Genomic DNA, 57671 nt, shown 5'->3' with positions numbered 1-57671 from the left:
GGCGAGATAGACCGCGGCGCCGATGCTGCCGCCGGACAGGGCAAGCCGCCCCAGCTCGACCGCTGTCATGCTTTACGTAGTGAAGGCGCAGTCGTCGCCCAATATTATCCGAAGTGGGCAATCAGCCCACCAGCCGAAGTAGACCAACAAACTCATTTATCCAACCAAGCAATTTCATTTAATTAAGTGTCAGAAGGGAAGCTCGCATGAAAATCCATGAGTATCAGGGTAAAGAAATTCTCCGCCAGTTCGGAGTGACAACACCGCGTGGCATCCCGTGCCTGAGCGTCGATGACGCGGTCAAGGCAGCCGAAACACTCGGCGGTTCGGTTTGGGTAGTCAAAGCTCAGATCCATGCCGGCGGTCGCGGCAAGGGCGGCGGCGTCAAGGTTGCCAAGTCGCTGGAACAAGTGCGCGAATACGCCAACCAGATTCTCGGCATGCAGCTGATCACGCATCAGACTGGCCCTGAAGGCCAGAAAGTGCGTCGCCTGCTGATCGAAGAAGGCGCTGACATCAAGCAAGAACTGTATGTGAGCATGGTCACCGACCGCGTCAGCCAGCGCGTGGTGCTGATGGCATCCAGCGAAGGCGGCATGGACATCGAAGAAGTCGCAGCCAGCCATCCGGAAAAGATCCACCAGGTTGTCATCGATCCGGCTACCGGCCTGACCGATGCTGAAGCTGACAGCATCAGCACCCTGATCGGCGTTCCTGCCGGTTCGATCGCCGATGCGCGCGTTCAGTTGCAAGGTCTGTACAAGGCTTACTGGGATACCGATTGCTCGCTGGCGGAAATCAACCCGCTGATCGTCACCGGTTCCGGCAAGGTCATCGCCCTGGACGCCAAGTTCAACTTCGACGCCAATGCCCTGTTCCGTCACCCGGAAATCGTCGCTTACCGCGATCTGGATGAAGAAGATCCAGCTGAAATCGAAGCTTCCAAGTTCGACCTGGCTTACATCTCGCTCGACGGCAATATCGGCTGCCTGGTGAACGGCGCCGGCCTGGCCATGGCCACCATGGACACCATCAAGCTGTTCGGCGGCGAGCCAGCCAACTTCCTCGACGTCGGCGGCGGTGCTACTGCTGAAAAAGTGACTGAAGCCTTCAAGATCATGTTGAAGAACCCAGGCCTGAAAGCCATCCTGGTCAACATCTTCGGCGGCATCATGCGCTGCGACGTGATCGCCGAAGGCGTCATCACCGCATCCAAAGCCGTTTCGCTGAAAGTGCCGCTGGTGGTCCGCATGAAGGGCACCAACGAAGAAATCGGCAAGAAAATGCTGGCCGACTCCGGCCTGCCGATCATCTCGGCGGACAGCATGGAAGAAGCGGCGCAGAAGGTTGTTGCTGCTGCTAACGGTAAGTAATAAATAACAAGGAACAACTATGTCGATCCTGATCAACAAAGACACTAAAGTCGTCACCCAAGGCATCACCGGCAAGACCGGTCAATTTCACACCCGCGGCTGCCGCGATTACGCAAACGGCAAGAACGCATTTGTCGCCGGCGTGAACCCGAAAAAAGCAGGTGAAGATTTCGAAGGCATCCCGATTTTCGCTAACGTTTCCGAAGCCAAGGCCGCCACCGGCGCCAACGTTTCGGTGATCTACGTGCCGCCAGCAGGCGCGGCAGCAGCGATCTGGGAAGCAGTTGAAGCCGAACTAGACCTGGCGATCTGCATCACCGAAGGCATTCCAGTGCGCGATATGCTGGCCTTGAAAGACCGCATGGCAAAAGCCGGCAGCAAGACTTTGCTGCTGGGCCCTAACTGCCCAGGCCTGATCACACCGGACGAAATCAAGATCGGCATCATGCCGGGCCATATCCATAAGAAGGGCCGTATCGGCGTGGTTTCGCGCTCCGGCACCCTGACTTATGAAGCAGTCGGTCAATTGACCGCACTGGGCCTGGGCCAGTCGTCGGCAGTCGGCATCGGCGGCGATCCGATCAACGGCTTGAAGCACATCGACATCATGAAGATGTTCAACGACGATCCTGAAACCGATGCAGTCATCATGATCGGCGAAATCGGCGGTCCAGACGAAGCGAATGCCGCTTACTGGATCAAGGACAACATGAAGAAGCCAGTGGTCAGCTTCATCGCTGGCGTCACCGCTCCTCCGGGCAAGCGCATGGGCCATGCCGGCGCGCTGATCTCGGGCGGCGCTGACACAGCACAAGCCAAGCTGGACATCATGGAAGCCTGTGGCATCACCACGACCAAGAATCCTTCGGAAATGGCGCGTCTGCTGAAGGCGATGCTGTAATCGTCGCATAACCAGCAAAACGGTTGGCCGGCGTGGTGTCAGCCGGCCAGGCAGGAAAGGGAGCTTCGGCTCCCTTTTTTATTGGGCCGCACAATTTCCTGTGCGGCGCGGCTATGGCATCTTGAAGCCGGCGCCTGGAGATACTGCAATATGTCTTGCCGTCCCCGGCAGAACCAAGGAAAATGCTTGTAATCTGGCAATCGCCTAATCTGTATCATCTTTTTTCACCGAACATGTCTCGACATATGCCGCTTGAGTTTGCCGCCAAAACGGATATTGGTATGGTGCGAGTACAAAACGAGGACACCGTCGTCGTCGACGCCGGCTTGCAGCTGGCGATCCTGGCCGACGGCATGGGCGGTTACAACGCCGGTGAAGTCGCCAGCAGCATCGCCACCGTCGCCATCCAGGAAGAAATCGAAAGCCAGCTGCAGGAGTACCGCCGCCTGCAAAAGCCGGAAGAGGAGCTGCCGACCCGTCTATGGCTGATGCAAGCCGTGCGTCAGGCCAACAGTACCATCATCAACGCCGCCCGCCGCGAGCCGGAATACCGCGGCATGGGCACCACCCTGGTGGTAGCCTGGTTCGAACCTGAAGGCCAGGTCAGCATCGCCCACGTCGGCGACTCGCGCGCCTACCGCATCCGCGACGGCTTGCTGGAACAGCTCACGCGCGACCATTCCCTGCTGCAAGAACAGATCGACGCCGGCCTGATCCGCGCCGAAGATGCGCAATTTGCCCTCAACCGCAATATCGTCACGCGCGCTGTCGGCATCGACTACCAGCTGGTGGTGGAAGTCCACCAGCATGAAATACAGGCCGGGGATCTTTACCTGCTCTGTTCAGACGGCCTGTCGGACCGCATCGGCGACGGCGATATCAGCAATATCATCAGCGACGCCCAGGGCGACCTCAAGATGGCATGCACCATGCTTATCAATGCTGCCAACCAGTCCGGCGGGCAGGACAATGTGTCGGTGATCTTGATCAGGGTGGCGCAGAATGAATAGGTGCCATTGTTAAATTGCCAGCACAGGCCGTGGGCGGCGCAACGGCCAGGGCCGCAACATAAATCCCGGATTTTGAGTACGATTGCCCCAAAACAACATTAAACTGGGGTATGTGAAGACATGTACGGCCCGATGTGTGAATTGTGAGAGCAGCGCCAGCACCAATAGCCGCCAGGATATTGTTTTAATCAACTTACAGATAGCGTTTCCCAAGAGAGATAGGAATGGCGAAGATCATCCTGACCAAAGGCGGCACCGTAATACAAGAGATGACGCTCACCAAAGAGCGCACCACCATCGGCCGCCGCGCCCACAATGACCTGGTCATCGACAACCTCGCCATCAGCGGCGAGCATGCGGTCATCATCACTATCTACAACGACTCGTTTCTGGAAGACCTCAACAGCACCAACGGCACCCAGGTCAATGGCCATCCGGTTACCAAGCACTTTTTGCAGCACAATGATGTGATCCAGATGGCAAGGTACAAATTGCTGTACCAGGTGGATACGGATGAGGAAATCAAGGACAACCGGCCCAAGATGTTTCCAGTGCCGCGGCCGGATGCCACCATTACCGTGCTGGACGGGCCTAGCGCCGGCAAGGAGATGTTGCTGACCAAAGTATTGACGACGATTGGCCGTCCTGGTATCCAGGTCGCGATTGTGACGCGGCGGCCGCATGGTTATGAACTGACCCACGTTGAAGGGCAGACTTATACCCGTGTCAACGACACGCCATTGAGTGCCGGTGCACGGCCGCTCAAGGATGAAGATGTAATTGATATTGCCGGGACCCTGATGAAATTTTCCTGGAAAGCCGTCTAAGCGCTGTGGAATCGATACGCAGCACATTCCTCACCGCTTTACTCCCGCCCCTTCATTCCCGCGCAAGCGGGAATCCAAGCTGATCTTAAGATGTGCCCTCGCTTCCGCGAGGACGACGCGGCTGGTAGCAATCAAATCAGTTATGCCGGCTTGCTAATGAAGACGATAGCAATTGCTTATCTAATAACGAAATTGCTCTGCGATATGGCTTGGTCTCTGCATTTAAGCTTAACGCCAGTTTTATTTACCTTGGTAATTGATGAAACTGGAGGGGCATGTTTTGCCGCATTTCATATTTAGGTAGTCGCATATACGTCAGATCTAGGATAGGGCCATGAATGACGAATAATCATAGTTTCTTTGTGACAAACTTTGTCAGCTTCACATCGCAAATCTGCCAAATTTCCTCACTTTTCCAAGCACAAGTCTTTGAAAGTCCGAGATTTTCCACTGGCACAGACATTGCTGTATATCCCGTGTAGTGAAGTAGTGAAGCCCCCCTTTTTATTAACCGGAGAAACAAATGAAATCGATGAAAATGATTAAACGTGCACAGCGCGGTTTTACCCTGATCGAATTGATGATCGTTGTAGCGATTATCGGCATCTTGGCCGCTGTGGCGATTCCTCAGTATCAAGACTACACATTGCGCGCTAAATTGGCGAATGTGGCTAGCGCCGTTGCTCCCCTCGAGCTGGCCGCTGCTGAGTTTTACCAGGCAAATGGCGTATTTCCTGCAGGGACGGATTTGACCAGTGCAGGAGTCAAAGTTATTGGTACCAAGGAAGCGACCTTTGCTGTTGCTGGGGGGGCTACAGGTGTTATTACTGCTACATTGAATGGTACCAGCGCTCCTTTGGGTACTGGTGTCCCAACAACTGCGACAATTACATTTACTGCGGCTCCTAGTGCGGGTGATACAGTCCTCAAATGGGCTGCTGTTCCTGGCAGCTTCACAAACACAGCTGCTTCGAATTATGTTACAACTAAACTGAACGGTTCCTAATATTAGCGACCAGTTTATGTACGATTGGCGTTGCTGAGTGCTGTGCCTTCCGTGATGAAGCCCCTCTTCGAGAGGGGCTTTTTTTTACTAAGTTCCTATTTCCAATATTTTATATAGGCAATCACCCTAAGCTTTGTTGTCGGCGCCTGTATATCTGCTTGCCGCTGACAATGTGAGCGAGACCTTGGGCTAGAGTGCGTGCAAGCTGATGTAAGAGTAAATGGAGCAGAGAAATTGAAGCAGATCGACACAACTAATTGGATATTGGCTTTACTCGGATTACTTTGTCTGCTGCCATTTGTTCAGCCATATCATGAAGCGCCAATTTCATCATTGTTTGCCGAATGGCAATCTTTTTTAGTGTTGTGGGTAGCTCTACTTATTGCCTGCTTTCATGGCAAAGGCATACGTCAATCAATTATCCCGGAAATTTCATTGGCCGGTCTGTTCTTGCTTGTGTTTACAGTAATTCAGTCAGTTGTTCGCCCACCCGAATACGTGCAGCAAGTCCTCCTGCCGATCTGCTATTTCGTCAGTTTATGTGCTGCGGTTCAACTGGGGTATTGGTTGCGACAACGAGACTTGGTTGAGCGGGGTATGTTATATCTCGCGGTATTTTTTATCGTTGGAGCTGCTTATACTGTTGCGGTGCAATTTGTACAACTGCCATGGCAAGATTTTTCCCGCATGCCGTTTATGATGCCGAGAGTTACGGGTCACAATCCATACGGTAATATCGGTCAAACCAATCACGTTGCCACTTACCTGGCAATCGGCTGGGCTGCGGCACACTACCTGCGATCTCGCGGCAAGGTTCGACTGAGTCTCTATCTGCCTTTTGCATTTCTCTTGTTTGCCGGGATGATCTTGACTGGTCAACGCAGTGGTTTTATTTACGTGCTTTCCCTGAGTGCGCTGTTCTGGTTTTTCCCCATGAGCGCCAGCGTTAACGGCAACCCGCCTCGCCGCACCATCTGGGTTTGCGGCATGCCATTGATCTATCTGCTGTTGAGTTACGCATTGCACGTTATCTTTCACTATCTGGGATCCGAATTTACCACGGCGTCCGAGCGACTAAATACCGGCTGGAGCGGGCGCCTGGACTTATTGCATATAGGCTGGTCGCTTTTCAAGGAGTCGCCCTGGTTCGGTATCGGATGGGGACGTCTGGCTTCCTATGAGTTCCTGAAAGCAGATGTGCTGCCGACCATGCCTGCCAACCACGTTCATAATATTGTCGTGCAATTGCTTGCTGAAACCGGCATTTTCTGTACCGTCGCGGTCTTGTCCATTGTAGGGTTGTGGCTGCTGAGGTTCCTGAAGTTTCCATCTTCGCCTGAAAAGCAGTTTGTGTTCGGCGTGATCATCATTCTCGGTCTGCACAGCATGGTCGAATATCCGCTCTGGTACGCTTATTTCCTGCTGCCGCTCGGCGTTCTCGCCGGGATGTTCGAGTCGAGCGCCGTACGCCTAAAATTCCCGCCAACGCTGATCAACGTAATTGTCAAAGGAACCAGTTTTGTGGCCATCGGGGTTCTGTTTTACTCCTTTTTTGAAGCCATCTACGTGACCGATATGTATGGCAGAAGAACCGTCAATTACTACTCGCGTGCTTTGCGCGCTGCGGAACTGAAAGAAATTGCGCAAATGCCGAGCAAATTCTTCCTCAAGCCTTATGTAGACTATATCGATAGTACCGGCCGCATCCTGAATGGTGAGAATTTGCCGGAAAACATGGCGCTTAACCAACGCCTGTTGAACACCATGATCGACAATAACGTGATTGTGCGTCAAAGTATCTATCTGGCGATGTCCGGACGCGATGCCGAGGCGCAGACAACGTTCTTGCGGATGAAGAAAATATTCCCGGAGCGGACGCCTGAAATGCTTGGCGTACTCCAGCACACCGCCCGCCTCGCAAACAATGAAAATCTGACGGTATTTTCAAAATGGGCGACTGAGGCGGCGTCACAAAAATAAGCGTGTTAGTGCAGTATTCTAAGGAAGCAATGTGTTGAATGCCCAACGTACGTCAGATATGCCGGCGACTGATGCGACATTGACGGTTGCATCCGGATTATCCCTTGCCGTCGTCGTCGCGGTCATCGCAGCAATCAGTCCGCTTTTGTCCTTTGCTTTGGTCCCGGGCGCGGGATTTCACGACAATCAACGGATTCTGGAAATCTTTTGCCTGGTGCTGACCAGCTTTTCCTGCGTGGCTCTTCTGCTGCTGAAACCTGGCGCAAAATTCCGGCCCTTGCACGACTATCGCATGCTGAGTTTCCTGGCCTTGTTCTTTGCACTCGGCCTGGCATCCAGCGCGATTGCCTATTCGCCGCGACATGCTTTGCTGGAATGGTCGAACCTGTTGCTGCTTGTCGTCATGTCGTCCTTGATCGCCATGGAAATACGCGATAAGGGCAGCATCCTGCTGGATAGGATATTGCTGGTGTGCGGCTTGGGAAGCGCGTTCTATATTTTTATAGAAATCATCAACTACATTGCCATAGTCAATGCCGGCGGCCAGCCGGCCAATATCATATTCGTGTCTGGCTTTGACAATTACCGCTTCCTCAATCACGTTCAAACAATCACCCTCCCGCTGCTCGGTCTGTTTATATGCCGTAGCGATGACAGCAGGAAAAAAATATTTGCCTGGGTAGTCACATCGGTATGGTGGACATTACTGTATGTTTCAGCCGGACGCGGCACCTTCATTGGCATGTTGGCCGGCGTCGGCGTGACCTGGATTTTTCTACGCAAAGATGCGCTGCCATGGTCCCGGGTGATGTTGTGGTCGGCCCTTGCAGGGATGGCGGTCTATCTTTTGTTTTACGTATTGATTCCTCTTACATTAGGTTTGCAGCCGTTCGGATTTCTGTTCGCCGTCGCCGGCAGGACTATGGAAAATCCCGATTCCGGCCGTTGGCCTTTATGGATAAGGGCCTGGGAAATCATGCTTGGGCATCCATGGCTGGGGGCCGGGCCTTTGCACTTCGCTCATTTCGGGCGCACTGTGCAAGCTGGTGCGCATCCTCACAACTGGGTAGCGCAGATTGCTTGTGAATGGGGCATTCCAGCCTTTCTTTGCCTTGTCGCGGCGCTTGCGCTTGGGCTTCGGAAGCTACAGGGAGTACGCCGATACCTGCTGCCGGCGGACCGGGAAAATCGCCTGACGCTGGCGGCGTTGCTGACCGCCGCCGTGGCGATCCTGGTGGACGGTTTGGTATCGGGTTTGATCGTGATGCCGACCAGCCAATTGTGGATTGCGCTGTATATCGGCATTACATGGGGCTGGCTTGCCTCCCTGAGATCGCCACAGGCCGAGGCGACACTGCGTCTGTCACCGGTAACCCGGGTATTCACTATAGCGGGCTTGCTGACCTTGCTCTATTTTCTTGGCAACGGCCTGTGGCCGGAGATCGGCAATCTGAAGTTGTATGAAGAGCAAAATCTGCAGCAAGACATCTATGCTGATCCAATATCACGGCCACGAATCTGGCTGGGTGGATATTTTTAATTGGGATGCGCAAGGCTTGGGCTATTTTCCGGTTTTAATCCGCCGCAAGCGCAACAAGCCATGCAGATGGGCCTATGACTCTGCCATCCAGTCCCCCGACTTGCCGCCGTGCTTTTCCATCACCCGCACATCGGTAATCACCATCCCCCGGTCCACTGCCTTGCACATGTCATAGATAGTCAGCAAGCCGATCTGCACAGCAGTAAGCGCTTCCATTTCCACGCCAGTCTTGCCCACCGTTTCCGCCTGCGCATGACAGCTAATGCTGGAAGCGCCTTCATCGATACTGAAATCAACCGTCACCCGTGTCAATGCCAAAGGATGGCAAAGAGGGATCAGGTCGCTGGTGCGTTTGGTGGCCATGATGGCGGCGATGCGCGCAATCCCCAGCACATCGCCTTTCTTTGCCGTGCCGGACTGTATCAATGCCAATGTTTCGGCTTTCATGCGGATGCAGCCGCTGGCGACGGCGATGCGGTGCGTGTCGCTTTTACTACCGACATCGACCATGTGCGCCTGGCCGGTTGAATCGAAGTGGGTCAGCTTGGCTGCTGCCGGGGTTTTGTTGGTCATGGCGGTATTTTCTTTAGATGATGCGGTCTGGCGTGACCCGGATTTTAGCCGGCCGGCGCCATTTGCTGAATGTGGAACAATTATCCTCTGTTAGTATCATAGCATCGTGATTTTGACACTAGCCAGCACTCGATGACGCGACCCATGCAATTTCCACAGCGGACACTATTGGCGGCGCTGCTCAGCGTCTGTTGCGCCTTGCCGCCCATGCCTGCAACGGCGGTGCAAAATCTGCCGACTCTGGGCGATAGCTCGCGGGAATCGCTGTCCCCGCTGATGGAGCGCAAGCTGGGCGAGGAGGTCATGCACGATATCCGGCGCGATCCGGACTACATGAACGATGCGCCTTTGCTGGAGTACCTGAACACCTTCGGCTGGACCCTGGTCGCGGCGCGGCCTGAAGTGCGCGGCGAGGCGGGTTTCGATTTCTTTTTCTTTGCGGTGCGCGATCCGGTCTTGAACGCGTTTGCCTTGCCGGGTGGCTTTATCGGCGTGCATTCGGGCTTGCTGCTGGCTGCGCAAAGCGAATCGGAGCTGGCTTCGGTGCTGGCGCATGAAATCGGCCATGTGGCGCAGCGCCATATCGCGCGCATGTTGGGCAGCCAGAAGCAGGACTCGATGATTGCACTGGCGGCGATGCTGCTGGGGGCGCTGGCGATGCGCGGCAGCGGTGATGCCGGAGCGGCGGTGATGATGGGCGGCACCGGGCTGGCGCTGCAGCGCCAGTTGAACTTCAGCCGCGATGCCGAGCGCGAGGCGGATCGTATCGGCTTGTCGATACTGGACGCGGGCGGTTTTGACACCAGCGGCATGGTGGCGTTTTTTGGCCGCATGCAAACGGCTTCCCGCAATTATTCGGATGCCGTTCCGCCGTATCTGCTGACGCATCCGCTGACCAGCGAGCGTATCGCTGATATCGAAGCGCGGATCCGCGAGCAGCGTTACCGGCAGCATGCCGATAGCCTGGATTTCCAGCTGATACGGGCGCGTGTGCGGGTGTTGCAGGACGATACCGAGCAGGGGCGGCGCGACGCTCAATATGTCTTCGATTCGCAGCTCAAGCAAAACACCAAGCAGCAGATTGTCGCGGCTAAGTATGGCATGGCTTTCCTGGCGTTCAAGCGGGAAGATTATGGCCAGGCGGAACAGTTGCTGCAGGAAGCCGTCGCTGCGACGGCGCCGGCCAAGCAGAGCCTGGTGCTGACCGACCTGGGGATTGAGATCATGCTGGCGACCAAGCGCGAGGCGGATGCCTTGAAGCTGGTGCAGCAGGCGCAGCTGCAATATCCCTTATCGCGCGGGCTTGCTCATCAGTATGCGCGGGTTTTGATTGCTTCCAAGCGCCTGGATGAGGCGACCAAGTATCTGCGCGAGCAGGCGCAGCTGTACCGGCAGGATGCGGATGTGCAGGATTTGCTGGCCAAGGCGTATTCGGCGCAGGGCAAGCGGGCTTTGCAGCATATGGCTTTGGCGGAGTCTTATGTGTTGACGGGGAGTGTGCCGGCGGCTTTGGATCAGTTAAAGATTGCGCGGAATTCGCCTGATGCGGAGTTTTATGACCAGTCGATGATTGATGCGCGGGAGCGGGAGTTGCAGGAGCGGTGGAAGGATGAGTTGAAGGCTTCCAAAGAGCGCTAGCGCTGCGCTGAGGGGTGTGTTTCGTGGGCCGTCAATCGGGGTCAGAGTAATTTACGACGATGAGGCTGTCGTAAAAAAACTCTGACCCCGATTGACTAGGTTTGTCTTGGTTTTGGTACAAAACCAAAAGCTGAGGCGATATTTTTGGCTGCGATTCTTGTGACGGGGATTGTTGTTTCTGCCTGTTGCCAGGTCAGGACGCGCTTGTCCGTTTGTGTTGCCAGCCATTCCAGCAGGGCTTCGTCGCTGACGATTTCTCCGTCCATGCGTAGCTGAGTCAGACATTGCGCAAGATCGCGGTCGTCGACTGCTGCGACCTGGCCGGGTGCGGCCAGCAGCAGCCGGCCTTCTTCGGTCAGCATGACGGAATCCACGGCCGACATTGCTGCGCCGGTTTGCAAAACAAAACCTTGCAGCGGATCGGTATGGGCGATGTAGGGCGTCAGCGCCAGATCTACGTAGACCCGTTGCGGGCCGTTCTGGAAATACCAGCAGCCTTGCTCATCCGCCTTGTAGTTGCGGTTGATGAAGCCGACCAGCGCGGTGTGCATGATCTTGTCGCCGGGCAGGTTCTGTTTTTGCGTCTGTTCATCGCGCATGCGCCAGGCGCCGCGGGCGTCGAGCGCCAGCCAGCCATAGCAGGCCGGGACATTGGGCCATTTCTGCATGGCTTGGAGGACGATCTGGTCCATCTCAGCTTTCCTGCAAAAAGCGCAGCATGCGCTGCGGCAGCCAGTCCAGGCGGCCGGGTGGGTTGCCGACGGCGAAGCCGACGTGGCCGCCTTGTTCCGGATATTCCAGGGTGACGCTGGCGGCGGCTTTGGGCGGCAGGTGGCGCGGCGGCAGGAAGGGGTCGTTCTTGGCGTTGAGCACCAGCGTCGGGATCGTAATATCGTTCATCACCAGCTTGGCGCTGGCGCGGTGCCAGTAGTCTTCGGTATTGCGGAAGCCGTGCAGCGGTGCGGTGACGATGTTGTCGAATTCGTAGAGGTCGCGCGAGCGCAGCATTTTTTCGCGGTCGAACAGGCGCGGGAATTGCTGTAGCTTGTCGAGCGACTTGCTTTTCATGGTGCGCAGGAAAGAGCGCGTATACACCATGTTGAAACCGTGCGACAAAGCTTCGCCGCCGCCGGCCAGGTCGAGCGGCGCCGAGATGGCGCAGGCGGCGTCGACGATCTTGGCTTCATTCTGCGATTCGCCCAGCCAGCGCAGCAGCGCGTTGCCGCCCAGCGAAACGCCGGTGGCGTAGAACTTGGTGAACTGCTTTTCCGCGCGGCTGGCCGCCAGCCGGCGCAGGATCCAGTCGACTTCCTCGGCGTCGCCCGAGTGATAAAAGCGTGGCGCCTGGTTGATTTCACCCGAGCAGCCGCGGAAGTGCGGCACCGCGCCGGACCAGCCCAGCTTGGCCAGTTGCGCCATCAGGGCGCGGCTGTAATGGCTGTCGGATGAACCTTCCAGGCCGTGGAACAGCACCACCAGCGGTTGTCCGGGCTGGCCGTCGACGAAATCGATGTCGATGAAATCGCCGTCCGGCGTATCCCAGCGCTCACGGCGGTAAGCGACTAGCGGCTTGCTGATGCAGGTGGCGGGGTAAATGGTCTGCAGATGGCCGCCTGGCAGCCATAGCGGCGCCGGATAAGACGCGGGGAAAATCGAAGTGCTCATACGAAAGCTATAGCCTGATCAGTTGGGGGCAGAGCTGCACGAGAAGTGTAATTCGTCGCATGGCGGCGACTTATAAACCCTACCCGGGCGGCTCTGTCCCACAATAAGTCTTTACCGTGCTGAGCGCCACTTTTTAATGCAAGGTGGCGCTCGATACCGTTTCTTCAGGCGCCGCCCCGGGCGCGACCGAAGCGTGATGCAGCACGATGCGCCAGCCGCGTGGGGTTTTCATGTAGACATTGGTGGCGAGGATGTGCATGTCGCGGTCTGAGTCGCTGGCCTGATGCAGCTCTTCCACCAGGTTATGAATGCTGGTCGACATATTATGAGTCACATGCAGTTGCCGCGCGCGGATATGCACGCCACCGCGTTCAAACAGGGCTTCGAAGGCGGCCCGGATCGCCGCATGGCCATGCAGCCGCGGTGCATTCGGATGGACGCAGACGATCTCGTCGTCATCGGCCCAGAGCGCCATCATGGCCTCGATGTCGGCGCGGCTCATGGCGTCGTAAAAAGCGGTTTCGGTTTCTTCTGCTGAACCGTGCATAAATTTGACATGCGGCATATTGCCTCCCAACTCACCCGGATTGAACCACTGGCACAACACTTTGGCAGTATCAAAAAAGGGAGCCACGCTCCCTTTTCGATCAGTGTCCTTTGACGACTGCGCCCGGTTTCAGGCGGTATTGCGTGCCGCAGTAGGGGCATTTGGCGCTGCCGCTGCTATCCAGGTTGAGGAACACGCGCGGATGCGAGGACCAGGTCGGCATCAGCGGGTTGGGGCAGTGTGCCGGCAAATCCTTGCCGTCTAGTTCAACTACTGCTTGCGGGCTTGTTGCTGTGTTCATTTACTGCTCCTAGTGACGTGTGCTCTGACTGCTTGATGCCGGCTTACTTTCCAACCACGGTAAGCCAGTGTTGATATTTGTCCGACTTGCCCGCCACCACTTCAAAAAACATGGACTGGATCTTTTCGGTGATGGGGCCGCGCTTGCCTTCGCCGATGGCGCGGTTGTCGAGTTCGCGGATCGGCGTGATCTCCGCCGCGGTGCCGGTGAAGAAGGCTTCGTCGGCACAATACATTTCATCGCGGGTAATGCGCTTTTCGATGACTTCGATGCCGCTGTCGCGCGCCATGGTCAGCACGGCGTCGCGGGTGATGCCGTCCAGGCAGGAAGCCAGGTCGGGCGTGTAGATCTTGCCGTTCCTGACGATAAACACGTTTTCGCCGGAACCTTCGGAAACGTAGCCGTCGGTATCCAGCAGCAAGGCTTCGTCGTAACCGTCGGTCAGCGCTTCCTGATTGGCCAGGATGGAATTGATGTAGTAGCCGCTGGCCTTGGCGCGCACCAGCGAGACATTGACGTGGTGGCGGCTGAAAGAGGAGGTCTTGACCCGGATGCCTTTCGCCAGGCCGTCTTCGCCCAGATAGGCGCCCCACGGCCAGGCTGCGATGGCGACGTGGATGGTGTTGCCCTTGGCGGCGATGCCGAGCTTTTCCGAGCCGATCCAGATCAGCGGCCGCATATAGCAGGATTCCAGCTGGTTTTCACGGACCACGGCGATCTGGGCGTCGATCAGGGTTTGCAGGTCGTAAGGCACTTGCATCTGGAAAATCTTGGCCGAGTTCAGCAGGCGCTGGGTATGTTCCTTGAGGCGGAAAATCGCCGGACCCTGATCGGTCTTATAGGCACGCACGCCCTCGAACACCGCCATGCCGTAATGCAGCGAATGGGTCAGAATATGGATGTTGGCGTCGCGCCAGTCGATTAATTTGCCGTCTTTCCAGATCTTGCCGTCGCGGTCATCCATGGACATGTTCAAATCTCCAGTCATCGAATAAATGAAATCAGAATTAATGAGCGTTGCGTTTTACCGGCTCATTTATTATTTAATACATAACAATGCCATGCTGGCCGCTAATACCAGCCGGCAGCGATGCAACAGAACTATTTCATCTGTTCTTAGAGCGTAAAGTGACATTTTAACGGATTCAATGCGCCCTACTCTGTAGAATATTGGTTTCAGCCATATGTCGTTTGCGCAGCGGCAGCCGCCGAAAACGGTGTTTTGACAGTGGCTGCTGGAGTAAAATAGCGGCTTTTCCTCACTGATATTGTCTGATCGACATGAAATTCAATCGACTAAGCGATTTGATCGCGCAACACCAGCTGCAAGGCAAACGTGTTTTTATCCGCGCCGACCTCAATGTGCCGCAAGACGCCGCGGGCAATATTACTGAAGACACGCGCGTGCGCGCTTCGGTGCCGGCGATTCGCCAGGCGCTGGATGCCGGCGCCGCGGTGATGGTGACATCGCACCTGGGCCGTCCGACCGAAGGCGAGTTCAAGCCGGAAGATTCGCTGGCGCCTATCGCCAAGCGCCTGGCGGAGCTGCTGGGCCAGCCGGTTGAGCTGCGCCAAAATTGGGTAGACAGCGGGGTCGACGGCGTGGAAGTGGCGCCGGGGCAGGTGGTCTTGCTGGAAAACTGCCGCGTCAACAAGGGCGAGAAAAAGAATAGCGACGAGCTGGCGCAAAAGATCGCCAAGCTGTGCGATATCTATGTCAACGACGCATTCGGCACCGCGCACCGGGCCGAGGCTACTACCCACGGCGTCGCAAAATTTGCAGCTGTGGCCTGCGCCGGCCCTTTGCTGGCGGCTGAACTGGATGCCCTGGGCAAGGCCCTGAACCAGCCGGCGCGGCCGCTGGTGGCGATCGTCGCCGGCTCCAAGGTATCGAGCAAGCTGACTATATTGAAGGCGCTGGCCGACAAGGTCGACAACCTGATCGTCGGCGGCGGCATCGCCAACACCTTTTTGCTGGCAAGCGGCCTGAAGATCGGCAAATCGCTGGCGGAACCTGATCTGGTGGACGAAGCCAAGGCCATCATCGAGATGATGGCCAAGCGCGGCGCCTCGGTGCCGATTCCGGTGGACGTGGTGTGCGCCAAGGAATTCTCGCCGACTGCCGCGGCAACAATCAAGAAAGTCAGCGATGTTGAAGACGACGACCTGATCCTGGATATCGGTCCGCAGACAGCGGCGACGCTGGCGGCGCAGATCGCCCAGGCCGGCACCGTGGTCTGGAACGGCCCGGTCGGCGTGTTCGAGTTCGACCAGTTCGGCGCGGGCACGCAAACTTTGGCGCTGGCGATTGCCGGCTCCAAGGCGTTCTCGATTGCCGGCGGCGGCGATACGCTGGCGGCGATCGCCAAGTACCAGATCACTGACAAGATTGGCTACATCTCCACCGGCGGCGGCGCTTTCCTGGAATTTTTGGAAGGCAAGACCTTGCCGGCGGTTGAAATTCTGCTGCAACGCGCTGGTTAATTAGAGGGATATTCGGTCACCCCGTCATCCCCGCGAACGCGGGCAGCAAGCTGGGGAATCCAAGTTGCTAACTAAGGTGATGAAAATGGATTCCCGCGTTCGCGGGAATGACGGAGATGGAATAGCTACACATTCATCCATGCTGTATTGAAAGGTTTTCCATGCAAAGAGCTACCAAGATCGTCGCCACCATCGGACCTGCATCTAGCGATGCTGACACACTGGCGCGCATGTTCGTCGCCGGCGTCGATGTGGTGCGCCTGAATTTTTCGCATGGCAAGGCACAAGACCATATCGACCGCGCCAAGCTGGTGCGCGAAGTCGCCGCTGCCTGCGGCAAGCAGGTCGCCATCATGGCCGACCTGCAAGGACCGAAGATCCGCGTCGGCAAGTTCGAGCAGGGCAAGATCGAGTTGAAGAACGGCGAGAAATTCATTCTCGACGCCGATTGCGGCATGGGCAGCCAGGAACGCGTCGGCCTCGACTACAAGGCCTTGCCGCGCGATCTCAAGCCGGCCGACGTGCTGTTGCTGAACGATGGCCTGATCGTGCTGACGGTCGAGAAAATCCTCGGCAATGAAATCCACACCATCGTCAAGATCGGCGGCGAGCTGTCCAACAACAAGGGCATCAACCGCCAGGGCGGCGGCTTGTCGGCGCCGGCGCTGACCGCCAAGGACATGGACGACATCAAGACCGCCATGAGTTTCAGGGCGGATTATGTTGCGGTGTCTTTCCCGAAGAACGCCACCGACATGGAAATGGCGCGCCAGCTGGCCAACGTCGCCGGCGAAGCCTACGACCACAAGCCGATGATGATCGCCAAGATCGAACGCGCGGAAGCGATCCCGGTACTGCAGGAAATCCTCGATGCTTCCGACGGCATCATGGTGGCCCGCGGCGACCTGGCGGTGGAAGTCGGCAACGCCGCCGTGCCGGCGCTGCAAAAGCGCATGATCCGCATGGCGCGCGTCTCCAACAAGCTGGCGATCACCGCCACGCAGATGATGGAATCGATGATCGTCAACGCCGTGCCGACCCGCGCCGAAGTGTCCGACGTCGCCAACGCTGTGCTGGACGGCACTGACGCCGTGATGACTTCCGCTGAAACCGCTTCCGGCAAATATCCGGTAGAGACGGTGGAAGCGATGTCGGCGATATGCCTGGAAGCCGAAAAGTCGGAAGACTGCAAGCTGGATGCCGATTTCCTCAATGTCCGTTTCACCCGGGTCGACCAGTCGATTGCCTACGGCGCCCTGTTTACCGCCCATCATTTGCGCGTCAAGGCGATTGCCGCCCTGACTGAATCGGGTTCGACCGCGCTGTGGATGAGCCGTCACAACATCGATATCCCTATTTTCGCCATCACCCCAAGCATTGCTACCCAGCGCAAGGCTGCCTTGTACCGCAATGTGCAGACTTTCGAGCTGGCCAAGTCGAACGACCGCGAAGCGGTGCTGAAGGCTGCGCAGAATCTGTTGCTGGCCAAGGGCGTGGTGCAGCTGGGCGATCTGGTGGTGGTGACATGGGGCGAACCTATGGGCCAGATCGGCGGCACCAATGCGCTGAAGATCATGAAGATCGGCGAGTATTAATGCTTAAGCAAATTTTTCAGTACGGCGTCATCCCCGCGTACGCGGGGATCCATGTTACGGCCTTAGCGTAGTCGCCAGAATGGATTCCCGCGTACGCGGGAATGACGTGGTAACAGGTAGCACTACAAGTTTCTATTATCGGAGTACAACATGCCTCTCGTATCCATGCGTCAATTGCTGGACCATGCTGCTGAAAACAGCTACGGCCTGCCTGCTTTCAACGTCAACAACCTGGAGCAGGTCACTGCCATCATGCAGGCTGCCGATGAAGTCGGCGCGCCGGTCATCATGCAAGCCTCTGCGGGCGCCCGCAAATATGCCGGCGAAGCATTCCTGCGCCACCTGATCGAAGCCGCGGTAGAAGCTTTCCCGCACATCCCGGTCGTCATGCACCAGGACCACGGCCAGTCGCCGGCAGTCTGCATGGCTGCGATCAAGTCCGGTTTTACTTCGGTGATGATGGATGGTTCGCTGATGGAAGACGGCAAGTCGGTCGCCAGCTATGAATACAACGTCGAAGTTTCGCGCAAGGTGGTCGAGTTCTCGCACGCCATCGGCGTCACCGTGGAAGCGGAACTGGGCGTGCTCGGTTCGCTGGAAACCATGATGGGCGACAAGGAAGACGGCCACGGCGCGGACGGCAAGATGACCCGCGAACAGCTGCTGACTGATGTCGCGCAAGCGGCCGATTTCGTCAAGCTGACCCAGTGCGACGCGCTGGCGATTGCGATCGGTACATCGCACGGCGCCTACAAGTTCTCGCGCAAGCCTACTGGCGACATCCTGGCGATCGAACGCATCAAGGAAATCCACACCCGCATTCCTAACACACACCTGGTGATGCACGGTTCCTCGTCGGTGCCGCAGGAACTGCTGGCGGAAATCCGCGAATTCGGCGGCGACATGAAGGAAACCTACGGCGTGCCGGTGGAAGAAATCCAGGAAGGGATTCGTCACGGCGTGCGCAAGATCAATATCGATACCGATATCCGTCTGGCGATGACCGGCGCGATCCGCCGCTACCTGATCGAAAATCCAAGCAAGTTCGATCCGCGCGATTACCTCAAGCCGGCGCGTGAAGCAGCCAAGGCTGTGGTCAAGGCCCGTTTCCTGGCGTTCGGCTGCGAAGGCCAGGCTGCCAAGATCAAGCCGGTGTCGCTGGAAAAGATCGCTGAGAAATACAAGAAGGGCGAGCTGGCGCAGATCGTTCAGTAATAAATAGTGTGGTACCGGCGCCAGGCAAGGCTTGGCGCGATAACTTACCAGGCGCAGGATGATGCTTGCATCGTTCTCTGCCTGGTTTTCTGACTTTTGGAATAACCATGACAAGCCTCTATCAATCCACCATTACCTCATTGCCATTGCTGGGCCGCGGCAAGGTGCGCGAAAACTATGCCGTCGGTGAAGACAAGATCCTGATCGTCACCTCGGACCGCTTGTCGGCTTTCGACGTCATCATGAACCAGCCGATCCCGGGCAAAGGCAAGGTCTTGAACCGCATGTCCGACTTCTGGTTCGACAAGCTGGCGGCGATCGTGCCTAACCACCTGACCGGGATAGCGCCGGAATCGGTCGTGGCGCCGGATGAGGTGGAGCAGGTGCGCGGCCGCGCGGTCGTGGCGAAACGCCTGCAGCCGATCATGGTCGAGGCGGTGGTGCGTGGTTATATCATCGGTTCCGGCTGGAAGGATTACCAGGCCACCGGCGCCATCTGCGGCATCAGCCTGCCGGCGGGTTTGCAGCAGGCCGCCAAGCTGGCCGAGCCTATCTTCACCCCGGCGGCCAAGGCCGAAATGGGCGAGCATGACGAAAACATCAGCTTTGCCGACATGGAAAGCCGCATCGGCAAGGAACTGGCCGAGAAAATCCGCAGCGTCAGCATCGCGCTGTACAAGACCGCGGCCGACTACGCGGCGACGCGCGGCATCATCATCGCCGACACCAAGTTTGAATTCGGCCTCGACAAAGATGGCGTCTTGCACCTGATGGATGAAGTGTTGACCGCCGATTCCTCGCGCTTCTGGCCGGCTGCCAGCTACCAGGTCGGCATTTCGCCGCCATCGTTCGACAAGCAGTTCGTGCGCGATTACCTGGAAACCGTCACCAGCTGGAACAAGACCGCGCCGGCGCCGACGCTGCCGGATGACGTCATCGAAAAAACCGGCGCCAAATACCGCGAAGCGCTGTTCAGCCTGACCGGCGAAACGCTGAAGGATTGATGATGACCAAGGATACTGCTAGCAAGCCGGTAATCGGCGTCGTCATGGGCTCGTCCTCGGACTGGGACGTGATGCAGCACGCAGTCGCCATTCTCACCGAGTTTGGCGTCGCCCACGAAGCGCAGGTGATTTCGGCGCACCGCATGCCGGACCAGATGTTTGCCTACGCGGAAAGCGCGCGCGAGCGCGGCTTGCGCGCCATCATCGCCGGCGCCGGCGGCGCTGCCCACCTGCCAGGCATGATCGCCGCCAAGACCATTGTGCCGGTACTCGGCGTGCCAGTACCGTCCAAGTATCTGCGCGGCGAGGATTCCTTGCTGTCGATCGTGCAGATGCCGAAAGGCATTCCGGTCGCCACCTATGCCATCGGCGAAGCCGGCGCCGCCAATGCCGCACTATCCGCCGTCGCCATGCTGGCCACCACCGACCAGGCGCTGGCCGACAAGCTGCTGGCGTTCCGCGCCAAGCAGACACAGATTGCCCTTGATATGAAATTGCCACCGGTATGAGCAGTATGGAACACAAACTGCACGACGTCATCGATCCGATTGTTCCGACTACCACGCCGCCAACCTGGCTGGGCGTGATGGGCGGCGGCCAGCTGGGCCGCATGTTCACCCATGAAGCGCAAGCCATGGGCTACAAGGTAGCGGTGCTGGAACCGGAGCAGGATTGTCCGACCGGGCACGTCGCCGATCGCCACTTCCTGGCTGACTACAGCGATGCGCTCGCCTTGGGCGAGATGGCCAGCCTGTGCGCCGCGGTGACCACCGAGTTTGAGAATGTCGCCGCCGACAGCCTGGCGCTGCTGGCGCATAACAGTTTTGTGGCGCCGGCCGCGGCCAGCGTTTCGGTGGCCCAGGACCGCATGGTGGAAAAGCGTTTCTTCACTGCTTGCGCGAAGGAGTCCACTGTGCTGCCGGCGCCGCATCAGCTGATCGCTGTGGCAACCGATATCGATCAGGTGCCGGCCGATCTGCTGCCCGGTATTTTGAAAACCGTCCGCCTCGGCTATGACGGCAAGGGCCAGGCACGGGTGCGTAGCCTGGACGAGCTGCGCGCGGCGTTCGCCGGCATGAACGGGGTGGCCTGCGTGCTGGAAAAGATGCTGCCGCTGGCGTATGAAGTTTCGGTGCTGGTGGCGCGCGGCGCTGACAGCAAGGCCGTGGTCTATCCGATTGCCGAAAACGTGCATCGCGACGGCATCCTGTTCACCACCACGGTACCCGGCCCGAATGTGTGCGACGAAACCGCCAAGCGCGCGCAGCATGCGGCGCTGGTCATCATCGAGCAGCTGGCTTATGTCGGCGTGCTATGCATTGAATTTTTCGTTTTGCAGGATGGTTCGCTGGTGGTCAACGAGATGGCGCCGCGTCCGCATAACAGCGGCCACTACACCATGGATGCCTGCGTCACCAGCCAGTTTGCGCAGCAGGTGCGGGCGATGGCGCGCATGCCGCTGGGCGATACCCGCCAGCATTCGCCGGCGGTGATGCTCAACATCCTCGGTGATATCTGGTTTGACGGCGCCAGCGAGCAGGCGCGCGAACCGGCCTGGGACCAGATCCTGGCGCTGCCGGCGGCGCATCTGCATTTGTACGGCAAGGCACAGGCGCGCCGCGCCCGCAAAATGGGGCATATCACTTTCATCGCCCCGACCCTGGCGGAAGCACAGCAGCAGCTGGCCGCTGCCTGCGCCATTCTCGGCATCGCCACCTGAATGAAGAATGCCATGGCGGACGCGACTATCGACATGCAAGCCATTAAGCTGGCGGCGCGCAAGCTGGAAGCGGGCCAGCTGGTGGCGTTTCCGACCGAAACGGTGTACGGACTGGGAGCGGATGCCGAGAATGCGGCGGCGGTTGCCAGCATTTATACCGCTAAAGGGCGTCCCTCCAATCACCCGGTAATTGTCCACGTGGCTCCGGAAGCCGACATCAGTTATTGGGCCGATGCCATTCCGCCACAGGCGCATGCGCTGATCGCGGCGTTCTGGCCGGGACCGCTGACGCTGATACTGGAGCGTGCGGCACATATTCCGGCGCAGGTTTCGGGCGGTCAGAGTTCGGTCGGTTTGCGCTGTCCGTCGCATCCGGTGGCGCAGGCTTTGCTGCGCGAATTCAAAGGCGGCAAGGGCGGCATTGCCGGCCCCTCGGCTAACAAGTTCGGCCATGTCAGTCCGACTACCGCGCAGCACGTGCGCGACGAATTCGATACCGACGGCGACAGTCCCATCGCTTGCATCCTGGATGGCGGTCAGAGCGAAGTCGGGATCGAATCGACCATCATCGATTTGTCGCGTATGGCGTCGCACGGGCCGGTGCTGCTGCGGCCCGGCCATATCAGCGCTGCGCAAATCGGCGCGGTGCTTGGGGTTGCGGTGCAAGCCGCGGATGCGGCCGCGCCGCGCGCTTCCGGCACGCTGGAATCGCACTATGCGCCGCGCACTCCGGTGCTGCTGGTGGCGCCGCCGCAACTGGCGGCAACGCTGCTGCAACTGCACCTGGCCGGACAAAGCCTGGCGCTGATCTCTTATTCGCCGGCCGCCGTGACTGCCGGCGGTCCGCCGCTGGCGGCGCAATGCGCCATGGCTGCGGCGCCGCAGCCCTATGCCCACGATCTGTATGCTGCGTTGCGCAACATGGATCACGCGGCCGCTGACCTGATCGTGGTCGAAGCACCTCCATCGGATCAGGCCTGGCAGGGGATTAATGACCGTTTGCGCCGCGCTGCGCATGACTCCTCTGCCGTCCTGGCGGGTTTTAAAACGGGTTTCAAAAAATAATTGCGGTAAAAAAGCTACAACTATAGTCAAATCATTCTAAAGCTGGCATAGTGTAAAAAAAAGAATAGCACGCGCGTTCTTTTCGGGAATGGAGCCGAGCCGGGATGTTTGCATCGTGTATCCCTTCTGCTCCGATGGTTGAAGTTGAAGAACAGAGCGCTGTCTGGTCCAGCCAGAATTGCAAAGTGCCACAAATGGATTTGTACTGCATCTGATGCAGGCAAAGTCCGCTACTAAAAATGAAGTGAAACTTGGAGAAGACATATGAAAAAACAATTCAACGTATTGCCGAAGCTGGCGGCCCTGTCCTTGCTGGCAGCATGCGCAGCGCCTGTCATGGCGCAGCAAACGGGCGACAATGTGGTGAACTTCGGTTGGGCGCACATCGGCCTGAACCAGTCCAGCGAGCCGCTGAAGCTCGGCAGCACCACCCTTCCAGGCAGCGGCGCGCACGTTTCCAACGCTGATACCGTGATTCTGCAGTTCACGCACTTTTTCACTGACAATATCGCTGTAACCGCGGATCTGGGCATCCCACCGAAGTTCAAGCTCGCTGGCGAAGGTACGCTCAACGGTCTGGGTCAGCTCGGTACCGCCACACAATGGAGCCCGGCAGTATTGGCCAAGTATTACTTCGGCGATGCTAACAGCCAGTTCCGTCCTTACGTCGGCGCCGGCGCTGCTTACGTCTGGTACTCGAACATCAAGCTGACTAACAGCTTGACCGGATTGCTGGCAGGCGGCGACGCCGGCGCGTCCACCAGCGCGGATCTGAGCAGCTCGTTTGTGCCGGTCGCGAACATTGGTATGGCCTATAATTTCGACAAGAACTGGTCCGCCAACTTCTCGCTGTCCTATGTCCCGCTGGACACCAAGGCTGATCTGTCTACTCACCATAGCGATGGAACCACGACACACGCCACGACTAAAATCACTCTGAATCCTTTGGTTTCCGTGCTGACCGTCGGCTACAAGTTCTAAATCGCTGGTTAAGTTTTATCTTAAAGAGCCCCGCAGGGCATGGTCTTGCGGGGCTTTTTTTCGTCTGTTGCAGCGCTTGGCCGATAATGTATTTCTCCGTCGACAAGACGGTGCAGATTGCGTTAAAGTGAAAGTGTCGATTTTGTACCAGGGGAGTAGCGGCCATGACTAAGGAAGTTGCGGTATTAGGGGGTGGGTGCTTCTGGTGCCTGGAGGCGGTTTATCAGGAAATAAAAGGGGTGGAGCAGGTCGAGTCCGGCTACACCGGCGGCCATGTTGCAAATCCCAGCTATGAGCAGGTGTGCGAGGGCACCACCGGCCATGCCGAAGTGGTGGCAGTGACATTCGATACCGAGCAGATCAGTTATCGCGAGTTGCTGGAAATTTTCTTCACGATCCACGATCCGACTACCTTGAACCGCCAGGGCAATGACGTCGGCACCCAATACCGCTCGGCGATCTATTACCAGTCGCCGCAGCAGAAGAAGGCGGCGGAACAGGTTGTCGCGGAAATGGCGAATGTGTGGGATGCGCCCATCGTCACTGAACTGAGCGCCGCGGAAACCTATTACAAGGCTGAGGATTACCATCAGAATTACTTCCGCCAACATCCCTTGCAAGGTTATTGCGCTTTTGTGGTGGCGCCGAAAGTGGCGAAGCTGCGTAAGGTGTTCATCGATAAAGTGATTCGTTGAATACCATCCGCTGCGCCGGTGAGCGCAGCGGATGGTTCACTTGGCTCACTTACCTTGGTAAATGTAATCGCGCGACCAGGGTAGCGTGCCGGCGCTGCGTCCGGCTTTGCGGCAGACCACCTGGTACAGCGACATCCAGTCGCGTTCGAAGCCGTAGGAACTCCCCGCCAGGTAAATGCGCCAGATACGGAAGCGTCGGTCGTCGGTCGCTTTCCTGACCTCATCGGCATGCGCTTCCAGGTTGTCGGCCCAGATGCCGCAGGTTTTGGCATAGTGGCGCCGCAGGTTTTCCACATCGAATACTTCCAGTCCGCCTTGCTGCATGGTTTTCAGCACCGTGCCGATATGCGGCAGTTCGCCATGCGGGAAAACATATTTTTCGATGAATTCACCGCCGCCATAAGGCGTCTCGCCGTTGTCGATGTCGGTGGTGGTGATACCGTGATTCATGGCGATGCCGTCATCGGCCAGCAATTCGCGAATGCGCGAGAAATACATCGGCAGATGAACCAGGCCGACATGCTCGAACATGCCGACGCTGGTGATGCGGTCGAAACTGCCGGTGACATCGCGGTAGTCTTGCAAGCGGATTTCTATCTGGTCCTGCAGGCCGGCCTTGGCCACCCGTTCCTGTGCCAGCGCGTACTGGTTTTCCGAGAGGGTGACGCCGACGCACCTGGCGCCGAATTTCTGCGCTGCCCGCAGCACCAGCGCACCCCAGCCGCAGCCGATATCGAGCAGGGTCTGGCCCGGTTGGAGCTGGATCTTGGTCAGGATGTGATCGATTTTCTTGAGCTGGGCGGTATCCAGGTCTTCATCGCCATGCTCGAAATAGGCGCAGGAATACACCATGTTCTGGTCCAGCCACAGCTTGTAGAAATCATTGGAGACGTCGTAGTGATAGCGGATCGCCTCGGCGTCCTTCTCCTTGTTGTGACGGAAGGTGCGGGTGATGCGGGCGAACTTGCCGTCCGCCTTGAGCGAATTGGCCGCCAGCGCATTGCCGACAGCGATGATCTCCTTGATTTTTCCTTCGACTTCGATTTTTCCTTCGACGTAAGCCTCGCCGAGATTGGCGAGCGATGGCGTCAGCAGGTAACTCAGCGCCGACACATGCGGCACGCGCACGGTGACCTCTGGTGCCGCATAGTTGCCGAAGTCGAAACGCTGACCATTCCATAATTCCAGCCGTAGCGGTATTGCAGCTCGGTGACGAATATCATTAACCCAGTTTTCAAGCTTTTTTTCCCAGAACACGATTTCTCCTCCGGTAATTAAATACTTGTACCAAGCGGTCAGCGTCGACCGGTGACCTAGTGACTAAGGCTGCAGGCGTTGTCGCAGCCACTTGTCATCTGCGTCCAAGGTATACAAAATCCGGTCGTGCAAACGTGACCGGCGTCCTTGCCAAAATTCTACCGTATCCGGAAAAAGTCTGTAGCCGCCCCAATGTTTTGGGCGCGGCGGATGGTCGCCGAATTTTTGTTCGGCCTTGGCGTACTCTGCTTCCAGCAGTTCGCGGCTGGCGATGGTCTCGCTTTGCGCCGAGGCGATCGCGCCTAGCCGGCTGCGCAAGGGCCGGCTGTTGAAGTAGGCGTCGCTTTCGCTGTCGCTGACTTTTTCGACGCGGCCTTCGATGCGCACCTGGCGTTCCAGGGCGACCCAGTGGAACAGCAAGGCGCCGTAGGGATGTTCCTCCAGGTCGTGGCCCTTGCGGCTTTCAAAATTGGTAAACCATGTGAAGCCCTGTTCATCGAAATGCTTGATCAGCACGATGCGCGACGAGGGCCGGCCATTGCTGCCGACGGTCGCCAGGCTCATCGCATTGGCTTCCGGTACTTCCGCGCGCATGGCTTCTTCAAACCATTTTCTGAACTGGGTAATCGGGTCGGCCGCGGTGTCGGCTTCCGACAGGTTGGCCTGGCTATAGTCGATGCGCAGGTCCGCAATCGATTTGTCTATCTGTTGATTTTGCGGGTTTTTGTTGTTCATGCTGGAATACCTCGGCGTTGCTGCATGGCTGCCCCTAACTGCTGCATCTGCTGTGTGCTGAAAAGCCGCTTCGCCATCGGTGCGATCCAGGTTTCTTCTTTTTCCATGTGGGCGGAATAGATGGCGGAAAATTGCTGGACGTCTTGTGGCGACAGCTGGCATGCCGGGGTGGCCGTTGCGCCATCGGCGATCGGCGCCAGTTGCAGGTTGAGCACCTGCCACAGGTCATCCATCTGCTGGTGCTCGGCCATGATTTCCGGCATCAGCTTTTGCAGCAGGGCGGCGTCCTCGCCGCTGGCGGTCGTGGTCAGCATCGGCAGCAGGTCGACTTCTTCATCTGCGTGATGATGCGGAGCGGCCTGGTTGAAATAGCGCATGACGCTATGCGCGGCTTGCTGGGCTTGGGCGTCATTGCCGTGCTGCGGCAGGTGATCGAGCAGGTTTTGCAGCGTTTCCAGCTGCTTGCGTATGCGGTCATGGCAATGCTTGAGCACCGCAATCGGCTGGCTGAAATCTGGCGCGGTGGCTATCAGTGCGTTGGGCATGGTGGATATCTCGTAATTGGATGGGAGCGCTCATCCAGGGATGAATGCTTATTTGATAATTTCTCGACGGCTGACGATCTACTTATCTACTTATATTAAAGCACTTCAAAAGTGATCCGTCATGCAGAGCCGGTAAAATAGCAGCAATAGCGATATCCAGTTTGATCTGTATCAAGTTTGTCCTGGCTTATCTTGTCGAATGCCCGTCGTTTCACTTTCAGTTGCCCATCATGTCCTCATCTGTAGCCAGCGCTTCCGGCGTCTCTGTTCCCACCGCTGTCGATCTTGACGAGATTGATTTCGACCGCCGTTTCGGCGGCATCGGCCGTTTGTATGGCGCCGCCGCTCTGGCCCGCTTCCTGCAGGCGCACGTGTGCGTGATCGGTGTCGGCGGGGTTGGCTCCTGGGCGATCGAGGCCCTGGCGCGCAGCGCCATCGGCAATCTGACCATGATCGACCTCGATAATCTGGCTGAATCCAATATCAATCGCCAGATTCATGCTCTGACAGATACGCTCGGCCAGGCCAAGGTGAGCGCGCTGGCGGCGCGTATCGCCCAGATCAATCCTTACTGCCATGTCACCGAGGTGGAAGATTTCATCAGCGCCGACAATCTGCCGGAAATGATAGGCGAAGGGCGCTATGACTACGTGATCGACGCCATCGACAATGTGCGCGCCAAGGCGGCGGTGATTGCCTATTGCCGCGACAAAGGGATACGCCTGATCACCATCGGCAGCGCCGGCGGCCAGGTCGACGCCACCTGCATCGAAGTGCGCGACCTGGCGAAAACCGAGCAGGAACCGCTGCTGGCCAAGGTGCGCAAGCGCTTGCGCTCGGAATATCGCTTCCCGCGCGGCGACAAGGTTCGCTTCGGCATCGACGCCGTATTTTCCACCGAGCCCATCAGCGCGCCGCTGGTCGAGCAGGCTTGCGCGGTCGATGCCGATACAGCGCCGGGCGTTACCGGTCTGAATTGCGCCGGCTACGGCTCGGCGGTGGTAGTGACGGCTACTTTCGGCCTGGTTGCCGCCGGCCATGTCTTGCGCAAGCTGGCAGCAGATGCCGCGCCCGTCGCTTGACTTGCCCATGCTGTCTAAATAGAATCCTGTGGACTATGTTTGCAGGAGACCCGATTTTGGACAGTTGTACCAGTACCCTCGGATGGGCGCTCAGCCCCTTGCATTTCACCTGCTAGCAAGCATTCATCGCTACACCCAGTGAATTGACGCGCTGTAGCATCCCGGAGATGCGTTTCCGCATCATCCATTTATCCCCCATCCGTTTTTGACTTGCCTGGCCGGCTGTTCTTCAATTCCTGAAGCGGCGCCGGGCGCCAACGAAATGCCGCCATGCCGTGCGCATGGCGATGCATGCAGAAAGGTAGCGAAGATGGATTGGAAAATATTTACCCTGCGCGTATTGCTTGCCCTGACCCTGGGTTCCCTGATCGGCGCCGAGCGTCAGATGCGCCAGCGCATGGCGGGTTTGCGCACGAATGCACTGGTATCGATTGGCGCCGCGCTGTTCGTGATGGTTTCCGCGTTCGAGTCGGATCCGCAGGGAGCAACACGGATTGCCTCTTATGTCGTATCCGGTATCGGCTTCCTTGGCGCCGGCGTCATCATGCGCGAAGGGATCAATGTAAGGGGTCTGAATACTGCTGCTACTTTATGGTGTTCGGCCGCGGTCGGCGTGCTGTGCGGACTTGGACACGCGCTGGAAGCTGCCATCGGCGCCGCCGCCATCCTGGGCGCGAACGTGCTGCTGCGTGGCGTCTCCCATATGATCAACCGCCAGGATCTGCATAGCGCGACGGAAACCGAGCAAGTGTATCGTCTCTCTATAGTATGCCGGCCGGAAGATGAGGTGCAGGTACGCACCTTGATGCTGCATATGCTGAATGGCATGCCGCACCTGGTAGTGCAGTCGCTGCATAGCGAGGACCTGGCGTCCGGCACGCAGCTGGAAGTACGGGCCGACCTGATTACTTCTGCCAGCAATCATTTGCAGCTGGAGCAGATTGTCAGCCGGATCAGCCTGGAGAAGGGCGTCAGCGCCGCCCGTTGGGCGGTATTGAATTCGGTGGATGCATAAGCTGCTACTAATAAGGGCGTATTTAGTAGCGAGGAATGCCCCGTAATACGGCTAAATCAAATAAATCGAAATATTTTAAAGAATTTGGTTAAAAGTACTTGCGGGGAATTGAGGGGGTTGCTATAGTTCGCCTCCCGTTGAGAACGACGCGAAAGAAGCGAAGCAGCAGCAAGGAATTGAGGCTGATTTGAGCGCGAAGTTTGAGGGGAAAAAAGCGGGTTGCAGGTTGTGTTGGAAGTAAAAAGTTTTTCGGTGAGAAGTAAAAAAGTAGTTGACGAAAAACTTGAAACGCTACATAATCTCATCTCTCTGCTGCTGACAAACAAAACGATTTGACAGCGACGCGAACCGGTAAGACGGTGACGCGAAGTAGAAGGTTCTTTAACAATTAACAGTCGATAAGTGTGGGCGTTTGATGGAAGTGCAGCGCTGCTGATGTAAATCAGGAGCGTATAACTTAAAACATTAAATGTTCACAAAAGAAGAAAATAGGCGCTTCTGCAAAGAAGTGGCCTGTCAGTATTTTGAGTGAGCGATAGCAGAGATGCTAGGCAGCAATGCCACAAAACAGAGATTGAACTGAAGAGTTTGATCCTGGCTCAGATTGAACGCTGGCGGCATGCCTTACACATGCAAGTCGAACGGTAACAGGGAGCTTGCTCCGCTGACGAGTGGCGAACGGGTGAGTAATATATCGGAACGTACCTTTGAGTGGGGGATAACTAGTCGAAAGATTAGCTAATACCGCATACGATCTACGGATGAAAGTGGGGGACCCGTAAGGGCCTCATGCTCATAGAGCGGCCGATATCTGATTAGCTAGTTGGTGAGGTAAAGGCTCACCAAGGCTTCGATCAGTAGCTGGTCTGAGAGGACGACCAGCCACACTGGGACTGAGACACGGCCCAGACTCCTACGGGAGGCAGCAGTGGGGAATTTTGGACAATGGGGGCAACCCTGATCCAGCAATGCCGCGTGAGTGAAGAAGGCCTTCGGGTTGTAAAGCTCTTTTGTCAGGGAAGAAACGGGATGTCCTAATACGATGTCCTAATGACGGTACCTGAAGAATAAGCACCGGCTAACTACGTGCCAGCAGCCGCGGTAATACGTAGGGTGCAAGCGTTAATCGGAATTACTGGGCGTAAAGCGTGCGCAGGCGGTTATGTAAGACAGGTGTGAAATCCCCGGGCTTAACCTGGGAATGGCATTTGTGACTGCATAGCTAGAGTGTGTCAGAGGGGGGTAGAATTCCACGTGTAGCAGTGAAATGCGTAGAGATGTGGAGGAATACCGATGGCGAAGGCAGCCCCCTGGGATAACACTGACGCTCATGCACGAAAGCGTGGGGAGCAAACAGGATTAGATACCCTGGTAGTCCACGCCCTAAACGATGTCTACTAGTTGTCGGGTCTTAATTGACTTGGTAACGCAGCTAACGCGTGAAGTAGACCGCCTGGGGAGTACGGTCGCAAGATTAAAACTCAAAGGAATTGACGGGGACCCGCACAAGCGGTGGATGATGTGGATTAATTCGATGCAACGCGAAAAACCTTACCTACCCTTGACATGTACAGAATCCCGAAGAGATTTGGGAGTGTTCGAAAGAAAACTGTAACACAGGTGCTGCATGGCTGTCGTCAGCTCGTGTCGTGAGATGTTGGGTTAAGTCCCGCAACGAGCGCAACCCTTGTCATTAGTTGCTACGAAAGGGCACTCTAATGAGACTGCCGGTGACAAACCGGAGGAAGGTGGGGATGACGTCAAGTCCTCATGGCCCTTATGGGTAGGGCTTCACACGTCATACAATGGTACATACAGAGGGCCGCCAACCCGCGAGGGGGAGCTAATCCCAGAAAGTGTATCGTAGTCCGGATTGTAGTCTGCAACTCGACTACATGAAGTTGGAATCGCTAGTAATCGCGGATCAGCATGTCGCGGTGAATACGTTCCCGGGTCTTGTACACACCGCCCGTCACACCATGGGAGCGGGTTTTACCAGAAGTAGGTAGCCTAACCGTAAGGAGGGCGCTTACCACGGTAGGATTCGTGACTGGGGTGAAGTCGTAACAAGGTAGCCGTATCGGAAGGTGCGGCTGGATCACCTCCTTTCTAGAGTTTGCATGAAAGTTAAGCGTCCACACTTATCGTCTGTTAATAAAGAAGAACAGGTATCGGTCAAAGGCTGCGGCGTGAAAGCGCTGGAGTTGATGGTAGGCTCGTACTGATCCAAGCGGGTCTGTAGCTCAGTTGGTTAGAGCACCGTGTTGATAACGCGGGGGTCGTTGGTTCGAGCCCAACCAGACCCACCATAAAGTTTCGGGGGTTTAGCTCAGCTGGGAGAGCACCTGCTTTGCAAGCAGGGGGTCGTCGGTTCGATCCCGTCAACCTCCACCAAGTTTCCTTGGTGAGAAGAAGCAAGAAATATCAAACCTAAGTCGGCGCAGTAGCGCGCTGGGATTTAGGTTTGGTCTTTTTAAGATCACTGGTTTTACCGTTCTTTAACAATCTAGAAGAAGTAGTAAAGATTCGTCCATGACAAGACATTGTTGTGGATGGGTATGATTGTATCAAATCAAAAAGTATGTAAAGAGTTCTCAAAAGACTCCATGGGCGCAAGCTGCATGGAGAATGCGATAACACTTTGGATACGGCAAACGCTAAACTCATAGAAATACCTCTATAACCGCTTTTTAGCTGTGAACGCAGCTAGAGGCTAAAGTTATAGGGACAAGTGAATAAGTGCACATGGTGGATGCCTTGGCGATATCAGGCGATGAAGGACGTAGTAGCTTGCGATAAGCTGCGGGGAGCTAGCAAACAAGCTTTGATCCGCAGATTTCCGAATGGGGAAACCCGGCCCTAGTGGTCATTGCAACCTGAATACATAGGGTTGCAAAGCGAACGCGGCGAACTGAAACATCTAAGTAGCTGCAGGAAAAGAAATCAACCGAGATTCCCAAAGTAGTGGCGAGCGAAATGGGAACAGCCGCAAGTTTTAGCAGTGGACATAGTAGAACGACTTGGAAACGTCGGCCATAGAGGGTGATAGCCCCTTATACGAAATGATCATTGTGGAACTAAGCTTGCAACAAGTAGGGCGGGACACGTGTAATCCTGTCTGAACATGGGGGGACCATCCTCCAAGGCTAAATACTCGATATCGACCGATAGTGAACCAGTACCGTGAGGGAAAGGCGAAAAGAACCCCGGAAGGGGAGTGAAATAGATCCTGAAACCGTGTGCATACAAACAGTAGGAGCGGACTTGTTCCGTGACTGCGTACCTTTTGTATAATGGGTCAGCGACTTACATTCAGTGGCAAGCTTAACCGTATAGGGAAGGCGTAGAGAAATCGAGTCCGAATAGGGCGTTCAGTCGCTGGGTGTAGACCCGAAACCAAGTGATCTACTCATGGCCAGGATGAAGGTGCGGTAACACGCACTGGAGGTCCGAACCCACTAATGTTGAAAAATTAGGGGATGAGCTGTGGGTAGGGGTGAAAGGCTAAACAAACTTGGAAATAGCTGGTTCTCTCCGAAAACTATTTAGGTAGTGCCTCAAGTATCACCATCGGGGGTAGAGCACTGTTATGGCTAGGGGGTCATCGAGACTTACCAAACCATTGCAAACTCCGAATACCGATGAGTGCGAGCTTGGGAGACAGACGCCGGGTGCTAACGTCCGACGTCAAGAGGGAAACAACCCAGACCGCCAGCTAAGGTCCCAAAGATTGGCTAAGTGGCAAACGAAGTGGGAAGGCTAAAACAGTCAGGAGGTTGGCTTAGAAGCAGCCATCCTTTAAAGAAAGCGTAATAGCTCACTGATCGAGTCGTCCTGCGCGGAAGATGTAACGGGGCTAAGCCAGTCACCGAAGCTGCGGATATCCGTAAGGATATGGTAGGAGAGCGTTCTGTAAGCCTGCGAAGGTGTCTTGTAAAGGATGCTGGAGGTATCAGAAGTGCGAATGCTGACATGAGTAGCGATAATGGGGGTGAAAAGCCCCCACGCCGTAAGCCCAAGGTTTCCTGTTCAACGTTCATCGGAGCAGGGTGAGTCGGCCCCTAAGGCGAGGCAGAGATGCGTAGCTGATGGGAAGCAGGTTAATATTCCTGCACCGTCGTTAGATGCGATGGGGGGACGGATCGCGGAAGGTTGTCCGGGTGTTGGAAGTCCCGGTTCCTATATCACAGAAGGCTGTTAGGCAAATCCGGCAGCGTAATTCAAGGGTATGGGACGAGCCAATTTATTGGTGAAGCAATCGGAAGTGGTTCCAAGAAAAGCCTCTAAGCTTCAGTCTAACGAGACCGTACCGCAAACCGACACAGGTGGGCGAGATGAGTATTCTAAGGCGCTTGAGAGAACTCGGGAGAAGGAACTCGGCAAATTTGTACCGTAACTTCGGGATAAGGTACGCCCCGGTAGTTTGACTGGCCTGCGCCAGAAGGACGAAAGGGCTGCAATAAAAAGGTGGCTGCGACTGTTTAATAAAAACACAGCACTCTGCAAACACGAAAGTGGACGTATAGGGTGTGACGCCTGCCCGGTGCTGGAAGATTAAATGATGGGGTGCAAGCTCTTGATTGAAGTCCCAGTAAACGGCGGCCGTAACTATAACGGTCCTAAGGTAGCGAAATTCCTTGTCGGGTAAGTTCCGACCTGCACGAATGGCGTAACGATGGCCACACTGTCTCCTCCCGAGACTCAGCGAAGTTGAAATGTTTGTGATGATGCAATCTACCCGCGGCTAGACGGAAAGACCCCATGAACCTTTACTGTAGCTTTGCATTGGACTTTGAACCAATCTGTGTAGGATAGGTGGGAGGCTTTGAAGCGGGGACGCTAGTTCTCGTGGAGCCAACCTTGAAATACCACCCTGGTTTGTTTGAGGTTCTAACCTTGGTCCGTTATCCGGATCGGGGACAGTGCATGGTAGGCAGTTTGACTGGGGCGGTCTCCTCCCAAAGTGTAACGGAGGAGTTCGAAGGTACGCTAGGTACGGTCGGACATCGTGCTAATAGTGCAATGGCATAAGCGTGCTTAACTGCGAGACTGACAAGTCGAGCAGGTACGAAAGTAGGACATAGTGATCCGGTGGTTCTGTATGGAAGGGCCATCGCTCAACGGATAAAAGGTACTCTGGGGATAACAGGCTGATTCCTCCCAAGAGTTCATATCGACGGGGGAGTTTGGCACCTCGATGTCGGCTCATCACATCCTGGGGCTGTAGCCGGTCCCAAGGGTATGGCTGTTCGCCATTTAAAGTGGTACGTGAGCTGGGTTTAAAACGTCGTGAGACAGTTTGGTCCCTATCTGCCGTGGGCGTTGGAAATTTGAAGGGGGCTGCTCCTAGTACGAGAGGACCGGAGTGGACGAACCTCTGGTGTACCGGTTGTCACGCCAGTGGCATTGCCGGGTAGCTAAGTTCGGAAGAGATAACCGCTGAAAGCATCTAAGCGGGAAACTTGCCTTAAGATGATATTTCCCGGGAACTAGATTCCCCTAAAGGGTCGTTCGAGACCAGGACGTTGATAGGTCAGGTGTGGAAGCGTAGTAATACGTTAAGCTAACTGATACTAATTGCCCGTGAGGCTTGTCCCTATAACCTTAGCAGGTTATATGATGAGCTTTTTTGTTTGCCTAGGTGACTATCCATCAAAGATAGCAACACCGTTTGGACATTCATACCCAACCGGGCTCACTCACCCTAGTGAGCTCGGTATAAAAAACTACTTCTTCTAGATTGCGTTGTTTGTTGCTCCTACTGGAGAACAAGCAGCGGTTACAAGTTATGCCTGATGACCATAGCGATTTGGTACCACCCCTTCCCATCCCGAACAGGACCGTGAAACGAATTTGCGCCGATGATAGTGCTGCAACCAGTGTGAAAGTAGGTCATCGTCAGGCTTTTATTAAAAAACCCTCTGCAACTTACCTTGCAGAGGGTTTTTGCTTTGCGCGATCGATTTGTAAAAGACCGCAAAAATGAACACGCCAAAGCCAACCCCCCCCTGAAAACCAGTGGGATTCAACGCTGCAAAGCCCGCTTCAACACCGTAAATAGCAACTCAAACGCTAAATCTATTCAGCATCATGGGAATGCGGCCTGAGTCCCCCTGGAATTTCGTGATTATCCAGTCCTCCTGCCTCCAGCCAGAGACGGGTTTCGGCTGCCGCCCGGTCTATCAGCAAGCCGCACTGGCTATAGTCGTACGGTGAAACGTCCAATGGACATAAGGGAGTAACCACGGCGATCGCCGCATGCGATGCCCAACGCTCCAGATCCGATACCAGTTGCCGCGCCACCAGCAGGTTGAGCGCACTCATGGCATGCTCAAGCGCTCCTTTCGGCGGACGCCGTTCGGCGCAGGTAAATCCAGTGCTCAGCACGATGACACGCGTGGCGCCCAAGCGGATCGCGGTGGAAATGGGGGTATTGTTGGCGACGCCGCCATCGATCAGCATGTTGCCGTCCAGTGCGACCGGTGGAAATACCCCGGGGATCGCCGTGCTGGCAAGTACCGCGTCCACTGCAGAACCCGATGAAATCACGACTTCATTACCGGTTTTCATCTCGGTGGCGACCACATGCACAGGGAGATCCGCATCTTCCAGCTTGCGGTTGCCATAGTGTTCGTACAGCAACTCGCGCAATTTCCCCGAACTGACCAGGTGCGTCCCGCGCCCGCGAAAAGCCCCCAGCAAGGAAAGAAATGACCACGGCAAGATCTGCTCGCGACGGATGCCGCGCCAAAGGAATTCGAGGCGGAGCGAGCCGGCAGAGTGTGGCTGATAGGCAAAGAACACGCTATTGATGGCGCCGGCAGAGGCGCCGACCAGGAAATCCGGCCGCACTCCGGAAGCGATGAGCTCACGTAGCATGCCCGCTTCAATAGCGCCAAGACTGCCGCCGCCGGCGAATACAAATGCGGTCTTTTCCATAGGGTAACCTGTGAATAGCCACTGCAAGTACATGGCGATATGTACAGGCTACTCCAGCAGCTCTTGCCGCGCCAGCGGCCAGCACGATGGATTGGGATAAAATGGACGAATCTACCGCGGGAAAATTCTGAAAGTGCCAATGTCTGCAGTGATTAAAGCAAGCGCCACCCTGGTCCAGGCCGTTGAAGCGGATTTTGAAGAGCTGGTGGCCTTGCGCATTACCGCCATGCGCGAGAGCCTGGAACGGGTTGGCCGCTTTGATCCGCTGCGCGCCAGAGAACGTTTCCGTTCTGCCTTTTCGGCGGTGCACACAAGGCATATCGTCTTCGAAGAGCAGCGCCTCGGCTTTGTCGTTGTCAAGCCCGTCGAAAATCAACTGTTGCTGGACCACCTCTATATTCTGCCAGACCGCCAAGGACAAGGAATCGGCGCAGCCGTGCTAGCCCAGGTTTTCAAGGAAGCGGATGCGTTGGCTTTGCCACTGCGGGTAGGCGCCTTGAGAGGAAGCGACGCTAATCGTTTCTATCAGCGACACGGTTTTGAGTTCCTCGCAGAAGAAGAGTGGGATATTTACTATCTTCGTCCCGAACGCTGACAAAAACCAGGCTGCCGTATCTTTCGTAAAAAGTCGGCACCCTCAACACAAGCGGGCAATACCACACCAATCGATTTAACCCGGCAGACAGTGATGCGGTCATGAGCGCGTAACAATGCATCGGCATGATGTAAACGTTTACATCACGGGTTGCATCGTGCGTCCATCCATCAAGCAAGTTGCTCTAGAAGCCGGTGTTTCCATCGCCACCGTATCGCGCCTGTTAAATCAGCCCGATTCGGTCAGCGTCGATACCGCCAGCAAGGTCAATCAAGCCATCGAGGCGCTCGGCTTCCGGCCGAATTTCACCGGGCGCAATCTGCGCGCTGGCCGCTCGCACACGGTCGGCGTGGTGGTGCCGACCTTGTCCAATACAGTGTTTGCGCAATGTCTGCAGGGTATCGAGACGGCGGCGCGCCAGCGCGATTATTCGGTCATGTTCACCGCCACCGAATACCGTCAGCAGGATGAAGCGGCGGCGGTGGAACTGCTGCTGGCGCACCGCGTCGATGGCGTCATCCTGACTGTCGCCGATGCCGAAGCCAGTATCACGCTGGATGTGCTTGAGCGGGAACAGATCCCATATGTGCTGGTGTATAACCAGCCGCAACGGGGCGCGCGGCCATCGGTGTCAGTCGATAACCACGCCGCCGCCTATGACGCGGTCAGCCATCTGATCAAGCTTGGCCACCGCCGCATCCAGATGCTGGCCGGCCAGTTCCACGCGTCCGACCGCGCCTTGCAGCGCTATCACGGCTACCTGCAGGCGATGCAGCAGCACGGCCTGGCGCCGCTGGCGCCGATCGAAGTTGCGCGCCACACCTACACTTCGCTTGCGCACGAATACCTGCAGACATTCCGCGATCCCTGGCAACGGCCGAGCGCCTTGTTTTGTTCCAATGACTTGCTGGCCCTGAGCGTAATGCGCGACCTGCGCGCACTCGGCTTGCGTGTGCCGGATGATGTCTCGGTGATGGGTTTCGACGGCATCCCGCTGGGCGAGCTGATGGATCCGATGCTGAGCAGTGTCGAACAGCCATCCGAACAGATCGGCGGACTGGCATTGCGCACGCTGGTGATGGCGATCGAAGAACAGCAAGATGGCCATCCGCCTGCCGCGTCGCACATATTGCCGCATATCGTCCGCATCGGCGCCTCGGTCAAACCGTTCGCAACTCCCAACTAATCCCGCCAACACAGAAAGGAAGCAGCATGCGCTTAGCACGTGTTTTCCACACCATGGTCGCCGCCATCGGCCTGGCCGCATCGGTCCATGCCGGCGCCCAGAATGCGATTTGCTACAACTGTCCGCCCGAGTGGGCGGACTGGGCGTCGCAGATCAAGGCCGTCAAGGACAAGACCGGCATCACGGTGCCGCCCGATAACAAGAACAGCGGTCAGTCGCTGTCGCAGATCATTGCTGAAAAGGCCAGTCCGGTGGCTGACTTCACCTATGTCGGCGTGACCTTCGGCATTGAAGCGAAAAAGAAAGAAGTGACCGCCCCGTACAAGCCTGCCGGCTGGAATGAGATCCCGAACGAGCTCAAGGATGCGGACGGCTACTGGTTCACCATCCATTCCGGCACCATGGGACTGATGGTGAACGTCGATGCACTCAAGGGCAAGCCGGTGCCACGCTCCTGGCAGGATTTGCAGAAGCCGGAATACAAAGGCTTGATCGGCTACCTCGATCCGGCCAGCGCCTTCGTCGGCTACGTCGGCGCAGTGGCGATCAATCAGGCCTTGGGCGGCACGCTGGACAACTTCACACCGGGCATCAACTATTTCAAGGCGCTCCAAAAGAACCAGCCTATCGTCCCTAAGCAGACTTCGTATGCGCGCCTGCTGTCGGGTGAGATTCCGATTTTGTTCGGCTACGACTTCGATGCCTACCGCGCCAGATACAAGGACAAAGCCAACGTCGCTTTCGTCATCCCCAGCGAAGGAACCCTGACCGTGCCTTACGTTGTCAGCCTGGTTAAAAATGGCCCGAATCCGGCCAACGCCAAGAAGGTGCTGGATTTCCTCCTATCCAATGAGGGCCAGGCGATCTGGGCCAATGCCTATCTGCGGCCGGTGCGCGCTTCCGCGATTTCCAAGGAAGCCCAGTCGCACTTCCTGCCGGCGACCGAATATGCACGTGCCAGGTCGGTCGATTACGGCAAGATGGCCGAGGCCCAGCGCGCATTCAGCGAACGTTATCAGGCAGAAGTGCGGTGACCATCAAGCTGTCGAAGCGGCGTCCGCAGCGCCGGCTGTACCTGCTGTTTGCCTTGCCGGGCATGGCCTTGTTCCTGGCTTTCTGGCTGCTGCCAATGTTGCGTCTGGTAGCGGTTGGGGCCAGCGGTCCGACCGGCATCGCGGCATATTTTGCGGTGCTGACCAATCATCATTATTTGATGAGTCTGATTTCGACGCTGCTGCTGTCGGCGGCGGTGACCCTGGCCACCTTGCTGATCTCTTCGCTGGTCGGCCTGTTCTTGCAGCGCAACCGATTCGCCGGCAAAGCACTGCTGCTCGCCATGCTGACCTTTCCGCTGGCTTTTCCCGGCGTGGTGGTCGGCTTCATGGTGATCATGCTGGCCGGGCGCCAGGGCTTGATCGGCGCCGTCAGCAGCTGGCTGTTCGGCGATGCCTGGGTATTCGCCTATTCGCTCGGCGGCCTGTTCCTCGGTTATCTGTATTTTTCGATTCCGCGCGTCATCCTGACGATCATGGCTGCCGCGGAGAAGCTTGATCCTGCGCTGGAAGAGGCGGCCCGTTCGCTGGGCGCGAATCCCTTGCAGGTATTCGCCAACGTCGTGCTGCCGGCGCTGGCGCCGGCACTGATCTCATCCGGTGCGATCTGCTTCGCCACTAGCGTCGGCGCTTTCGGCACGGCTTTTACGCTGGCCACCAATATCGATGTGCTGCCGATGGCGATCTATAACGAATTTACCAGCTATGCCAATTTTGCGATGGCAGCGGCGCTGTCGATTGTGCTGGGAGTGATGACCTGGCTGGTGCTGGCGTTGGCGCGTTCCTGGTCAGGCAATGCCGCCGGCGCCGCGACTTAGAAAGGAGATAAGGTGCAGAAATCATTCCGCTTCTATCTCCAGCTCGGCTTCACCCTGCTGGTATGCGCTTTCCTGATCGTCCCCATCATCCTGTCGATGCTGGCAGGGATCACCGATAATTTTTTCATCGGCTGGTCCAGCGGTTTTACCGTGCGCTGGATAGTGCAGGTCTGGGATGCCTACCAGCTAACCATCTGGCGCTCGATAGTAATCGCATTGGCCTGCCTGGTCGTCACCACGGTGGTTGGTGTGCCGCTGGCGTACATGCTGGCGCGCCATAACGGCGGCAACAGCCGTCTGGCGCGCGCCATCGAAGAATTGCTGATGATGCCAGTCGCTGTGCCAGGCTTGGCTACAGCGCTGGCGCTGATCATGGCCTACGGCCAGTATCGTGAATTCCGCGGCAGCCTGCTGTTCATCCTGGTCGGCCATGTACTGTTCACGCTGCCGTTCATGGTGCGCCCGGTGCTGGCGGTGATGCAGTCGGCGCAGTTGCCGGTGCTGGAAGAAGCCGCGGCCAGCCTCGGAGCCGGCTTGACGCAGCGTTTTTTCGGCATCGTGATTCCTAATGTATTTTCCGGCATCCTGGCCGGTGCGCTGATGGTGGTGACCTTGTCGATAGGCGAGTTCAATATCACCTGGATGCTGCATACGCCGCTGACCATGACGCTGCCGGTCGGGCTGGCCGACAGCTATGCCTCGATGCGGCTGGAAGTCGGCTCCGCCTATACGTTGATTTTCTTCGTGATGATCATTCCGCTGCTGGTCGCCACGCAATGGGTGACGCACACCACACGCTCAAGAGTCCGTTTATGAAGAATGCCGTTTCCATCAAATTGATACAGTGCGCCAAGACCTTCGCCAACGGCGCGCAGGCGCTGCAGCCGATAGAGCTGGAAATCCATCCCGGTGAAACCGTGGTGTTGCTAGGGCCGTCCGGCTGCGGCAAAACCACCACTCTGCGTCTGATCGCCGGCCTGGAATTTCCCGATGCCGGCGGCCAGGTTCTGTTCGGTGGCGAAGACGTTACCGCCTTGCCGATAGAAAAGCGCGGCGTCGGCATGGTGTTTCAGAATTACGCTTTGTTCCCCAACATGACGGTCGGCGAAAACATCGCCTACGGCTTGAAAATCCGTAAGATGCCGGCCGCTCAGCGCCTGGAAAAAATCGAAGCCCTGCTCCAGATGGTGCAGTTGCAAGGGCTAGGCCAGCGCCGCATCGACCAGCTCTCGGGCGGCCAGAAACAGCGGGTCGCCCTGGCTCGCGCGTTGGCGGTCGAACCCCGGGTATTGCTGCTGGACGAGCCCTTGACTGCACTCGACGCCAAGCTGCGTGAAACGCTGCGCGCTGATCTCAACCAGCTGCTGCGCAAGCTCGGCATCACCGCCATCTATGTGACTCACGACCAGAGCGAGGCGATGGCATTGGGCGATCGCGTGGTGGTCATGGAACGCGGCAAGATCGCGCAAATTGGCAGTCCGCAGGATATCTACTATCGTCCCGCCAGCCATTTTGTCGCCGATTTCATCGGCACCATGAACCGCGTGAGCGGCGTCGTCAGCGACGGTCAGCTGCGCTTTGGCGGTGGCCAGCTGTCATGCGATACGTCGTCCGCCGGGCTGCGGGCGACGCTGATGTTCCGGCCGGAAGATGTCGAGGTTGTTGCCGCTGACATGGATGCTGCCAACATGCAGGGAGAAATTCTGTCAACCTTCTTCCTGGGAGACCGCACCCGCCTGCTGGTCGATGTCGGCGCCGAGCAAGCGGTGGTGGTCGACACCGGCCGCGGCGCATCCTGGCAAGTGGGTGAACGCATCGCATTGCGCGTTCCTGAGCACGCCTTGTTGCATTTCCAGGATGAGGCGACAGCATGATTCTTTGCCAGATTTCCGATTTGCATATCAAGGCGCATGGCAAGAAATCCTATCGCATCGTCGATACAGCGGAAAGCCTGCGGCGCTGCATCGCGCAGGTGAATGGGCTCAGGCAGCGGCCCGACGCCGTGGTGATGACCGGCGATCTGGTGGATTTCGGTTTGCCGGAAGAATACGCATTCCTGCGCCAGCTGCTGCAAGCGCTGGAGCTGCCGTACTATCTGATTCCCGGTAATCACGATGAACGCAGCAGCTTGAGGGCGGCCTTTCCTGAGCACTTATATCTGCAGCAAAGCCACGACAGAATCGAATACGTGATCGACGATCATGCGCTGCGCATCGTGGCGCTGGATACGGTCATTCCGCAATCCAGCAGCGGCGCACTGGCCGCCGATAGCTTGATATGGCTGGATCAGGTGCTGGCGGCGCAGCCGCACAAGCCGACCGTCATCGTCATGCACCATCCGCCGTTTCATACCGGCATCGGCCACATGGATAAAATAGGATTGGCAGATCCGCAGGCATTGGCTGCCGTGGTGCAGCGTCATCCGCAGGTAGAGCGGCTCCTGTGCGGCCATTTGCACCGCGCCATCCAGGTGCGTTTTGGCGGCAGCATCGCCTCGACCGGTCCCGGCGTTGCGCATCAGGTAGCGCTGGATCTGAGCCCGCAGGCGGAATCCCGCTTCGTGATGGAGCCGCCGGCGTTTCAACTGCACCTGTGGGATGCCGATCATGGCTTGATCAGTCACACCGCCTATATCGGAGAATTTGACGGTCCATATCCGTTCTACGATGGCGACCACCTGATCGATTAAGTCCCCACTCTGGCGCTAGCGCAGGATCAGTTTCAGCGCCGGCTTTTCGCCATAATCGTCATAGCGCTCGTTGATCGCAGCAATACAGAATTCCAGCTCTTCGATAATTTCGGCGGCGCGCTGGCGCAGTTTATCGCTGTGCAGCACTTCGATGTTCAGCACCTCGTTTTCCGTGAGGCGGAATTTGCTCATGCCGTCCTCGTCGCGCAGATAGCTCAGGCAATCGATCCAGGCATTCATGTTGCGGCCATAGAATTCGGGGAAACCGAACGCTTTGGCCGATTCGCTATGGAAGCTGTCCCAGCCGGTGATGATTTCGCCACTCAAGCTTGCGGTTGGCATGTCGGTTCTCCTGCATATCAAGTGTCATGTCCCGAACTTACCACATCTTTGGCGGCCGATCGCGCCTCGGCGGCGCCGGCAGAATCAATAAGATCAGAATCTCAGAAATGGAAAAAGGGGTTCCGCTGACGGAACCCCTTTTCATTCGCCGCAGACAGCCGCTTCGCTTATTCGAGCCCGCTACGCAATACGCTGTCAGGCAAGGGCGCCTTGAACCAGCGCTGGGCATTGACGTTGAGCATGCCGTTTTTCTTGATGTTGCTCAGCATGGCGTTGATCTTGTTCAGCAGGGCGGTTTCGTTTTTGTTAACGCCGATGAAGCATGGCGAATCCTTCAACACGATCTTCAGCTGGGTTGCTTCCGCCTGTTCCTTGGTAAAGGCGGAAATCAGCACGTTGCCGGCGGCCAGCAGCTTGGATTCTCCTTGCAGATAGGATTTCTCTGCTTCCTTGCTGGTGCTGAAACGCTTGATGATGGCGGAAGGCGGTGCAATCTTGCTCAACTCGGTATCTTCGATCGAATCCTTGAGCACGGCGATAGTCTTGCCGGACAGAGCAGCGGCATTTTTTACGTCGAGGTTGGGAGCGCCGAACACACCCAGGTAAAACGGCGCGTATGCCTGTGAAAAGTCGATCTGTTTCAGGCGTTCCGGGTTTTTACCGAGACTGGAAATCACTATGTCGACATGGTGGTTCAATAGCGAAGGAATGCGGTCCGCGCTGACCAGCGGCACCATGTCGAGCTTGACTCCCAGCTCCAGCGAAATCATCTTGGCGATCGAGATATCGAATCCTTCCAGCGACTTGTACTGGCCTTCCGCGCCGAACGGCGGCGTATCTTTTGGCACTGCGACGCGAATCGCGCGCCGGCTCTGGATATCGTCCATCGCATCCGCGCGGCTTTCCTTGGCGGGTATCAAGCCCCCTACGATGGCAATGAAATAGACAAAAATGCATGCAACAACACCGGCGTAACGCTTCACAAGAAGACTCCCAGAATGAATTGAATGTAGTTCATGTCTATCCATGATGACAATGGCAGAGACATTGCTGCGATGCTCAGCAGCATCGGATTCTATGTCTGAGTGGAAAGTTTGTATACGGAATAATCGAGCATGAATGATAGCTGTTGCGTGCCGCCCACTTTGACCCGGAGCGGACTTTGACAAATGCTTTGGGTTGTCGCCGAAACCTTGTCTTCGCCCCGCGTCCATGCCGGACGCGGGGTCGAAATCTGTCATCAAATGCGGACAACTTTGCCCGATGGGCATTTGTACGGCGTCAAGCAGCGCTGATGCTCGCTACCTGGTCTAATTCTTTTATCACATCGTCGGGCAGCGCCAAGGTGCCTGCCGCCAGATTTTCCTGCAAGTGCGCGACAGATGAGGTGCCGGGGATCAGAAGGATGTTGGGCGCACGACGAAGCAGCCAGGCGAGCGCGACCTGCATGGATGTGACGCCGAGACGCGCAGCCACATCCGACAAGGTAGAAGATTGCAGCGGGGTAAAGCCGCCGAGCGGAAAGTAAGGTACGTATGCAATACCGTCGCGTGCAAGGTTGTCGATCAGGGCATCGTCTTTCCGATGAGCCACGTTGTAATGGTTTTGCACGCAGACGATCTCGCAGATACGGCGTCCTTCCGCGATCTGCTCAGGAGTCACATTACTCAGTCCGATGTGGCGCACCAGACCCTGGCGCTGGAGCTCGGCCAGCACCGTGAGCGGCTCTTCGATTGAGCCTTCGGCAGGTCCGTGGATACCGAACATGCTGCGCAGGTTAACCACATCGAGCACATCCAGACCAAGATTGCGCAGATTGTCGTGGACCGCCTGGGTCAGTTCTGCGCGCGACATGGCTGGAATCCACGAACCGTCGTCGCCGCGCCTGGCGCCGATCTTGCTGACGATGACCAGATCGTCTCGATAAGGATGCAGCGCCTCGCGGATCAACTGGTTAGTGACGTGAGGGCCGTAGAAATCGCTGGTGTCGATGTGATTCACCCCGCGCGCGACGGCTTCGCGCAGCACGGCCAGTGCCGCGTCACTATCCTTGGGAGGACCGAATACGCCAGGTCCGGCAAGCTGCATGGCGCCATAGCCAAGTCGCTTTACGGTGCGGCCGCCAAGTACAAAGCTAGTGGATGGTTGGATATCAGACATCATTGTGCTCCTGTAAATGAAAGACGATCCATGGTAGGCTTTTTCCGCTCCCACGATAATTGGGTACAATCAATACGGGTTGTGCGGATTGGCGAACAGTGGAGCTGCGAACAAATGAAGGTTGATCTGGGAGATCTCAACGCCTTTGTGGTGGTGGCGCGCGCCAAAGGCTTTCGCGATGGCGCGCGCGCAAGCGGCAGCAGCGCATCCGCGCTCAGCGAGGCGGTACGCCGCCTGGAGGCGCAGCTTGGTGTGCGGCTGTTCAATCGCACAACGCGCAGCGTGGTTCCGACCGAAGCGGGTGAGGGCCTGCTAGCGCGGCTCAGTCCGGCCCTGAGCGAAATGGAGTCCGCACTCGATGTAGTGAACGGTTTCCGCGACAGGCCAGCCGGCACCTTGCGCCTCAACGTGCCAGTCAGTGCGGCGCGGCTGGTGTTGGGCAGCATCGTACCGCCATTTCTCGCCGCCTATCCCGACATTCAACTGGAGGTCCTCACCGAGGACAGTTTTGTCGATGTCATAGCGGCCGGGTGCGACGCCGGCATCCGCTACGACGAGAGGCTGGAACAGGACATGATCGCGGTGCCGATCGGGCCGCGCGTCCAGCGCTTTGCCACCGTCGCTTCCAGCGCCTACCTTGATCAGCATGGCCGGCCGAAACATCCACGCGAACTGCTCGACCATGCGTGTCTGCGCGGCCGCTTTTCCAGTGGATCAATGCCGCCGTGGGAGTTTGAGCGGAACGGAGAAGTATTACGAATTGATCCGACAGGGCCGCTTATCGTACAGGCGGGGGGAGGCGCGGATCTCGCCGTTGAAGCGGCAATCGCAGGCAGCGGCATTTTTTATCTCTTCGAGGACTGGCTGCGTCCCCATCTTGATAGCGGCGCACTTGAAGCCGTGCTCGAACCATGGTGGCCGCGCTTTTCGGGGCCGTTTCTTTATTATCCAGGACGCCGCCTGGTGCCGGCTCCTTTGCGAGCGTTTATCGATTTTATCAAGGTATCTGCCGGCCACCGTTGAAGCCGTTGAACACCAATGCAAAAGGCCACCATTCGGGCTAATGCTATTCAGTTAGGGCAGAACGACATGGCGTAGGGTGGGCACTCCGTGCCCACGCAGTATCATGGATATTCGTGTCCCTGACATTCGTGCCCCGGCTCGTCCGCGTGGGCACGGAGTGCCCACCCTACGAGTTCCGCAAATAAAAATGCCGTTCAGTCTTGACTGAACGGCATTACACCCTTCGGGCGACCTTTTGTATTGGGGGCGGCGGGAATCTCCCTGGTTTTCGCCTGCAGGCGAAAACCGCTCAGACAGCGGCAAGCATGCTTGCCGAAACCCTGTCTTCGCCCCGCGTCCGTTCCGGCCACGGGCTCGATACCTGTCACGTCGAACACCAATAAAAAAGGTTCTTCACGGATTATCGGGAAGTAATCTAGAAATGGGAAAGCGGTGAAGTAAGTTTAAACTTGTTGTGCGACCAACAGTTTCTACCCAACCCCACCGCTTTCAATGACGGATAATAATCTTGACCTCCCATTCTGGGAAGGCTTTCGCGTCTGGAATTTTGACCGACGCGACGACGGCACTTGGATCAGCCTTGTGCCCACTGACGGCGCGCCAATGATTTGCTCCGGCTGTGAGCAATCTTGTTCCCAAGTTCACGAGACCTACTGGCGCACCATACGTGACATGCCGATGCTCGGCGATTCTGTGTGGCTGCAGGTGAATCTTCGGCGGCTGCGCTGCGATTCCTGTGGCACACGCACCGAGCGTGTGAAGTGGCTGGATCGGCACGCACGCATTACTCAGCGTCTGGCCCAATTCGTTGGTCTATGGTGCGAGAAGCTACCTGCGGCTCACGTCTGCAAGCTGTCCGGGCTGCACTGGGAAACGGTGCGCAAGATCGACCGACAACGCCTGGAGGGTAAATTGGCTGAGCTGCCTGACGCCCAGCCAACCAGGCTAGTGATGGATGAATTCGCGCTGTTCAAAGGACATCGCTATGCCACGGTTGTCCTCGATGCCGACACGCGCCGCGTTCTCTGGGTTGGCGAGGGTCGTAGCAGAGAGGCAATTCGCGTGTTCTGTGAATGGCTAGGGCCGGCGCGTTGCGCCGATATAAAGGCAGTGGCCATGGACATGAATACGGCTTTCGACCTCGAAGTCCAGCTGCATTGCCCGCAAGCCAGAGTGGTCTACGACCTGTTTCATGTGATTGCCAAATACGGTCGGGAGGTGATCGACAGGGTGCGCGTGGACGAGGCCAATCGCCTTAAAGGCGATCTCCCTATGAGGCGTGTCGTCAAGCGCGCCCGATGGCTGTTGTTGCGCAATCGCAGCAACGTGCCGTCCGAGCAGCAGCCGAAATTGGACGAACTGCTAGCTGCAAACAAAGCATTGATGACGGTCTACATTATGAAGGCCAGTCTGAAGGAACTATGGCAGGCCACTAGCGCTTGGCATTGGCGCAACGCCTGGCGCGCCTGGCTAAAGATGGCCCATGACAGTAGCATCGAGCCACTACAGAAATTTGCCAAAAAGCTCAAAATCTACTGGCGTGGAATCATAGCCAGGGTACGCTGGCCGATGCACACAGGGCAGCTCGAAGGAATTAACAATCGCATCAAAGTGATGAAGCGCATGGCATACGGATACCGGGATAGCGCCTTCTTCTTCCTGAAGATTAAAGCCGCCTATCCCGGTAATCCGTGAAGAACCATAAAAAAGGCCACCCGTTGGGTGACCTTTTGTATTGGTGGTGGAGGCGGCGGGAATCGAACCCGCGTCCGCAAGTCCTCTACAGACAGTTCTACATACTTAGTGCTGTCATTTGATTTAACCCAGCCGACGCGGACGCACACGCTTCGTTCAGGCGAGTCACCTAAATTTAACTGTCAGCCAAGTAACCCGGCTAACAGCGATTCCCTGTAAATGACTCTACTGCTGTTTTACCAGCCCACCCCAGGGACGAGATGGTGTAGAGCTAACCGGTTATTAAGCGGCTAGTGCGTACGAGTTATCGTTTGCAGTTAGATCTATTCCGATTGTATTTACGAGGTAGTCGGTCCTCGGTATGCCCTGCGCTGCTTTGTAACCCACGTCGAAACCAGGTCGCCCCCAAGCAGACTCCTATTGTAGCGCACTTGGGGCTTTCCTGTCAGCGGCTTGCCAGGATTGAAAGTTACCCGCCGCAACCCTATTTCAGGGCGAAATCTACACGGTTCGGCGCACCCTTGTCCTTGATGCCGTCGGCGGTCAGCTTCGGCGCGATCAGGAAAATCCGTTCCAGCGGGATCTTGCCCTTGGTTTCCAGGTATTTGCGCACCGCTTCGGCGCGGCGGGTGGCCAGGGCGCTGAGCGCATCCTGGGTGATCGGCGTGTTGGCGACGATCAATTTTTCCATTTCCGCGGTCGGCAGCGATTTGGCGAAGCCGATGGCGTTGCGCGGCTTGTCGAACTTGCCGGCGCTATACACCTTGCCCATGTACTTGTCCTTGTCGGCGTCGGTCAAGGTGACGTCGTCCGATTGCGTATCTTCACTCTGGTCGACCGAGTCCTTCTGTTTCAGCTGTTTCAGCTGGCGGTTGAGGACTTGCTGGCGCACGCCGTCGGTGTCGGTTTTCGGATCGACGCGGCCGATCAGGTCAAGTTTCAGGGCCGGACGGTCAATCAGCGCCTTGGCGATGGTGTCCAGCTTGCCCTGGGTGGCGGCGCTGAGGGTGGCCGAGCCAGGCGCAAATTCTGCGTAGCCGAGTTCATCGCCGCCGCTGCCGCCGAAGGCGGAGCTGATCAGCGCAAACGGTGAAGTCACTGCCTTGACGATCAGGTTGATGAAGATGCGGACGATGATGCCGCCTATCGAAAACTGCGGGTCCGACAGGGTGCCGGAAATCGGCAGGTTGATGTTGATCTGGCCGTTGCGGTCTTTCAGCAAGGCCACTGCCAGCAGCACCGGCAGCTTGGTGGCGGTCGGGCTGTCGATCTTGTCGCCGAAGGTGAGCTGGTCGATGCGTACATTGTTCTCCGCCACCAGCTTGTCGTTTTCGATGTGGTAGGTAACGTCCATCGACAGCTTGCCTTTTTCGATGGCGTAGCCGGCGTACTTCGCTGCATACGGCGTCAGGCGCGGCAGTTCGACGCCGTTGGCGCTGGCCTTGATGTCGAGGAACATCGGCTTGAACAGGGGATTGAGCGAGCCGGAAATGGCGACTGGGGCATCGTTGTCGATCTTGCCGTTGAGGTCAATCGGCGCCGGCGCCGGCTTGTCGGATGCAATCGCGCCGACGGTGCCGTTCATGCCGGTCATGTTGGCGGTGTAGTTCGGCTTGACGAAGTTGTCGGTGTAGTTGATGTTGCCGCCCTTGATGACTACCTGGCCGATCTTGATCACCGGCGCATTCTCTTTAGGCGGCGCGACGGTGATGGGGGCGACGGTGGTGGTGCCTTCGGCGGTCGGCTTGGTGACCTTTTGCGTCCCCTGGCCCATGCCTTCGCCCGCCTCGGCCGAAGTCAGGGACGGCTTCGGCGCGTCGGCCGGAGCGTTTTTCGAGACCACGATGTCTTGCAGATTCAGCTTGGCAGATTCGGACAGGATGATGCGCGCATAGAAATCGCTCAGGGCGATTTTCGCCAGCGTGACGTTCTGGCGCGGGCCGCCGATATTCGCATTGATGCCGCTGACTTCCAGCATTTTCCACTTCAGGAAATCCGCCGAATTTTCCTTGTCCAGCACGCGGAAATTGGCCAGGCGCAGGTTGCCGTTATAGCCGGTCACCATTTCCTGGCGGCCGCTAGGCAGCACCAGCGACAGCTTGCCTTTGCTGCTCGCCAGGCCCGAGCTCAGCGTTACGTTCAGGTAGTCGGTGAAGTAAGGCTGCAGCGCCGGCACCGGCAGGTTTTGTGCATCGATGTCGAGCGCAACCGATTTCATCTGGGCGGCGAGGCTGCCGTCGACGGCCAGTTTGCCGCTCTTGTTGAGCTGGGTGCGCAGGGCGACCTTGATCGGCTTGTCGAGCTTGCTGGAGACATTCTCCGCGCTCAGGTTGAGGCCGTCGGCACGCAGCTTGACCGCCGGCTTCACTGCATTGTCGAGATAGGTGACGCTGCTGTCGGTGACGGCAAACTGGTTCAGGTTGGCGACCCAGTCCGGTCCGCTGGGTTTGGCTGGCGCACTCGGCGCGCTCTTGTTGCTCTTGTTGGCAGCGCCGGCGGGCGCGATGAATTGCTGCAGGTTGAGTTTGCCTTGGGCGTCGCGGCGGACGTCGCCCTCGATGCCGGCCAGGCGTAAGGCGGCGGCGTTGAATGTATGCGCCTGGGTATCCAGGCTAGCGTTTTCCAGGCTGATTTTCTTGGCCGCGATGCTGCCGCCGGCGCTGCTTTTAGCCGCAACCTTGAGGTCGTCCACAGCTATGCCCAGCTGATGCAGCTGGATGCGGCCGCCTTCGATGGCAAGCAGGGTGTCCAGCGACAGCTGGCCGGACAAGACCGCCGCCAGCGAGCGGTTGACATAGGGCTGGTAGGCCGCCAGCGACAAGGCCTTGATGCTGGCCTTGCCGGCGACTATCGCCTTGGCCGGCGTGATCTGGCCGATGAACTGGATGTGCTGGTCGGTATCGGTGCCGGTGGAGAGCGTCACTGTGGCTGGCTTGGCGTCGGCCGCCATCGACAGCCGGGACGCCTCCAGGGCGACGTTCTTGACTTGCAGGTCCAGCGCCGGCGAAGCATTGGCGGCGTCCTTCCAGTTCACTATGCCGTCGTGGATGCTGAGTTTGGCCAGGCTCATCGGCGGCTGCGCAGCGGCGGTCTTCTTTGGCGCATCCTTGACGATTTCCTGCTTGGCGGCAGGCGTGCTCAGGGCCGCCCAGTTGAGGCTGCCGTTGGCGTTCAGGTTGACCCAGACTTCCGGCTTCTGGATGTCGATGAGGTCGAGTGCGGCGGCGCCGCTGAGGACATTCAGTTTGCCGATCTGCGCGCTGATGGCTTGCGCTTTCAGCAGCGGCGCCGCGTTCTTATCGGCCAGCGCCAGATCTGCCAGCTGCAAGCCGCCGGAGAGCAGCACTTCGGGTTTGTCCTTGTTGCGGACGAAGGTCAGGTCGAGCTTGGTGGATAGTTTGGCGCTCTGGATCGCCAGCGGCAGCGCGACCGGGGAAAAGGCGACATAGCTGGCGACATCCAGTTGCTCGATATCGATCGCCAGCGAGGTTTCCTGGCTGCCGGAAAACGGTTTGGTGCGGCCCTTGAGGTCGAACGGCGTGCCGTTGATCTTGGCCGATACGTGCGGCTGGACGAAGGTGTCCACTTTGCTGGCGAAATTGGAAATGTAGGGCAGGCCGATATTCAGCGCCTCGATATCGACCAGCTTGTCGGTCACTTTGTCGTCGAACTTGATCGAGCCGTTTTGCAGCTGGATATTCGAGACTGAAAACAAGGCCGGCTTGTCGCTCTTGGGCATCGCCAGGATGCGGTCGATCACATCCGAAAAATTGTAGCGGCCGATGCCGTCGGCGCTGGTGCGCACGATATGCAGCTTGGGATTGATCAGCTGGGCTTCATTCAGCACCGGCGCCAGGCGGAACAGCGAAGCCGAGGAGGCGTTCACCAGCAGCGTGCCGGCGGAAAAGGCAGGTGTGGTCTTGTCGGGTTCGTACAGTGTGAAATCGGTGGCTGTGAGCGTGAGCGTGAACGGATTGAAAGCGATCTTGCCGACGCTGGCCTTGCGTCCGATCTGGGCTTCGACCTGCTGTTCAACCAGGTGCTTAGCGACCGGCGGCACCGCCAGCCAGCTGATCAGCGCCAGTACTAGCAGGACGGCGACGGTAATGCCGGTCCAGCGGATGGCGCGTGGAAGCCAGGAAGGGCGAGGGAGGTTTGCCATTTTTTATTCCTTATGGGCAATCATGTCAACAATATACCGTCAGACAGTCTTGCTCGCTATTTTATTAAAGTCTTTGAAACTGCTTATGGCAAGCCGCCAGGCAGTCGATCCAGCGCCGGCCATCAATCTACGCAGGCGTATGACCGGGTTTTCGTAAAAAAGTTACTGCTGTGGCAGCAACGCCAGCAATTGCAGCGGCGTATCGATCAGGGCGTCGGCTTGCCAGCTGCCCGGTTCGCTCTCGCCGCAATAACCCCATGCGGCGGCGACGGTGGCCATGCCGGCGGCGCGGCCGGCCTGGATATCGCGCAGGTCGTCGCCCACATACCAGCACTCCTGCGGCTGCAGATTGAGACGCCGCGCGGCTTCCAGCAATGGTTCAGGATGCGGTTTCGAATGCGCGGTGGTGTCGCCGGAAATGACGCAATCGGCATCTGCCAGGCCGATCTGCGCCACCAGCGGATCGGTGAATACGGCCGCCTTGTTGGTCACCACGCCCCAGCCCAGTTGACGCTGGCGCAGTTCTTTCAAGAGCGCAGGAATGCCGTCGAACAGGGTGCTGTCGACCGCTAGCGCGGCCGCGTAGTGAGCCAGGAAGCCAACGCGCAATTCCTCATAATCCGGGTCGCCCGGCTTCAAACCGAAGGCGGCGCCTATCATGCCGCGCGCACCGGCTGAAGTATGCGGACGCAATTGCTCGTAAGGCGTGCTGCTCAAGCCGCGGTCATTGCGCAGGCGGTTGAGCGCCCCTGCCAGATCCGGTGCAGTGTCGGCAAGCGTGCCGTCAAGGTCAAACAGGATGGCGCGCGGGATTGGCAGGGACATGATCGGTTCCTAGAGTGCATGAAAATGGCAGATGGCATACAGCGCATGCGCTATATAGCCACGCCGGTCAGGGCTGGATTGCAGAATGACCGGTTCAGGCGTGCCTGGTGCACGCCATCAGATAGTTGACGCTGGCGTCCTGGTTGAGCGAATAGATCAGCGTCAGCGGGTTATAGCTCATGCCGCGCATGACATCGACGCTCAGGCCGGCGTTGCGGGCAAACTGCGCCAGTTCGGCTGGCGTGATGAACTTGGCATAGTCGTGCGTGCCTTTAGGCAGCATGCGCAACAGGTATTCGGCCGCCAGCACCGCTTGCAGGTAGGCCTTCGGATTGCGGTTGAGGGTCGAGAAAAACACCTGGCCGCCCGGTTTCACCAGCGTCGCGCAGGCGCGCACGATGGAGGCCGGATCTGGAACGTGTTCCAGCATCTCCATGCAGGTCACCACATCGAACTGTCCGGCTTCGCGGCTAGCCATGTCTTCCGCGGCGATCTTTTCGTAACGGACCTGGATGCCCGATTCCAGGCTATGCAGGTCAGCTACCTTCAATGCCTTGTCCGACAGGTCGATGCCGGTGACGGTTGCGCCTTTGCGCGCCATCGATTCCGCCAGGATGCCGCCGCCGCAGCCAATATCCAGTACCTTCTTGCCAGCCAGCGAGGCGCGCGAATTGATCCATTCCAGGCGCAACGGGTTGATTTCATGCAGCGGGCGGAATTCCGACTCCGGATCCCACCAACGGTGAGCCAGGTCGCTGAATTTTTTGAGTTCTGATGGGTCTGCGTTCATAGGTTGAATCATAGCTGGAAAGTCGGGTGTTGCGGTTTGTTGTCCGATTAAAACATGTCGCAGGGTGGGCGCAGATGCCCACTCTACGACATGTTTTATACGAAAAAAAACCCCGCCGAGGCGGGGTTTTGATCGAGTCTGAATCGATTGTTTGCTGGTAGCAATTACTTGCTTGTACCAACAACTTCGATTTCAACGCGACGGTTTTTAGCGCGGCCGGCAGCAGTCTTGTTGTCAGCGACTGGTTGCGACTTGCCTTTACCTTCGGTGTAAACACGGTTGGATTCGATACCCTTGTGTACCAGGTATGCCTTGACAGCTTCAGCGCGGCGAACCGACAGCTTCTGGTTGTAAGCAACGGAACCGACCGAGTCAGTGTGACCAACAGCGATGATAACTTCCAGGTTGATTGCGCCCAGTTTCGATGTCAGGTCGTCCAGCTTGGCTTTGCCTTCTGGCTTCAGGACAGCTTTGTCGAAGTCGAAGAATGCGTCAGCAGCGAAAGTAACCTTTTGCGATACTGGAGCTGGTGCTGGAACAACTGGAGCTGGTGCTGGTGCAACTGGAGCTGGTGCAGCTTGAGCGATTTCGCCATCGCAACCTGGAACCGAGTCAGCTGGTGTCCAGTAGCCGGTGTGCCAGCACAGACCGTACGGGTCACGTGCGATTACACCGCGTGCATCTTGCACGTAGGCGCTGTTAGGAGTAGCCGCCTGGATATCTTTGATTTCCTGCGCAGAGGCAGAGAGTGCGACGACTGCGGACGCAGCGAAGACGAGTTTTGCTAATTTATTCATGTTTCTCCTCTCGGTTGAGATATCCGCAGATTAACTGCGCAACTAATATACGACATCAAAAATTGGATAGTACCACGTGGTTCAGGCCGTTACGTGTGGGATTGACCATACGCAATGAACTTGACCATCATTCTGCCACAGGCAGCAAGCGCTAGCGAAGGATGCCAAATGATCCAGCACACGTTTTGCCTGCTTCGTTGTTTTCATACAACATAACATTATGAAAACATCACCACGGCCGACATATTACATCGACGCAAGCAAAGTATCTATTTTATTTTGAAATTATTGTATTTTTACTACCACTCTGCGGTTCGGGCTGAGGCAGGCGATGCGTTTCTTGAGGCTGAGTTTGTTGCTGCATGTCACTATCGGTGCGGCCGCGCCGGCGCCGTTTGTCTCTATCCTGTTGCTTACGCCTTTGCTTTTTAGGTAACTGGCGACGCTGGCGGCGCGTTGCATCGATAACTTCCTGTTATATGCGTCTGTTCCAAGGTGATCGGTGTAGCCGGTCACCAGAATGACTTTGGCGTCGCCGCAATTTACCAGTTTTGTAATGGTGTTTTTATCAATTTCTTGCTTGGCAGCCTTGCTCAGGATTGCTTTTCCAAAGCTGAAAATGCTATCGCTGGCCAAAGTGAACTCACATTGAGCGACCACAGCCGATGCCGCAGGTTGCTCATTGGAAATTGCGGGAGTTGCGGCCAGCGCCGGCGCGATGGTTTTCATCACCGGCGACACCAGTTCGCCGTCGCAGCCGGCGACGGCATCGTTGGCGTCCCAATAACTCGAACGCCAGCACAGGCCATCCTGGCTGCGCACCACCGGCCCGCGGCCGTCTTGCAGATAGGCACTTTTGCCAGGCGCGGCCTGGATATCGGTAGTCTGGGCAAGGGTAGAACTGGCCGCAAAGCCGCAAGCCGAGCCTAACAATAGGCTCAGCGCAATCGTATGACGCATAAATTATTTCCTGATAGAAATGGCGCGGGGTGCATATGGCGATCCCCAAAAGCCGGGCAAGGCGGCATTTAAACATATTTTTTTGCGGCAGCAGGTTTTTGACCTGCCGCGCCTTGCCTGAAAAGCCAGAACTGCCACTTCCACGTGCTAAAATCACCCGGTTATACCTGCGTTTCAAGCCGCATTTCGCCAGCCACTGGCAGATCGCCGGGGAACGCCGGTTCTATATTGATCAACCCAAGTAAAGATTGGCCGACTCGCTAAATGGATCAATTCGCTAAAGAAACTATCCCGATTTCCCTCGAAGAAGAAATGCGCAAGAGCTACCTCGATTACGCCATGAGCGTGATCGTCGGCCGTGCGCTGCCGGATGTGCGCGACGGCCTCAAGCCGGTGCACCGCCGGGTCTTGTTCGCCATGCATGAAATGAACAACGTCTGGAATCGCCCGTTCGTCAAATGCGCGCGCGTGGTCGGTGAAACCATGGGTAAGTATCACCCGCATGGCGACGCTTCGATCTACGACACGCTGGTGCGGATGGCGCAGCCGTTCTCGCTGCGCTACATGCTGGTCGACGGCCAGGGCAACTTCGGTTCGATCGACGGCGACGGCGCCGCGGCGATGCGTTACACCGAGTGCCGCCTGGACAAGATCGCCGGCGAGCTGCTGGCCGACCTCGACAAGGAAACCGTCGACTTCGTGCCGAACTACGACGGCAAGGAAAAAGAACCGTCGGTGTTGCCGACCCGCATTCCTAACCTGCTGATCAACGGTTCCTCCGGGATCGCGGTGGGTATGGCGACCAACATTCCGCCGCACAACCTGACCGAAGTGATCGACGGCGCGCTGCATGTGCTGCGCAACGCCGATTGCACCATCGACGAGCTGATCGAAATCATCCCGGCGCCGGATTTCCCGACCGCCGGCATCATCTATGGCGTCTCCGGCGTGCGCGACGGTTACCGCACCGGCCGCGGCCGTGTGGTGATGCGGGCCAAGACGCACTTCGAAGAATTCGGACGTGAAGGCCGCACCGCGATCATCATCGACGAACTGCCGTACCAGGTAAACAAGAAGGCCTTGCTGGAACGCATCGCCGAGCTGGTGCGCGACAAGAAGCTGGAAGGCATTTCCGACCTGCGCGACGAGTCGGACAAGTCCGGCATGCGCGTGGTGATCGAGCTCAAGCGCGGCGAAGTGGCCGAGGTTGTGCTCAACAACCTGTACAAGCAAACGCAGCTGCAAGACACCTTCGGCATGAACATGGTCGCCCTGGTGGATGGCCAGCCTAAGCTGCTGAACCTGAAGCAGATGCTGGAATGCTTCCTGTCGCACCGCCGCGAAGTGGTGACGCGCCGTACCGTGTTCGAACTGCGCAAGGCGCGCGAGCGCGGCCACGTGCTGGAAGGCCTGGCGGTAGCGCTGGCGAACATCGACGATTTCATCGCCCTGATCAAGGCGGCGCCAACGCCACCGGTAGCGAAATCCGAACTGATGGCGCGTGCCTGGGATTCTTCCATGGTGCGCGAAATGCTGGCTCGCACCGGCGATGAAAACATCGGCGGTATCGAGTCCTTCCGTCCCGAAAACCTGCCTAAGCATTACGGCATCCAGACTGACGGCATGTATCGCCTGTCGGACGACCAGGCGCAGGAAATCCTGCAGATGCGTCTGCAGCGCCTGACCGGCCTGGAGCAAGACAAGATCGTCAACGAGTACAAAGACGTGATGGCGCAGATCGCCGACTTGCTGGATATCCTGGCCAAGCCGGAACGCGTCACCGTCATCATCACCGACGAGATGACCGCAGCCAAGAACGAATACGGCATCGGCAATAAGGATGAGCGCCGTTCGCAGATCGAGCACAATCCTACCGATCTCGGCACGGAAGACCTGATCACGCCGCAAGACATGGTGGTGACCTTGTCGCATACCGGCTACATGAAGGCGCAGCCTGTTTCCGAATACCGCGCGCAGAAGCGCGGTGGCCGCGGCAAGCAAGCGATGGCGACCAAGGAAGACGATTGGATCGACCAGCTGTTCGTCGGCAATACCCACGACTACATCCTGTGTTTCAGCAATCGCGGCCGTCTGTACTGGCTGAAGATCTGGGAAGTACCGCAAGGTTCGCGCAACTCACGCGGCAAGCCTATCGTCAACATGTTCCCGCTGCAGGATGGCGAGAAGATCACGGTGGTGCTGCCATTGTCGGGCGCCAACCGCAGCTTCCCTGAAGACCGTTATGTCTTTATGTCGACCAGTCTCGGCACTGTCAAGAAAACGCCATTGTCCGACTTCAGCAATCCGCGCAAGGCCGGCATCATCGCGGTCGACCTGGATGAAGGCGACTTCCTGATCGGCGCCGCGCTGACCGATGGCCAGCATGACGTCATGCTGTTCTCCGATTCCGGCAAGGCAGTGCGCTTTGACGAAAACGATGTGCGTCCGATGGGCCGCACCGCGCGCGGCGTGCGCGGCATGAACCTGGAAGAAGGACAACAAGTCATTGCACTGCTGGTCGCCGAAAACGAACAGCAATCGGTGTTGACCGCGACTGAAAACGGCTTCGGCAAACGTACTCCGATCACCGAGTACACGCGCCACGGCCGCGGCACCAAGGGCATGATCGCGATCCAGACCAGCGAACGCAACGGCAAGGTGGTGGCGGCAACGCTGGTGGAACCTAGCGATGAAATCATCCTGATCACTACTGGCGGCGTCCTGATACGCACCCGTGTCGCGGAAATCCGCGAAATGGGCCGCGCTACCCAGGGCGTCACGCTGATCGCGGTGGAAGACGGCACCAAGCTGAGCGGTTTGCAGCGCGTGGTCGAATCGGACGCCGAGGTCGATGCGGAAGTGGAAGCGAATGCAGGCGCTGAGG

At 57.3% G+C, this 57671-nt stretch carries 48 protein-coding genes, 2 tRNA genes, 3 rRNA genes, 1 other RNA gene and 1 pseudogene (2 of these 55 only partly in view); 36 read left to right on the top strand and 19 right to left on the bottom strand.

Going from position 1 to position 57671, the window contains the following annotated elements:
• From BCF11_RS06950 to BCF11_RS06915, 8 genes and pseudogenes are all read left to right on the top strand, one after another.
• Positions 1-186, top strand: partial view of a DUF2889 domain-containing protein gene (locus BCF11_RS06950; RefSeq protein ID WP_098494096.1) — the end only. The gene continues 420 nt to the left of window position 1, outside the view; 186 of the gene's 606 nt are visible here — the last part of the coding sequence; its start codon lies beyond the left edge, outside the window; the stop codon is at positions 184-186.
• 14 nt (positions 187-200) lie between these two features.
• Positions 201-1373: pseudogene (sucC, locus tag BCF11_RS06945) on the top strand (ADP-forming succinate--CoA ligase subunit beta); the annotation flags it as partial.
• 19 nt (positions 1374-1392) lie between these two features.
• Complete coding sequence (sucD, locus tag BCF11_RS06940) at positions 1393-2274, top strand: succinate--CoA ligase subunit alpha (protein ID WP_061943920.1); 882 nt, start codon at positions 1393-1395, stop codon at positions 2272-2274.
• A 182-nt stretch (positions 2275-2456) separates the two neighbouring features.
• Positions 2457-3284 carry a Stp1/IreP family PP2C-type Ser/Thr phosphatase gene (locus tag BCF11_RS06935; RefSeq protein ID WP_369827735.1) on the top strand — a complete coding sequence of 276 codons (828 nt, stop codon included), beginning with the start codon at positions 2457-2459 and terminating at the stop codon, positions 3282-3284.
• 224 nt (positions 3285-3508) lie between these two features.
• On the top strand, positions 3509-4111 hold the full coding sequence (locus BCF11_RS06930) for an FHA domain-containing protein (protein ID WP_098494093.1): 603 nt from the start codon (positions 3509-3511) through the stop codon (positions 4109-4111).
• A 523-nt stretch (positions 4112-4634) separates the two neighbouring features.
• Complete coding sequence (locus tag BCF11_RS28285; RefSeq protein ID WP_098494092.1) at positions 4635-5117, top strand: type IV pilin protein; 483 nt, start codon at positions 4635-4637, stop codon at positions 5115-5117.
• Positions 5118-5351: 234 nt separating this feature from the next.
• On the top strand, positions 5352-7097 hold the full coding sequence (locus BCF11_RS06920; RefSeq protein ID WP_143751275.1) for a PglL family O-oligosaccharyltransferase: 1746 nt from the start codon (positions 5352-5354) through the stop codon (positions 7095-7097).
• 34 nt (positions 7098-7131) lie between these two features.
• Positions 7132-8637: an O-antigen ligase gene (locus BCF11_RS06915; protein WP_143751274.1), complete on the top strand. Its 1506-nt coding sequence runs from the start codon at positions 7132-7134 to the stop codon at positions 8635-8637.
• Between the two features lie 72 nt (positions 8638-8709).
• Here the strand turns inward: BCF11_RS06915 and moaC are convergent, their stop codons facing one another.
• Positions 8710-9210, bottom strand: a complete 501-nt coding sequence (gene moaC / locus BCF11_RS06910) for a cyclic pyranopterin monophosphate synthase MoaC (protein ID WP_098494089.1) — start codon at positions 9208-9210, stop codon at positions 8710-8712.
• A 144-nt stretch (positions 9211-9354) separates the two neighbouring features.
• Between moaC and BCF11_RS06905 the strand changes: the two genes are divergently transcribed.
• Complete coding sequence (locus tag BCF11_RS06905; protein WP_233212402.1) at positions 9355-10848, top strand: M48 family metalloprotease; 1494 nt, start codon at positions 9355-9357, stop codon at positions 10846-10848.
• Positions 10849-10943: 95 nt separating this feature from the next.
• On the opposite strand, the gene BCF11_RS06900 is transcribed toward BCF11_RS06905, so the two are convergent.
• The 5 genes from BCF11_RS06900 to BCF11_RS06880 form a co-directional block, all read right to left on the bottom strand.
• On the bottom strand, positions 10944-11540 hold the full coding sequence (locus BCF11_RS06900) for a DUF2946 family protein (RefSeq protein ID WP_098494087.1): 597 nt from the start codon (positions 11538-11540) through the stop codon (positions 10944-10946).
• Between the two features lies 1 nt (position 11541).
• Entirely contained in the window at positions 11542-12513 is a 972-nt protein-coding gene (locus BCF11_RS06895) for a YheT family hydrolase (protein WP_098494086.1), read from the bottom strand.
• 133 nt (positions 12514-12646) lie between these two features.
• Positions 12647-13078 (bottom strand): nuclear transport factor 2 family protein, encoded by a 432-nt coding sequence (locus BCF11_RS06890; RefSeq protein ID WP_098497362.1) that lies wholly within the window; start codon positions 13076-13078, stop codon positions 12647-12649.
• Positions 13079-13160: 82 nt separating this feature from the next.
• A complete protein-coding gene (locus BCF11_RS06885) occupies positions 13161-13361 on the bottom strand; it encodes a zinc-finger domain-containing protein (protein WP_098494085.1) in 201 nt (66 codons plus the stop codon).
• 43 nt (positions 13362-13404) lie between these two features.
• Entirely contained in the window at positions 13405-14331 is a 927-nt protein-coding gene (locus BCF11_RS06880) for a branched-chain amino acid transaminase (RefSeq protein WP_098494084.1), read from the bottom strand.
• Positions 14332-14642: 311 nt separating this feature from the next.
• On the opposite strand from BCF11_RS06880, the gene BCF11_RS06875 reads away from it, so the two are divergent.
• From BCF11_RS06875 to msrA, 9 genes are all read left to right on the top strand, one after another.
• Positions 14643-15845 carry a phosphoglycerate kinase gene (locus tag BCF11_RS06875; protein ID WP_098494083.1) on the top strand — a complete coding sequence of 401 codons (1203 nt, stop codon included), beginning with the start codon at positions 14643-14645 and terminating at the stop codon, positions 15843-15845.
• 161 nt (positions 15846-16006) lie between these two features.
• Positions 16007-17440 carry a pyruvate kinase gene (pyk, locus tag BCF11_RS06870; RefSeq protein ID WP_098494082.1) on the top strand — a complete coding sequence of 478 codons (1434 nt, stop codon included), beginning with the start codon at positions 16007-16009 and terminating at the stop codon, positions 17438-17440.
• Positions 17441-17590: 150 nt separating this feature from the next.
• A complete protein-coding gene (gene fba / locus BCF11_RS06865) occupies positions 17591-18655 on the top strand; it encodes a class II fructose-bisphosphate aldolase (protein ID WP_061943880.1) in 1065 nt (354 codons plus the stop codon).
• Between the two features lie 107 nt (positions 18656-18762).
• The gene (locus tag BCF11_RS06860; protein WP_098494081.1) at positions 18763-19659 is read left to right on the top strand and encodes a phosphoribosylaminoimidazolesuccinocarboxamide synthase; all 897 of its coding nucleotides are present in this window, start codon (positions 18763-18765) and stop codon (positions 19657-19659) included.
• The gene (purE, locus tag BCF11_RS06855; RefSeq protein WP_098494080.1) at positions 19659-20168 is read left to right on the top strand and encodes a 5-(carboxyamino)imidazole ribonucleotide mutase; all 510 of its coding nucleotides are present in this window, start codon (positions 19659-19661) and stop codon (positions 20166-20168) included. Before BCF11_RS06860 ends, purE begins: the two co-directional genes overlap by 1 nt.
• Positions 20169-20173: 5 nt before the next feature.
• Positions 20174-21379: a 5-(carboxyamino)imidazole ribonucleotide synthase gene (locus BCF11_RS06850; protein WP_098497361.1), complete on the top strand. Its 1206-nt coding sequence runs from the start codon at positions 20174-20176 to the stop codon at positions 21377-21379.
• Positions 21380-21391: 12 nt separating this feature from the next.
• Complete coding sequence (locus BCF11_RS06845; protein WP_233212401.1) at positions 21392-22444, top strand: L-threonylcarbamoyladenylate synthase; 1053 nt, start codon at positions 21392-21394, stop codon at positions 22442-22444.
• Positions 22445-22708: 264 nt separating this feature from the next.
• Positions 22709-23425 carry an OmpW family protein gene (locus BCF11_RS06840; protein ID WP_098494078.1) on the top strand — a complete coding sequence of 239 codons (717 nt, stop codon included), beginning with the start codon at positions 22709-22711 and terminating at the stop codon, positions 23423-23425.
• 164 nt (positions 23426-23589) lie between these two features.
• Positions 23590-24120 (top strand): peptide-methionine (S)-S-oxide reductase MsrA, encoded by a 531-nt coding sequence (gene msrA / locus BCF11_RS06835; RefSeq protein ID WP_098494077.1) that lies wholly within the window; start codon positions 23590-23592, stop codon positions 24118-24120.
• A gap of 45 nt (positions 24121-24165) precedes the next feature.
• Here msrA and BCF11_RS06830 read toward each other — a convergent pair whose 3' ends face one another.
• From BCF11_RS06830 to BCF11_RS06820, 3 genes are all read right to left on the bottom strand, one after another.
• Complete coding sequence (locus tag BCF11_RS06830) at positions 24166-25377, bottom strand: cyclopropane-fatty-acyl-phospholipid synthase family protein (protein WP_098494076.1); 1212 nt, start codon at positions 25375-25377, stop codon at positions 24166-24168.
• Positions 25378-25440: 63 nt separating this feature from the next.
• Positions 25441-26112, bottom strand: a complete 672-nt coding sequence (gene pdxH / locus BCF11_RS06825; protein WP_098494075.1) for a pyridoxamine 5'-phosphate oxidase — start codon at positions 26110-26112, stop codon at positions 25441-25443.
• Positions 26109-26657 (bottom strand): hemerythrin domain-containing protein, encoded by a 549-nt coding sequence (locus BCF11_RS06820; protein WP_098494074.1) that lies wholly within the window; start codon positions 26655-26657, stop codon positions 26109-26111. The genes pdxH and BCF11_RS06820 overlap by 4 nt, the downstream gene beginning before the upstream one ends.
• 230 nt (positions 26658-26887) lie before the next feature.
• On the opposite strand from BCF11_RS06820, the gene tcdA reads away from it, so the two are divergent.
• The 7 genes from tcdA to rrf all read left to right on the top strand — a co-directional run bounded on the left by tcdA (position 26888) and on the right by rrf (position 34658).
• A complete protein-coding gene (gene tcdA / locus BCF11_RS06815; RefSeq protein ID WP_098494073.1) occupies positions 26888-27739 on the top strand; it encodes a tRNA cyclic N6-threonylcarbamoyladenosine(37) synthase TcdA in 852 nt (283 codons plus the stop codon).
• A gap of 310 nt (positions 27740-28049) precedes the next feature.
• Positions 28050-28754 (top strand): MgtC/SapB family protein, encoded by a 705-nt coding sequence (locus BCF11_RS06810; RefSeq protein WP_098497360.1) that lies wholly within the window; start codon positions 28050-28052, stop codon positions 28752-28754.
• 576 nt (positions 28755-29330) lie between these two features.
• Positions 29331-30863, top strand: a 16S ribosomal RNA gene (locus BCF11_RS06805).
• A gap of 123 nt (positions 30864-30986) precedes the next feature.
• A tRNA-Ile gene (locus BCF11_RS06800) sits at positions 30987-31063 on the top strand.
• 9 nt (positions 31064-31072) lie between these two features.
• Positions 31073-31148 (top strand) — tRNA-Ala (locus BCF11_RS06795).
• A gap of 331 nt (positions 31149-31479) precedes the next feature.
• Positions 31480-34352, top strand: a 23S ribosomal RNA gene (locus tag BCF11_RS06790).
• Between the two features lie 193 nt (positions 34353-34545).
• Positions 34546-34658: ribosomal RNA gene (gene rrf / locus BCF11_RS06785) — 5S ribosomal RNA — on the top strand.
• The 16S, 23S and 5S rRNA genes sit together here with 2 tRNA genes alongside, the layout of an rRNA operon.
• Before the next feature lie 174 nt (positions 34659-34832).
• Here the strand turns inward: rrf and BCF11_RS06780 are convergent.
• Complete coding sequence (locus BCF11_RS06780; protein WP_098494072.1) at positions 34833-35693, bottom strand: patatin-like phospholipase family protein; 861 nt, start codon at positions 35691-35693, stop codon at positions 34833-34835.
• A 139-nt stretch (positions 35694-35832) separates the two neighbouring features.
• Between BCF11_RS06780 and BCF11_RS06775 the strand changes: the two genes are divergently transcribed.
• The 7 genes from BCF11_RS06775 to BCF11_RS06745 all read left to right on the top strand — a co-directional run bounded on the left by BCF11_RS06775 (position 35833) and on the right by BCF11_RS06745 (position 42033).
• On the top strand, positions 35833-36288 hold the full coding sequence (locus BCF11_RS06775; protein WP_098494071.1) for a GNAT family N-acetyltransferase: 456 nt from the start codon (positions 35833-35835) through the stop codon (positions 36286-36288).
• A gap of 157 nt (positions 36289-36445) precedes the next feature.
• Entirely contained in the window at positions 36446-37474 is a 1029-nt protein-coding gene (locus BCF11_RS06770) for a LacI family DNA-binding transcriptional regulator (protein WP_098497359.1), read from the top strand.
• Positions 37475-37500: 26 nt separating this feature from the next.
• Complete coding sequence (locus BCF11_RS06765) at positions 37501-38508, top strand: ABC transporter substrate-binding protein (RefSeq protein WP_098494070.1); 1008 nt, start codon at positions 37501-37503, stop codon at positions 38506-38508.
• 62 nt (positions 38509-38570) lie between these two features.
• Positions 38571-39344: an ABC transporter permease gene (locus BCF11_RS06760; protein ID WP_233212652.1), complete on the top strand. Its 774-nt coding sequence runs from the start codon at positions 38571-38573 to the stop codon at positions 39342-39344.
• 12 nt (positions 39345-39356) lie between these two features.
• Positions 39357-40160, top strand: coding sequence for an ABC transporter permease (locus BCF11_RS06755; RefSeq protein WP_098494068.1), 804 nt, complete (start codon positions 39357-39359; stop codon positions 40158-40160).
• Positions 40157-41218 (top strand): ABC transporter ATP-binding protein, encoded by a 1062-nt coding sequence (locus BCF11_RS06750; RefSeq protein ID WP_233212400.1) that lies wholly within the window; start codon positions 40157-40159, stop codon positions 41216-41218. The genes BCF11_RS06755 and BCF11_RS06750 overlap by 4 nt, the downstream gene beginning before the upstream one ends.
• Positions 41215-42033: a phosphodiesterase gene (locus BCF11_RS06745; protein WP_098494066.1), complete on the top strand. Its 819-nt coding sequence runs from the start codon at positions 41215-41217 to the stop codon at positions 42031-42033. Before BCF11_RS06750 ends, BCF11_RS06745 begins: the two co-directional genes overlap by 4 nt.
• 15 nt (positions 42034-42048) lie before the next feature.
• Here the strand turns inward: BCF11_RS06745 and BCF11_RS06740 are convergent, their stop codons facing one another.
• The 3 genes from BCF11_RS06740 to BCF11_RS06730 form a co-directional block, all read right to left on the bottom strand.
• On the bottom strand, positions 42049-42375 hold the full coding sequence (locus BCF11_RS06740; RefSeq protein ID WP_098494065.1) for a barstar family protein: 327 nt from the start codon (positions 42373-42375) through the stop codon (positions 42049-42051).
• A gap of 167 nt (positions 42376-42542) precedes the next feature.
• Positions 42543-43358, bottom strand: a complete 816-nt coding sequence (locus BCF11_RS06735) for a transporter substrate-binding domain-containing protein (protein WP_098494064.1) — start codon at positions 43356-43358, stop codon at positions 42543-42545.
• A 298-nt stretch (positions 43359-43656) separates the two neighbouring features.
• Entirely contained in the window at positions 43657-44535 is an 879-nt protein-coding gene (locus BCF11_RS06730; protein WP_098494063.1) for an aldo/keto reductase family oxidoreductase, read from the bottom strand.
• A gap of 114 nt (positions 44536-44649) precedes the next feature.
• On the opposite strand from BCF11_RS06730, the gene BCF11_RS06725 reads away from it, so the two are divergent.
• Both BCF11_RS06725 and BCF11_RS06720 read left to right on the top strand, forming a co-directional pair.
• On the top strand, positions 44650-45558 hold the full coding sequence (locus BCF11_RS06725; protein ID WP_098494062.1) for a LysR family transcriptional regulator: 909 nt from the start codon (positions 44650-44652) through the stop codon (positions 45556-45558).
• 492 nt (positions 45559-46050) lie between these two features.
• Complete coding sequence (locus tag BCF11_RS06720; protein ID WP_098494061.1) at positions 46051-47253, top strand: ISL3 family transposase; 1203 nt, start codon at positions 46051-46053, stop codon at positions 47251-47253.
• Positions 47254-47297: 44 nt separating this feature from the next.
• Here BCF11_RS06720 and ssrA read toward each other — a convergent pair.
• From ssrA to BCF11_RS06690, 6 genes are all read right to left on the bottom strand, one after another.
• Positions 47298-47660, bottom strand: a transfer-messenger RNA (tmRNA) gene (gene ssrA, locus BCF11_RS06715).
• A gap of 77 nt (positions 47661-47737) precedes the next feature.
• Entirely contained in the window at positions 47738-51415 is a 3678-nt protein-coding gene (locus BCF11_RS06710; RefSeq protein ID WP_098494060.1) for a DUF748 domain-containing protein, read from the bottom strand.
• A gap of 162 nt (positions 51416-51577) precedes the next feature.
• Entirely contained in the window at positions 51578-52240 is a 663-nt protein-coding gene (locus tag BCF11_RS06705; RefSeq protein WP_098494059.1) for an HAD family hydrolase, read from the bottom strand.
• A gap of 94 nt (positions 52241-52334) precedes the next feature.
• Positions 52335-53030 carry a bifunctional 2-polyprenyl-6-hydroxyphenol methylase/3-demethylubiquinol 3-O-methyltransferase UbiG gene (ubiG, locus tag BCF11_RS06700; RefSeq protein ID WP_098494058.1) on the bottom strand — a complete coding sequence of 232 codons (696 nt, stop codon included), beginning with the start codon at positions 53028-53030 and terminating at the stop codon, positions 52335-52337.
• A 164-nt stretch (positions 53031-53194) separates the two neighbouring features.
• Positions 53195-53827, bottom strand: coding sequence for an outer membrane protein OmpA (ompA, locus tag BCF11_RS06695; protein WP_098494057.1), 633 nt, complete (start codon positions 53825-53827; stop codon positions 53195-53197).
• Between the two features lie 285 nt (positions 53828-54112).
• Positions 54113-54787 (bottom strand): OmpA family protein, encoded by a 675-nt coding sequence (locus BCF11_RS06690; protein WP_098494056.1) that lies wholly within the window; start codon positions 54785-54787, stop codon positions 54113-54115.
• A 35-nt stretch (positions 54788-54822) separates the two neighbouring features.
• Between BCF11_RS06690 and BCF11_RS27470 the strand changes: the two genes are divergently transcribed.
• Positions 54823-55032 (top strand): hypothetical protein, encoded by a 210-nt coding sequence (locus tag BCF11_RS27470; RefSeq protein WP_143751273.1) that lies wholly within the window; start codon positions 54823-54825, stop codon positions 55030-55032.
• Positions 55033-55051: 19 nt separating this feature from the next.
• Positions 55052-57671, top strand: the 5' portion of a protein-coding gene (gene gyrA, locus BCF11_RS06685; protein WP_098494055.1) for a DNA gyrase subunit A. It continues 50 nt past the right edge of the window; the window shows 2620 of its 2670 coding nt (coding positions 1-2620); it begins with the start codon at positions 55052-55054; its stop codon lies off the right edge, out of view.

The sequence above is a fragment of the Collimonas sp. PA-H2 genome (assembly GCF_002564105.1).
Lineage (GTDB): Bacteria > Pseudomonadota > Gammaproteobacteria > Burkholderiales > Burkholderiaceae_D > Collimonas.
The sequence above is the reverse complement of the archived record's forward strand: the minus strand, read 5'-3'. Positions and strand labels throughout refer to the sequence as shown.

What these genes read in the sequence shown, in the direction of transcription:
- sucD (WP_061943920.1), top strand. Translation starts at nt 1,393, where the DNA reads ATGTCGATCCTGATCAACAAAGACACTAAAGTCGTCACCCAAGGCATC.
- BCF11_RS06935 (WP_369827735.1), top strand. Translation starts at nt 2,457, where the DNA reads ATGCTTGTAATCTGGCAATCGCCTAATCTGTATCATCTTTTTTCACCG.
- BCF11_RS06930 (WP_098494093.1), top strand. Translation starts at nt 3,509, where the DNA reads ATGGCGAAGATCATCCTGACCAAAGGCGGCACCGTAATACAAGAGATG.
- BCF11_RS28285 (WP_098494092.1), top strand. Translation starts at nt 4,635, where the DNA reads ATGAAATCGATGAAAATGATTAAACGTGCACAGCGCGGTTTTACCCTG.
- moaC (WP_098494089.1), bottom strand. Translation starts at nt 9,210, where the DNA reads ATGACCAACAAAACCCCGGCAGCAGCCAAGCTGACCCACTTCGATTCA.
- BCF11_RS06905 (WP_233212402.1), top strand. Translation starts at nt 9,355, where the DNA reads ATGCAATTTCCACAGCGGACACTATTGGCGGCGCTGCTCAGCGTCTGT.
- BCF11_RS06900 (WP_098494087.1), bottom strand. Translation starts at nt 11,540, where the DNA reads ATGGACCAGATCGTCCTCCAAGCCATGCAGAAATGGCCCAATGTCCCG.
- BCF11_RS06895 (WP_098494086.1), bottom strand. Translation starts at nt 12,513, where the DNA reads ATGAGCACTTCGATTTTCCCCGCGTCTTATCCGGCGCCGCTATGGCTG.
- BCF11_RS06890 (WP_098497362.1), bottom strand. Translation starts at nt 13,078, where the DNA reads ATGCCGCATGTCAAATTTATGCACGGTTCAGCAGAAGAAACCGAAACC.
- BCF11_RS06885 (WP_098494085.1), bottom strand. Translation starts at nt 13,361, where the DNA reads ATGAACACAGCAACAAGCCCGCAAGCAGTAGTTGAACTAGACGGCAAG.
- BCF11_RS06880 (WP_098494084.1), bottom strand. Translation starts at nt 14,331, where the DNA reads ATGTCCATGGATGACCGCGACGGCAAGATCTGGAAAGACGGCAAATTA.
- BCF11_RS06875 (WP_098494083.1), top strand. Translation starts at nt 14,643, where the DNA reads ATGAAATTCAATCGACTAAGCGATTTGATCGCGCAACACCAGCTGCAA.
- pyk (WP_098494082.1), top strand. Translation starts at nt 16,007, where the DNA reads ATGCAAAGAGCTACCAAGATCGTCGCCACCATCGGACCTGCATCTAGC.
- fba (WP_061943880.1), top strand. Translation starts at nt 17,591, where the DNA reads ATGCCTCTCGTATCCATGCGTCAATTGCTGGACCATGCTGCTGAAAAC.
- BCF11_RS06860 (WP_098494081.1), top strand. Translation starts at nt 18,763, where the DNA reads ATGACAAGCCTCTATCAATCCACCATTACCTCATTGCCATTGCTGGGC.
- purE (WP_098494080.1), top strand. Translation starts at nt 19,659, where the DNA reads ATGATGACCAAGGATACTGCTAGCAAGCCGGTAATCGGCGTCGTCATG.
- BCF11_RS06850 (WP_098497361.1), top strand. Translation starts at nt 20,174, where the DNA reads ATGGAACACAAACTGCACGACGTCATCGATCCGATTGTTCCGACTACC.
- BCF11_RS06845 (WP_233212401.1), top strand. Translation starts at nt 21,392, where the DNA reads ATGGCGGACGCGACTATCGACATGCAAGCCATTAAGCTGGCGGCGCGC.
- BCF11_RS06840 (WP_098494078.1), top strand. Translation starts at nt 22,709, where the DNA reads ATGAAAAAACAATTCAACGTATTGCCGAAGCTGGCGGCCCTGTCCTTG.
- msrA (WP_098494077.1), top strand. Translation starts at nt 23,590, where the DNA reads ATGACTAAGGAAGTTGCGGTATTAGGGGGTGGGTGCTTCTGGTGCCTG.
- pdxH (WP_098494075.1), bottom strand. Translation starts at nt 26,112, where the DNA reads ATGAACAACAAAAACCCGCAAAATCAACAGATAGACAAATCGATTGCG.
- BCF11_RS06820 (WP_098494074.1), bottom strand. Translation starts at nt 26,657, where the DNA reads ATGCCCAACGCACTGATAGCCACCGCGCCAGATTTCAGCCAGCCGATT.
- tcdA (WP_098494073.1), top strand. Translation starts at nt 26,888, where the DNA reads ATGTCCTCATCTGTAGCCAGCGCTTCCGGCGTCTCTGTTCCCACCGCT.
- BCF11_RS06810 (WP_098497360.1), top strand. Translation starts at nt 28,050, where the DNA reads ATGGATTGGAAAATATTTACCCTGCGCGTATTGCTTGCCCTGACCCTG.
- BCF11_RS06780 (WP_098494072.1), bottom strand. Translation starts at nt 35,693, where the DNA reads ATGGAAAAGACCGCATTTGTATTCGCCGGCGGCGGCAGTCTTGGCGCT.
- BCF11_RS06775 (WP_098494071.1), top strand. Translation starts at nt 35,833, where the DNA reads ATGTCTGCAGTGATTAAAGCAAGCGCCACCCTGGTCCAGGCCGTTGAA.
- BCF11_RS06765 (WP_098494070.1), top strand. Translation starts at nt 37,501, where the DNA reads ATGCGCTTAGCACGTGTTTTCCACACCATGGTCGCCGCCATCGGCCTG.
- BCF11_RS06760 (WP_233212652.1), top strand. Translation starts at nt 38,571, where the DNA reads ATGGCCTTGTTCCTGGCTTTCTGGCTGCTGCCAATGTTGCGTCTGGTA.
- BCF11_RS06750 (WP_233212400.1), top strand. Translation starts at nt 40,157, where the DNA reads ATGAAGAATGCCGTTTCCATCAAATTGATACAGTGCGCCAAGACCTTC.
- BCF11_RS06745 (WP_098494066.1), top strand. Translation starts at nt 41,215, where the DNA reads ATGATTCTTTGCCAGATTTCCGATTTGCATATCAAGGCGCATGGCAAG.
- BCF11_RS06740 (WP_098494065.1), bottom strand. Translation starts at nt 42,375, where the DNA reads ATGCCAACCGCAAGCTTGAGTGGCGAAATCATCACCGGCTGGGACAGC.
- BCF11_RS06730 (WP_098494063.1), bottom strand. Translation starts at nt 44,535, where the DNA reads ATGTCTGATATCCAACCATCCACTAGCTTTGTACTTGGCGGCCGCACC.
- BCF11_RS06725 (WP_098494062.1), top strand. Translation starts at nt 44,650, where the DNA reads ATGAAGGTTGATCTGGGAGATCTCAACGCCTTTGTGGTGGTGGCGCGC.
- BCF11_RS06720 (WP_098494061.1), top strand. Translation starts at nt 46,051, where the DNA reads ATGACGGATAATAATCTTGACCTCCCATTCTGGGAAGGCTTTCGCGTC.
- BCF11_RS06710 (WP_098494060.1), bottom strand. Translation starts at nt 51,415, where the DNA reads ATGGCAAACCTCCCTCGCCCTTCCTGGCTTCCACGCGCCATCCGCTGG.
- BCF11_RS06705 (WP_098494059.1), bottom strand. Translation starts at nt 52,240, where the DNA reads ATGTCCCTGCCAATCCCGCGCGCCATCCTGTTTGACCTTGACGGCACG.
- ubiG (WP_098494058.1), bottom strand. Translation starts at nt 53,030, where the DNA reads ATGAACGCAGACCCATCAGAACTCAAAAAATTCAGCGACCTGGCTCAC.
- ompA (WP_098494057.1), bottom strand. Translation starts at nt 53,827, where the DNA reads ATGAATAAATTAGCAAAACTCGTCTTCGCTGCGTCCGCAGTCGTCGCA.
- BCF11_RS06690 (WP_098494056.1), bottom strand. Translation starts at nt 54,787, where the DNA reads ATGCGTCATACGATTGCGCTGAGCCTATTGTTAGGCTCGGCTTGCGGC.
- BCF11_RS27470 (WP_143751273.1), top strand. Translation starts at nt 54,823, where the DNA reads ATGGCGATCCCCAAAAGCCGGGCAAGGCGGCATTTAAACATATTTTTT.